Source organism: Streptomyces griseicoloratus (genome assembly GCF_014534645.1).
GTDB lineage: Bacteria > Actinomycetota > Actinomycetes > Streptomycetales > Streptomycetaceae > Streptomyces > Streptomyces griseicoloratus.
Map to the genome: position 1 here is coordinate 113,633 of NZ_JACVQF010000190.1, position 55,514 is coordinate 169,146.

Sequence of the window (55,514 nt, forward strand, 5' to 3'; positions counted from 1 at the left end):
CCCGCTCTACGACCCGGCGAACCTGCATGCGGCCCGCGCCCGCATCATGGTGGTGAAGAAGAACAAGTCGGTGCTGGAGAAGCTGGTCAAGGACCTGAAGAAGATCGGCCCGATCCTCGGCGAGATCCCGGCCCTGATCATCGACGACGAGTCCGACCAGGCGTCGGTGAACACCACCGACCCGAAGAAGTGGGAGGCCGGCAAGGTCACCCGCACCGCGATCAACGGCCAGATCAGCAAGCTCCTGAAGCTCCTGCCCCGCGCTCAGTACGTGGGCTACACGGCGACTCCCTTCGCCAACGTGTTCATCGACCCGAGCGACGAGGAAGACCTCTTCCCGCGCGACTTCCTCATCTCCCTGCCGCGTCCCAGCGGCTACATGGGGGTTCAGGACTTCCACGACCTGAACGACCCCGACGGCGAGGGCGAGGCCGAGAGGAAACACGTCCGGGGCATCTACGACTCCACGGGTGACCGCCTCCAGGAGGCCCTGGACGGGTTCGTCCTGACGGGTGCTCTGAAGCTGTACCGCGCTGCTCACGGCGTCTCCGAGGAGCCGTTCAGGCACCACACGATGCTCGTGCACGAGTCGGTGCGCATGAGCGAGCACGCCGCGCTCGCCCTGCGCATCAGCACGATGTGGCACAACGCCGCCTACACCGGCCCGGACGGCCACGCGCGCCTGTCGGCCCTCTTCGAGAAGGACTTCCGGGCCCACGCGGACCACTCCCTGCCGACCCCCGCGACGTACGCCGAACTCAAGCCGCATGTCGCGCGTGCACACCAGCTCATCAACCGGGGCGGCACACCGGTCATCGTCGTCAACGGCGACAGCGAACGCGACTACGCCCAGCCCGACCTGGACTTCGACCGCACTCCGAACGTCTGGAAGATCCTCGTCGGCGGCACCAAGCTGTCCCGCGGCTTCACAGTCGAAGGCCTGACCGTCTCCTACTACCGCCGCACGACGCAGCAGGCCGACACCCTGATGCAGATGGGCCGCTGGTTCGGCTTCCGGCCCGGCTACCGAGACCTGGTACGTCTCTACATCGGCCGCGAGGAGCAGCTCGGCAGGGGCCGCACCGCGAAGACGGTCGACCTGTACGAGGCCTTCGAGGCGATCTGCCGGGACGAGGAACTCTTCCGAGCGGAACTGACCCGCTACGCCCCCCTGGTGGACGGCCGCCCCCAGGTCACCCCGGCCCAGATCCCGCCACTGGTGGCCCAGCACCTGCCGTGGGTGAAGCCGTCGGCCCGGAACAAGATGTTCAACGCGGAGCTGGTTGAGGTGCGCTCGCCGGGCACGTGGGTCGAGCCGACCGCCTATCCGGAGAACTCGGAAGGGCTGGCCCACAACACCGAGTGCTGGGAGCCGGTACTCGCCGCGCTGGGTCAGGACCCCGTGAGTCTGTCGGTCGGGGACGGTTCCGCGTACGAGGCACGCGTGGTGACGGTCCCGCACGAGACCCTGGCCAAGGTGCTGTGCGACCTGCGGTGGTCGACTCCGAGCCAGTTCTCCCCGCATCTGGAGTTCCTGCTGGGTGCGGGTCAGGAGCCTGCGAAGATCGACGACTGGTTGGTGATCACGCCGTTGCAGACGTCCACCCGGCGCGTGGAGGCGCGCGTCCTGGGCCACGGCCCCTTCGCCCTGGCCCGCCGGGCCCGCCGCCGGGGCCCGCTGTTCGGCGCGCTCAGCGAGCCGAAGCACCGCGACGCCGCCCTGCGCGTGGCGGGCGCCGTGGAGACGGCCGGGAACCCGACGGTCGAGCAGTACGTCCGCCCGCGCCGCGGCGCACTCCTGCTCTACCCGGTGGTCGAGTCCGAGCCCCGTCTCGCGCCCGACGGGACGATCGATCCCGGTGACCTCGTGCTGGCCTTCTCCTTCGTCGCCCCGAAGTCGTCGGTGGGGTCCGGGCGCCCGCTGGTCCGGTTCCGGACGATCGACTCGAGCCGACGCGATGCGGTGATCATCGAACGAGACGACGCAGGGTCCTGAGTCTTGACACCATTGACCACTGTGAAGCCCTCATCCCCCGACGTGTCCGCACGTATGTCCCGACAGGCCAGCAAGGACACGAACGCCGAACTGGCCGTCCGGCGCCTGCTGCATGCGGCGGGCCTGCGCTACCGCGTGGAGTACCCGGTGCCGGGCATGGCGCGGCGGCGCATCGACGTGGCCTTCACCCGGGCCAAGGTGGCCGTCCTGATCGACGGATGTTTCTGGCACGGGTGTCCCGTGCACGCTACGCAACCGAAGGCCAACGCGGAGTGGTGGCGCAACAAGCTGGACCGGAACATGGCCCGCGACCGGGAGACGACGGAGCACCTGGCCGCGCAGGGATGGATGGTGCTGCGGTTCTGGGAGCATGAACTCCCCGAGGACGTGGCCGTGCGGGTGCGGGCGGCTGTGGAGCAGCGGCTGGCAGAACGACCGAGGAGGCACGAAGAGTGGAGGGACTGACCTTCGTGGACGTGTGTTCCGGGGCGGGCGGGCTCGCTCTGGGGCTGGAGCGGGCGGGCTTCGAGCCGCGCCTGCTGCTGGACGACGACGAGCTCGCCGTCACGACTCTGCGGACCAATCGGCCGCAGTGGAACGTGCTGCACACCGACCTGCTGGACTTCGACCCGGCCGAACACCCGGTGAGCCATGACGTGGATCTCCTCGCGGCCGGCCTGCCACGGGTGAAATCGAGTGCCACCGTCGGACGGGCGGATTCGCGGGCGGAAGAGCGACTGCTGGAAGCCGCCATCTATCTCGTCCATGCGATCAGGCCTCGGGCGGTGCTCATCGAGAACGTTCCCGGGCTCGCTCACGCGGAGGAGTATCAGAGGTTCCGTGACTTCGCCCGGGCCGAACTGGCGCACCTGGGTTACGAATTCAGTTGGTTCGTTCTGAACGCCGTCGACTTCGGGGTGCCGCAGAACCGCAAGCAGGGCGTGCTGGTGGCCGTCAAGCGGCGTTGGGCCGACGCCTTCCGGCCACCGACACCCACGGTGTCGGAACCGCAGACGGTCGGCGAGGCCCTGGCGGAGTCCATGGCGGCACGCGGTTGGCCGGACGCCGCCCGGTGGGCCGCCCAGGCCGACCAGCCGGCTCCGACGCTGGTCGGAGGGTCGAAGAACCGAGGTGGCGCCGACCTCGGGCCGACCGGAGCCAAGCGGAAGTGGGCGACGATGGGCGTCAACGCCCACACGGTGGGCAACGAGGTTCCCGGCCCCGACTTCGTGTGGGATCCCCGCCTCGGCAGGGACAACATGGTGAAAATCACAGTCGAGCAGGCCGCGCTCCTCCAGGGGTTCCCCGGATCCTGGGAGGTCAGGGGCCTGAAGACCGCCCGGTACCGTCAGATCGGGCACGCGACACCGCCGCCCGTGGGCCAGGCGCTGGGTCGGGCCGTTGCCGAAGCTCTGCACGAGGCGCCGCAGCCCCCCGCCGCCGGCTAGAATTCCGCCACATGACCAGCACGCCGCCCCATCAGTCCATCCTCGACAAGCCTTTTGTCCTGGACCTCTTCGCGGGGCCCGGTGGGCTGGACGTCGCTGGTCACCGGCTGGGGGTCCCGAGTCTCGGTATCGAGTGGGACAAGAGCGCCTGCCTGACCCGCTACGCGGCCGGCCTGGACACCCTCCACGCCGACGTGAGCGCGATCCGCAGGGAGTCCTTCGAGTCGCTCCCGCCGGAAATCAACGTGCTCGCCGGCGGGCCTCCGTGCCAGACGTACTCGGTGGCCGGCAAGGGCGCGGGGCGGGAGGCTCTGGACAAGGTCAAGGAGTTCATCGCCCGGCTCATGGCGGGAGAGCCCGACGAGAAGATCGACGAAGATCTGAAGAACCTCAGCGACCCCCGCACCGCCTTGGTGCTCGAACCCCTCCGGTACGCGATCCAGGCGACCAGGAGCCCCAACCGGGGACACCGACCGTACGACGTCATCGTCCTGGAACAGGTCCCCGCCGTGCGAGCGCTCTGGCACCGCTACGCCGAGGTGTTGCAGGAGATCGGCCTCCCCGACGGCACCAAGTACAAGGTCGTCGTCGACGTGCTGCGCACCGAGACCTACGGTGTGCCGCAGACCCGGTCCCGTGCCGTGCTCATCGCCCGTCGCGAGGGACTGGGTGAGCCGTTCCTGCCCGACGCGACCCATCACGCCTACGAGGCAAGGGGATGGAACCGCAGGAGCGGAGACACCGCGGCACCGACGATCCAGCCGACCCTCTACGACGCCGAGGTCCCCGAACCGGGAGCGGGCCCCGCGCAGGACGACGGTCTGGAGCACTGGACGTCGATGGGCGACGCCCTCGCCGAGCCGGTCGGCACGCACCCGGGGCGCAGGACGCCCTTCCTGGTCCGGTCGAACTACGGCAGCTCCGGAATCTCAGGACGCCGCGGGGTGCGGACCGACGTGCAGCCCGCCACCACCGTGACCGGGCGTATCTCGCGCTTCGTGGTCTTCGAACCCGTCGGCGACCACCACCCCCACGTCGTGTGTGAGGGTCCGAGGTTCAGCATGAACGAAGCGGGGATGCTGCAGAGTTTCCCTCCGGACTACCCCTGGTCGGGGACGGCCCAGGCCCAGCAGGTGGGCAACGCCGTGCCGCCGCTCTTCGGGGCCCACCTCCTGAGCGCCGCGCTCGGCCTTCCCGCACCGACCCCGGCGACGATGCGGAAGCCGTGGGTGCCGGCCACCGAGGAACGGCGGGCCAAGCTGCGGAGCCACGGCTGCGGAACAGCGGACGACTGCACCGCCCGCTGCCCGCGTCCCGAGTAGCTCGACGCCGCGTATCAGTCCTCGATCTTCCGACCCCTGACCGGGGCGGTCTCGAACAGCTCGGCGAAGTACTCGGTGAGCTCTGCCACGGAGTCCTCCGGAGCCGGGTCCTCGTCGGGCCCCTCCGGAAGGACGTGACGCGAGACGGGTGGAGCCGTCTGCGCCTCCTCGATCCAGTCCCGCAGGCGGTCGGGGTCCCGGGGCTCGTCCGGGGCGAAAGCGTCGTAGATCACGGTCGCTCCGGCCGCGTTGATGGTGACGCCCAGACCGTTGATCTCCCGCCCGGTGGTGACCTTCCCGTTCTTCAGGAGACGAACCAGCGCCTGGGCCGTGGGGCGGTGGTCGAGGAAGTCCATCCGGAGAACAGTGTGGATGAGGTCCTGGTTGCCGCAGGCCACCTCGACCGGCCCGTAGTCCGGCCCGTTCCGAAAGAGTTCGGCCGCCCACCACAGGCGGGAGAAACACTGTCGGTCCGCAGGTCCCTGGAAGCGAGCCGCAGCCACACGTCGAGACGAATCCGACAAGTGGCGCCACACGACGTAGTCAGGGGCCACAGCCAACGCCAGGTGGTTCCACAGCCTGCTGTCCGCCGCTTCCTGCCGCGTCAGTCGCAGTGTGGCGTGGAGCCGAGGCGCAAGCCACGCGTCGGCCCGGGTGCGCTCATTTTCGAAGGCAAACATCGCATCGTCCACCAGACTGCGGACCGGTTCGACCCACCACCTGGCGTCGTCGTCGGGAAGAGGCTCCACGACCTTGGCGAGGTCGATGCCACTGTGAACCTGTTCGCCCGTGAGCAAGCCCTCGGTGAGGAAGGGGTCCGCGGCCGAGCCGGAAAGCAGTGCCAGGCGCTCCGGTACATGGTGGGGCTGGGTGATCACGTCTCGCTCTCCCTGTTCGTCCGTTCCAGGCTGCGGATCATGTAGCCCACCGCCTTGGCGGCCTCGGCACGCCGGACCGCCGCGTAATGGATGCGTGTCTGCAGCTCGCCCCAACCCGAGTCACCGGTGCGCCGGCGGTGCACCTGGCGCAGGGCCTCCTCGACGTGGACGCCGGGGACGACGTCCGGGAGCATCTCCCGCAGCACCTCGCCCTGCCAGTCGGTCGGGAAGACCGGGCCACCGCCGGGTTCCACCTCCAGGTCGCCGATGGCGCCGTGGAAGACCGCCGTCCACACGTCCGTGGCCATCTGGGCGACCAGAAGGTCACGGACCTTGCTCTCCACACCGGACCCGTTGCTGTCCAACAGTCCGACGATGCCGTCGATATCGGTGTTGACGAACACCGTGGGGACACGCGCCGTGGTGTCCACGAGCCAGGGGGCGTCGGCGTAAGCATGCAGCCATTCCCTGGAACTCTTGCTGAACGACGCCTTCCGGACGTCCAGTCGCAGCCCTCTGACCGGCTCGTCGGAGACGGTGTCGACGATCCAGTTCCGGTCGGTCTCGGTGATCGACCGTCCGCGTACTCCGTCGACCGTCCCGACGGCGTATGCGCCGAGGTTGGCTCGTCCCAGGTGGTCGTCGCGGAACAGCTCCATGAAGCCCGACCAGTCGCGGCTGCCCTCCGTGTCCCGAGTGAGGGCCGTCGAGGTGCGGACATTGGTATCCCCATCGGTCAGCACGGCGAGGACACGCAGATCGGACCACGCCGCGTCCGGAGCGTCGGCGCCGGGCGGGAGCGTGGCCGAGAGACCGATCGTGGCGCTCACCCAGTCCGCGTGGCCCGCGACGCCGAGGGCGACGGCCTGCTCCTGAGTCGAGTAGGCGCTGGTGTCCAGTGGGTCACGGGTGCCGTCGGAGAGCTTGAGGGAGACCGAAGTCACCCTGAGCGTGATCGGGCGGCTGAGTCGCTTGTACGGGTAGATCTTCACGCGTCACGCCCCCTTGCCGGCACGCAGTTCGACGACGAGGCGGGTGAGTGCGGTCCTCACCGGGTGTCCGGAGGCATCGGTGGCCCCTCGGAACTTCGCGCGGCGCGTGCCGGGAGGGAAGCGCAGGGTCCCGTCCTCCACCTCGCAGCCCTCCACGGCGACGAGTTCCGCCCAGTCGAGGCGCGGTCGTCCTCCGGAGCGGACGTCCAACTGGGCGACCGGCACCATCGGGACGATCTCGTCACCGCGCGGAATCTTCACCTCGGCCGTGACCAACCACTCCCCCTGGTCGCCGATCGTCGCGTCGAGAGCGTCCAGCACCGGCACCACCGGGCCGGAGGGCACCTTGGCCTTGGGTCGGCTCTTGACGGTCAGCGCCTTGCGCAGCGCCTCCCCGCCTTCGCCTCTGCCGCGCTTCGGGCGGGCGACGAGTTCCCTGACCGCACTGTTGACCTCGGTGGTCAGGTTCTGGATCCGCCGGTAGGCGGAGGGGGACCAGCGCAGGGTCAGCTCCTCTGTCTGTCCCCAGCGGTCGTGCTCGGGCGGTTCCGCCGCACGCAGGAACTCCTCGGCCTCCTTCCCGAAGGGGGCCGACTGGCCGGCTGCCTCGCCGACCAGGAGAACGGCCTGGAAGGGGTTGGTTCCGAGGGGCAGGTTCGGAACCGTGGCTTTCCTGACCGTCATGCGGTTCCCGCGCAGCGAGTGCACCTGGTTCGCGGGAGTGTCCCGGTCGCCCGCAGCCTCGGTGACCAGCAGTACCGCTTGGTGAGTGCCGAGCGTGGCGCCCCTGACGCCGCCGGTCAGCGGCAGCTTCAACGGAACGTTTCTGGAGGCCACCTGACCCGACTCGGTGAGCCGGTCCACCGTGGTGCCCTCGTAGTGGGCCCGCAGGGCGCGGGTGCGGGAGGGCTGCTCGACGGACGGGTCCACCTTCGTCTCGGCCACGACCTCCTCGCCGTTGCGCAGGGCCCGGACCGAGGCCTCCAGCAACGGGAGTCGGCCGCCGCCACCGACCATGGCCGCCCAGAAGTCACGGCCCAGCGCCTCGACCAGGCGGCGGTGCATCCTCTCGATGTCGCGTGTGTCCTCCGGACCTTCTTCGTCGCGGGGCCTGACGTCCTGCTCCGAGGACTTGCCTTCGAGGCTGGCCACGTCGTGCGCACCCACGATGAGAAAGGACGTACCGGGTTCGTCGCTCTCTCGGTTCAGATGGAGGCGGTTCACGGTCTCCTCGTCCGCCCACCAGGAACGGGCGACCTCGGCACCCTGCGAGTCGGGATCGGGGCGCCCGAACCAGGCAGGACCCGCGTACGCGCGTCCATCGACCTCCCGCCAGGGCAGTTCGAGACGGCCGATCAACCGACGCTCGGTGCGCCCCTCGTGCGGCACGGACAGGGTGGAGTTGATGAGTACGAGCCCGAGAGCGCTGGTCGCCCACAACGTGGCCTTGCCCAGGCCGTAGGAACCACCGGCGGCGGGGCCGGACTTCAGGCTCTCCAGCTGACGCCGGACGACGGCCGCGAACTTGCCGTCCGCGTAGTCGTCGCCGGTGAGCCCGGAGGCGTTGTAGTCGTCGACCCTCAGCAGGACCAGACGGCCCCTCTCGTACATGTCGCGCACACCGGCGTCGACAACCCTTCCGACCTTCTGGTTCCCGGCGAGCTCCGAGACGGCGGAGTAGTGAGGAAAGAGGTCGTTCCAGAGGATCGCCTCACGGAAGGCGTCCAGGTGTTCACCGGTCAGTTCGTGCAGGGTGTAGCGGACCCTGACCGGGCGGCCGTTCTCCGACAGGCGCTCGTCGAGGCTGTTCTGACACGTCTCGCGCGCCAGGACCTGCACGTCGGCGTCGAAGGCGAAGGCGGCGGCATTGCCCAGGTCACGGCCGCCGTCGGGATAGCCGGGACGGTGGTACCAGGTGACCGGGAGGCCGGCTTGGGTGTCGGTGGTGCGGGTGTGCACCGTGCCGACGTCCGTACCGAGCGCGTTGGCGATCTCCGTCATGACGGTCGGGCGCGGGGTCGACCGCCCGGCGATCCAGGCGGAGACGGCGGCTCGGGTCAACCCGAGTTCCTTGGCCAGTTCGGCCTGCGTCTTCCCCGCAAGCTTGAGCTGTCGAGCCAGCCACGGCCCGAACTCCTCACCTGTCTCCACGCGCCACCTGCTCTTCCTCGGGTTGTAGGAAGGAGGCTAATTTGACGATCGCGATCACGTCAACCAATAGTTAACCGAGCGAGGGTCGCAACCGACTCAGTCGGCTTGCCCGAATCGTGCAGTTCGCACCTTTCACCCGTCTTTGCCCGATCCACGCAAGCGGAAGCCTCCAACTCCTTTCCTGCGGGCATGCGTTGGAGCTTGCCTGGATCTCAAAACCCCGCTACGTTCGCCATGTTGGAAAAGCCAACTCGCTCGCGAACCGCTTTAACCGGGGGCCGACCGATCTGGCTACTGGTATGTCCTCATACACTCGATGAATGTTTCAACGAGTGTATGGGGAAACGTTTTTGAAAAGTCCTCGCGGCCGGGGGGAACCAGCCGCTACCGTGATCGGCGGGAGTTGATCCCGCAGCAGGAACCATTCGCTTCATGGGGTTACCCGATTACACCCCTGTGCGAATTTCAGGAAACCAATCGACAGGGGTGGGGAGTCGATGAACGAGGACGACTGTTTTCCGTTACTGCTCTCCCAGCGGGAGCGCAGCACACTCGAGCTGGATATTCAGCGGGTGGTGAGCAAGGCCGAAGTCGCGGACTTCCCGAACCGTCATGACCTGCCCGAGGGCGATGCCCTCGCGGGTTTTCCAGACTTGCCCGAGGCGATTCCGGTACTGCCGGACGAGAGCCCTCCTGCCGCCTGACTTCGCGCACTCCATCCGCACGACCTGCGCACTCGCCCATCGGAGAGACGCTCCGACCAATCGGTGCGCGATGAACGTGGGCCGGCTCGTACCCAGCCGGCGAGCCGGCCCGTCATCCAGACTTTCACCCACTTTCGACATCAGGAGCGCTGCAACGTGTCGTCCTCGTCCTCAGCGGTGATCGAAACCGTCCTCGAACAATCCTTCCGCGTTCTGCAGACATACGCGGTGGATCCCGGCCTCGTCGCCGAGCATGCCAATGGCGAACGTCGTATCACGCAGGGTGGTTACGGCGACCGCCAGCTTTTCGAGCTCGTGCAGAACGCGGCCGACGAAATCGCGAACGAGCCCGGCGGACGCGTCCATGTGGTCCTCACGGAGACCCACCTGTACTGCGCCAACGAGGGAAGTCCGGTCACCCCGGAAGGGGCGGAGACCATCCTTCGGATGAGTATGTCCAAGAAGCGCGGCGGGCAGATCGGGCGGTTCGGCGTCGGGGTGAAGTCGGTCCTCGTGGTGACCGACGCTCCTGAATTCTTCAGTCGCACCGGGAGTTTCGGATTCGACCGCGCCTGGTCCTACGCGGAGATCAAGTCCGTGCCCGGTGTGACGGAGCGCTACGGGCCGGAGTTCGACGCCCCCGTCCTGCGGATGGCCCGTCCGCTCGACACGCCGGCCGAACGCGCCACCGACCCTGTCCTGGACAAGCTGTTGACCTGGGCGACCACGGTCGTCCGGCTTCCGCTGCTCCCGAAGGCCGACGACCGGCTGGGCAAGGACATGCACGGCAACCGCGGCAAGGACCACGGTGAGCCCCGCGAGGAGTTCCCGGTCGGGTTCCAGCTCTTCTCGCCGCACGTCGCCAAGGTCGTACTGGAGGACCACCGCCCCCGGCCCATGGCGCGCCGGACGCTGACCGCCCAGCAGTCCGGTGACCTGCACACCGTGACCGAGGAGCGCACGGGGAAGGCGCTCTCCACGGAGCGGTGGCGCGTGTTCACCACCACGCACGAGCCGGGCCCCGCGGCCCGCGCGGACGCCGGAGAGCTGCACGACCGGGTCGCGCTCGACCTGTCCTGGGCCGTCCCCGCGCTGGAACGGGACGCCGAGAGCGGCCTGTACATCAGCCCTCGCTCTCGCGGTCGCGGCAAGTTCTGGTCGTTCTTCCCCACCAAGTACGAGATGTCGCTGAGCGGCATCCTCAACGGAGCGTGGAAGACCAACGAGGACCGACAGAACCTGCTCGACTCCTCCCCGTTCAACCAGGAAATGATCAAGGTATCGGCGCAGCTGGTCGTCGACTCCCTCCCCGGGCTGGCCCCGGCCGAGGACCCGGCCGCCTACCTCCCCCTGCTGCCCGGCCGTGTCAAGGAGTCGATCAGCTGGGCCGACGAGTTCCTGACCCGCGAGATCTGGGCCCGCACCGCCACGTGCGCCTCGCTGCCGGACCAGGACGGTGTCCTGCGCGCCCCCAAGCAACTCCGCGTCCACCCCAGGCTGGACAGGGACCAGAAGCAGCTGACGCGATGGCTTCGGATGTGGCACGAGTGCCCCGGACGCCCCTCGGACTGGCTCCATCCGAGCGCCGAGGCCGACACCCTGCGCTCCGGCAAGGTCGAGCACATCCTCGGCGCCGCCGGACATGAGCGGGCCGGTGTCCGCGACTGGCTGGAGGCGCTCGTCGCGAACGGCACCGCCGAGGCGTCGGCGGTCGCCGTCCGCATCCTGGCCGACATGATCGAGAAGGGCTCCCCCTTCGCCGACGAAGCTCGCAGGGCCCGCGTCGTGCTGACCGAGGAGCACGGACTCGTCGCCCCGGTCCACGGCAAGGTGTTCCGGCGGGCCGAGCACCAGGACGGGCTGCGCGGGTCCACGGTGTACGTCGTCGACGAGCTCGCCCAGGACCCGTCGTTGGCACACGCGCTCAACGTCCTCGGTATCCGCGAGGCCGACGTCGAAGGGCGGTTCATCAGCGTCCTCGACCAGGGCTTCGACCACTACGGAGAGTCGGACTGGGAGCGCTTCTGGGAACTGTTCCGTCAGGCCGGCGTCCGTCGGCTGGCCCACAAGGTCCTGGAGCGCGTGCCCGACCCGCGCACGACGCTCCGGGTACGGACGGCCGACAAGCGCTTCCGGCCCGTCGCCGACTGCATGCTGCCCGGTGCCGTGGTCGACGGCGAGCGCGATCCGAACGTCGCCGTCGACATGACGTTCCACTCCGACGACGTGTCCTTCTTCTCCCAGATCGGCCTGCGGGAGCGGCCGGCCGGCGGCGTGCAACCGCAGGCGGGCGAGGGTTGGTTCGAGGAGTACCGAGCCGCCGTGCACGCGGCGGCGCTGCGCAACCTGGACAGCGGCGCCCCGCGCCCGAAGTTGGACCGGATGAAGGTCGAGGGCGCCGCGATCGGTGGCCCCCTTCATCTCTTCCGCGCCCTGTCCGAGGAGTCCCGTGCCGCCTTCCTGAAGGCGCTGCCCGACGACGCCGTGGTGGACAACTGGACGCGTCAGTTCGGCGCCCAGACCGGCACTCGGCAGGCGGTGATGTCTCCGATCCGTTGGATGCTGCGCAAATACGGCAGGGTCGTCACCTCCCAGGGGATCAAGCCGCTGACGGAGGCCGTCGGCCCCCAGCTCGCCGCATACCGCGATGTGCTGCCGGTCGCCGACATCTCCCCGGAGAAGGCCCGCAAGCTCCGGCTGCCCATCACCGTCGACGAGGTTCCCGCCGACCGCTGGGACGCGCTCCTCGACGAGGTGTCCCGCAGTGAGGACGACTCCTTCGTCGGCACCACCTACGTGATGCTGACCAGGTTCGGGGCGGACTTCCCCGAGGACTCCCTCACCCGCTGCCGGATCGGTGACACCTGGGGCACCCGCCCCGACGACGAGATCACCCTCGCCGTCGGCACCGCCGAGTACCGGGCCCTGCGTGCCGAGCAGCTTCCCGCGCTGCTCGTGCCGACCGCCGAGGACGCCGAGCTGATGGTCGAGAAGTGGGGCATGCTCCGCTACGCCGACGTCATCAGCAGGGAGACCCGCGAGGTGCCCGAGGGCGACCCCGTTCTCCTCGTCGAGCTGTTCCCCGCCCTGCGACAGCGCCTGAACAGCGGCAACCGGAACAGCAAGGTGCAGCGGTGCACGGAGCTGGAGGAGGTCACGCGTACCCCCAACGGCACGCACGCCTCTCCCCTGGACTCCGTGCGCCAGGACGACACGGTCAAGATCCGCATGCCGCGGGAGCCCGAGCCCATGCTGCGGCTCATCGACCGCGAACTCGGACTCGGCCTGGGGGCGGCCGGCTGCCGCGCGGTGTTGGAGCACCAGGACCGCATGGCCAAGGACAGCGCCCTGAAGGCGGCACAGAAGGCCGTGCGGGATGCCGAGGACGTCGTGGACAAGCTCGAACTGCTGATCGGCGCCGAGGCGCTGCGGGCCGGCCTGCCCGAAGGGCTGATGGACGCCGAGCTGCAGGCGACCGGCGGCGTGGAGCCGTCCGGGCGCCGCATCGCGCAGATGGCGTTCAACGCACACGGTGACGGGGTGCTCCAGCAGCACGCCCGGGACATCCAGGCACGCTTCCCCAACGCCCCGGTGGGGTACGGGGGTTCCTCGGCCGCCATCGCCTTCGTCTCCGACCTGCGCCTGCCCGTGACGTTCGCCGGCTCCAGGACTCCCTCGCCACCTGCCTTCGAGACGATCGAGGGGCCCCGGGACTTCCCCAGGCTCCACGACTACCAGGAGGACCTGGTCCGCAACATCTCCACCCTGCTCGACCGGCTCGCCCCGCAGCGCGGCATGCTGTCGCTGCCCACGGGCGCCGGCAAGACACGGGTCACCGCCGAGGCAGTGATCCGCTGGGTGAAGCGGGTCGGCGACCTCAAGGGCCCCCTGCTGTGGATCGCGCAGACCGAAGAACTGTGCGAACAGGCGGTGCAGAGCTGGAAGTTCGTCTGGAGCAAGGTCGGCGCAGAGCGACCGCTGACCATCAGCCGGCTGTGGAGCAACAACGAGGTCGGCAACGTCGTCGACCACCCCCACCTGGTCGTCGCGACGGATGCGAAACTGGAGCGGTGCCTGGGCACCGACCAGTACGCGTGGCTGCGTGAGCCCGCCCTGGTGATCGTGGACGAGGCGCACACCGCGATCTCCAAGCGGTATACGGAGATCCTCGGCCTGATGGGCCTGACCCAGTACGAGACGCGTCGGCACCTGCTCGGTCTCACCGCCACCCCGTTCCGCAACACCAACGAGAACGAGACCCGCCGACTGGTCACCCGCTTCGGCAACCGGCGGCTCGACGAGGGCGTGTTCCCCTCCGGCGACCCGTACCGCGACCTGCAGGAGTGGGGCATGCTCGCCCAGGTCGAGCACCGCACGCTCACGGGTGGTCGGATCGAACTGAGCCAGGACGAGAAGACCCACGCCGAACGCATGGCGATGCTATCCCGGGCCGCCGAGCAGCGGCTCGCCGACGACCACGAGCGGAGCATGCGCATCGTCGACTCGGTGGCCGACCTGCCGTCGGACTGGCCAACGCTGCTCTTCGCCACCTCCGTCGACCACGCCAAGTACCTGGCGGCCATGCTCAACGACCGAAACGTCCCGGCCGCCGCCGTGGACTCGACGACCAGTGCGCAGGACCGTCGGACGCGGATCGAGAATTTCAGGAACGGCCGTATCCGTGTGCTCACCAACTACGGCGTTCTCACCCAGGGGTTCGACGCGCCCGCCACTCGGGTCGTGGTGGTGGCACGCCCGGTCTACAGCACCAACGTGTACCAGCAGATGATCGGTCGCGGCCTGCGCGGCCCCAAGAACGGCGGCAAGGACACCTGTCTGATCCTCAACGTCGACGACAACATCGCCAACTTCGAGACCAAGCTGGCCTTCACCCAGTTCGAGCACCTCTGGAGCCGTACGTGACCGACGTCTACCTCGACAGTCCGCCGCTCACCGCCGAGCAGCGGGCCGTCGTCGAGCAGCCCTGGGACGCGCGGGTCCTGGTCACCGCCGGGGCCGGCGCGGGCAAGACGCACACACTGGTGCGTCGGCTCGACGCCCTGTGCGGGCACGAGGATCCGGAGGAGTCGCTGGACGCGGCCGACATCCTGGTGCTCACCTTCTCCCGGGCGGCCGCCCGGGAGTTGCGTGAGCGCATCACCCGGCACGGGGACCGGGCCCGCCGGGTGCGCGCCCAGACCTTCGACGCCTGGGCGTACGGCGTGCTCGCCCAGGCATACCCGGACCGGGACTGGGCCACGACGTCCTTCGACGAGCGGATCAGGGCCGCCACGGAAGCCGTCGAGGAGGGCGCGCTGGAGTCCGGTGACTCGGTTCCGCCGTCCCACGTGGTGATCGACGAGGTGCAGGATCTGCTGGGCGACCGCCGGGAACTGGTGGAGGCCCTGCTCGACCGCTACCAGGACAGCTGCGGATTCACCGTGGTCGGTGACGCCGCCCAGTCCGTATACGGCTTCCAGATCGAGGACCCGGCCGAACGCAACGACGAGACCGGCCGGTTCTTCGAGTGGCTGCGCAGCTCGTACCCCGACGACCTGGTGGAACTGCACCTCACCGAGAACTTCCGGGCCGTCACCCCGGAGTCACGCGTCGCGCTGTCGTACGGCCCTCGGCTCCAGCGGGTCCGGGACGCGGACGATGCCGCCACGCTCTACGAGGAACTGCGCGACCTCCTCGTGGACCCGGTGAACACCCTGGCCGACCTCACCGACGAGTACACGCTGCAGGGCCTGCGGGACCTCGACGACAGCTGCGCCGTCCTCACCCGCGACAACCGCCAGGCCCTGGTGGTCTCCCGGCTCCTCCACGAGAACGGCATCGAGCACCGGCTGCGTCGCCCTCTGGAGGAGCGGCCGGTGCCCCACTGGGTGGCCGAGCTGCTGCGCCGTACCGAGGCCGCGGGGCTGCCCGAGGACCGGTTCCGCTCGCTGCTGGAGCAGATCCCGCTGGCCCACAAACCGAACGCGGGTGCCTTGTGGACGGTGCTGCGACGCGCGACCCGTTCGCCGGGGCGCAGCGCCCTCGATCTGGACCGGCTCCGCCGCCTGGTCGCCGACGGTCGTTTCCCCGACGAGGCGGCCGACCCGGAGACCGCGCGGATCGTCGTCTCCACCGTTCACCGGGCCAAGGGTCTTGAATTCGACCGGGTGATCGTCCTGACCCCGCCGACCGTGGCCGAACTCCACAAGCAGTACGGCACCGAGGCGGACCTTCCCGCTGAGGCCCGTGCCCTGTACGTGGCGATGACCCGAGCACGACAGGACCTCTACCACGTCCGCTCGCCCGAGGTGCCGATCATCAAAAGGGCGGGGACCCGCAAGAACGGGCGGCGGTTCGTCGGCGGGTGGCGGTCGTACGACAGGTTCGGCGTGGTCGCCGAGGCCGGCGACGTGTGCCGGGACAACCCGCCCGGGCACGCGACGGACGCCACGGCGACCCAGACCTACCTCCTGCACGAGGTCGGTCCCGGCCAGGAAGTGCTGCTGCGCAAGCGGCACGATCTTCCGGCGGGCGAGGCCCAGAGCCCGCCGTACGCCCTGCTGCACCGGGGGCGGGAGATAGGCGAGGCCTCGGAGCGGTTCCGGCAGGAACTGTTCCGGGTGCAGAAGGTGAACCGGACCTGGGACCCGTGGTGGCCCGACGAGATCCGCGGCCTGCGGATCGACACCTTGGAGACGGTGACGGGCAGCGTCGCGGCCGGCGCCAACGCCGGCCTGGGCGACCGAGGCATCTGGACCGTGCCGCGGATCACCGGCATCGGCATGTTCCGACGGGCTGACAACGAAGAGGAGCAGGGCGCATGACGCACGTGACAGGTCGGCACTCCGAGCACTACCGGGTGCGGGACGAGGAACTCCTCGTGGGACTGCGCAGGGAACTCTTCGGCCCCGCCGAGGAAGCGGCACCGGAGGACCGGGACGAGGTCCTCGCCCAGGACGCGCCGATCGACCGCTATCTGACGGGCGTGCTGTACCCCCGTGCCTCGCGGGAGCGCAGGGCCGAGAACGCCGCTGAGCAGGACGGCCTGGACGCGGCGCCCATCCTCGCCCGGGAGGACGCCGAGGAGTCCGGCGCCGCTCAGGAAGCGGGTGTCTCGGGCGACAGGCGCCCGTCCTCCATGGGCCTGACCTTCGCGGTCGACCCGGCCACAAGCGCTGAGATCGTGATCTCGACGCGCGCGGCGGTCTACGAGCCCACCGACGCGGACGGCAACCCGGTCCCCGCCCGTCGCGCCGAGGCCCGCACCGTCGCGGAGCAGCGCGAACGTTGGCGACGCAAGGAGCTTCAGCTCCCCGAGAAGACCGTCGACGTGACCGCTCCGACCCCGGGCGAGCTGATCGAGCTGGTACCGGACAAGGTCGGCCTGCACGTCATCGTCCGCCGCCCCGACCCTGTCAGCGGCACGGTCACCGTCACGGTCACGCTGATCAACCGGCAGAAGGTCGGTGAGCGGGACCTCCAGGACGCTTTCGCCCTCTTCCAGTGCGGCCTGGTGGTCTGGGCCGCCGACGGCTCCAGCGCTTTCGTCGAGCGCCCCGCCCCGGTCTCCGCGCACGACCCGGAGATCGCCACCAGCCGGCTGCTGCACCGCCATGCCCCGACCTTCGCCATCGGCCACGGCTGTGCCGCCGCCTGGGACTGGGTCCCGTCGCCGATCGGCATGACCGACACCCGCAAGGCCGCCGTCCCCGAGGTGCGCAGCGAGTTCGTGCCCAGCGTGGAGGTGCTGCTGACCGACTCCAACCCGGAGATCGACAGCTCGTCGCTGTCGATGCTGGGCCTGGCCGAGAAGCCCGATGCCGAGGTGCTGGCCGCCCTGGAGGCACTGGCCACGGGCTACGAGGACTGGATCGCGCGCAAGTCGGCCGAGGCCGACGCTCTGGCGGGCGGCCCCCACGAGCAGCCCGCGAGGGACCAGGTCGACGCCTGTCGCGAGGCGCTCGGCCGAATCCGCGAGGGCATCGAGCTGCTGCGGACCAAACCCGACCTGATGCGGGCGTTCCGGCTCGCCAACCGTGCCATGGCCGACCAGCGCGCCCGCAGCGCCTGGGTGAAGGGCGGACGCGTCGGCAGCCCCGATCCGTCCGCCGGCCGCTGGCGCCCCTTCCAGATCGCTTTCCTGCTGCTCTGCATGGCCGGCATCGACGACCCCGAGCACGACGACCGGAAGATCTCCGACCTGCTCTGGTTCCCCACCGGTGGTGGCAAGACCGAGGCCTACCTCGGACTGATCGCCCTGACGTCCTTTCTGCGCCGCATCCGCAAGGGCGCGAACGGCGGCGGTGTCACCGTCCTCATGCGCTACACACTGCGGCTGCTCACCCTGCAGCAGTTCGAACGTGCCGCGATCCTGCTCTGTGCCATGGAGCACATGCGGCCCCACACGCCCGAGCTGGGCGACGAGCCGTTCTCCGTCGGCATGTGGGTGGGACGCTCGGCCACCCCGAACACGCTGGCCGAGGCCGCGGGCAGGCTCGACGAGCTGCGGGCCGACCTCGACAAGCGTCTCGCCACCGAGAACCCCGTCCAGCTGCACGCCTGCCCCTGGTGCGGGACCCGGCTCGACGCCCGGGACTACGAGGTCGACGAGGACGCCAAGCGGATGCACGTCCGCTGCCCCGGCGCGGACTGCGACTTCGCCGGCGGCCTGCCCGTCCACCTGATCGACGAGGCGGTGTACGACGCGCGTCCCACGCTGGTGATCGCCACCGTCGACAAGTTCGCCTCGATGCCGTGGCGTCCGGCGACCTCCGCGCTGTTCAACCGGGACGACCCGACCGACGGCACTCCTCCCCCGGAGCTGATCGTCCAGGACGAGCTCCACCTGATCTCCGGTCCCCTCGGCACCCTCACCGGCCTCTACGAGACCGCTGTCGACGCGCTCGCCGACCGGCCCAAGGTGATCGCCTCCACGGCGACCATCCGCCGCGCCGCCGACCAGGGCCGCCACCTCTTCGCCCGCGATGTGCGGCAGTTCCCGCCCGCCGGCCTGGACTCCCGCGACTCGTGGTTCGCCGTGGAGACCCCGCGGGAGGAGAAGGCGAGCCGCCGCTACGTCGGCCTCCTGGCTCCCGGCACCAGTCAGTCCACGCTGTTGATCCGCACGTACGCCACGTTGCTGCACCGGGCCCTGCACGCGGACACCGACGACAAGGTGCGCGACGCGTACTGGAGCCTCATCGGTTACTTCAACAGCCTGCGGCTGCTCTCGGCGGCCGAACTCCAGGTCCACGACGACGTGGTGGCCTATCTCGAGCTGCTCGCCGACCGCGAGGGCGTGGCCGTGCGCTCGGTGGCCAACTACTCGGAGCTGACCAGCCGGATCGACGCCAGCGAGATCCCCACACGCCTCAAGGGCATCGAGAAGAGGCTCCCGGACGAGGACACCGTGGACGTCCTCCTCGCGACGAACATGATCGCGGTGGGCGTGGACGTGGACCGGCTCGGGTTGATGGCCGTGATGGGTCAACCGCAGACGACCGCCGAGTACATCCAGGCCACCAGCCGCGTCGGCCGTGCCCATCCCGGCCTGGTCACCGTCATGCTCAACTCGGCTCGGGCCCGGGACCGCTCGCACTACGAGAACTTCCAGCACTACCACTCGTCCCTCTACCGGGAGGTCGAGTCCACCTCCGTCACCCCGTTCTCCGCCCGCGCGCGTGAACGAGGACTGCACGCGGTGACCGTCGCGCTCGCCCGCATCCTGATCCCGGCCGCCCGCCCGAACGAGGGCGCCGGTCAGGTCGAGTCGTACGAGCACATCCTTCGGGAAGACATCAGGGACCTCCTCCTGGACCGCGTCCGCGCGGTCACTCCCTCGGAGGCAGAGGCCGTGGAGCAGGGTTTCGACGAGTTCGTCGACTGGTGGTGCCGGGAGGCCGACATCCACGGCGCGCTGCTCTTCGAGCCGAAGCGGGGCAACCGTGCCCCTTCGATCCTGAAGTCGTACGACGACGAGTCCGAGGACCGCGAGGCCTGGCCCACCCTGTGGAGCCTGCGCGACGTCGACGCCGAGTCCGCCCTGTTCATGGAGGGAAACCGATGACCCCGCCCCCCGCCCGCCGCCGTCGGACCGCGGCGAACGGCACCGCCCCGGCCCACAACCTGCCCCGCCTCGGCACGGTCCGCCGGGCCCAGGCGATCAGCACGTACGGCGTCGGGTCACTCGTCGCCGTCGACCACGAGTCCTTCGTCGTGTCGGGCCTGGACGAGGCCGACCGCAGCTGGCGCAGGGACGAGTCACCCGTCGTCCACGAGCGGCGACTGGCCCGGCTGCTGGACGTCGACTTCTTCCGGTCGCCACCGGCGTCCGACGACAACAGCAAGGACGGCCTTCGGGTCCGCCGCTTCCCCTTGATGCACTCGTGCCCGGAGTGCAACGACCTGCAGCCCCACCGCGACTTCTCTCCGCCGGCCGGTCGAAGCGTCTGCGGCACGTGCGAGGTGGACCTCGTCCCCTCCCGTTTCGTCGTCGCCTGCCAGGCGGGGCACCTCGACGAGTTCCCCTACTGGCAGTGGGTGCACCGCTCGCCCGACCGTGATTCCACGAGGTTCGAGAAGTGCGGCGGCAAGCTGAGGATGCGCACGACCGGGCGCACCTCCTCGCTCCGCTCCATCGTCGTCTCCTGCACCTGCGGTCAGGTGCCCGAGGTCTCGATGGAGGGCTCCTTCCGCAGGAACGCGCTGAAGGACCTCCGCCTCACCTGCCGGGGCGCCCGCCCATGGCTCGGCACCTCCGCCACGGACCCGGCGGGGTGCGGGCTCCCCCTGCGCACCCTGCAACGCGGTTCCTCGTCGGTGTGGCAGCCGGTGTTGAAGTCGGCGCTCTCGATCCCGCCGTGGAGCAGCGGCCGTGCGGATCCGCTGGCCGAGCACTGGGCAAAGCTGAGGAAGTACGACGACGCCGCGCGTATCGAGGGCTATCTCGACGCCGTTTTCGGCGACGAGGAGTGGCCCCTCTCCCTCGAAGAGATCATGGCCCTGCTCGACGCCGAACGCGAGGAGGACCCGGGGGACGACAAGGCGCCCGGCTTCGACCACCGCTACCGTGCCCTGCGCGACAAGGAGTACGAGCGTCTGCGCTCGGGCAACGACGAGAGCGAGCAGTCCCGTGACGAGCAGTTCGTCTGCGAGACACCGCTCGGTGATCCGACCGTGCTCCAGCCTCTCGGGATCGTCGGACCGATGCTGGTGAAGAAGCTTCGCGAGGTGCGGGCCCTGAAGGCGTTCACCCGCCTCGTCGACGCGGAGTCGACGACCGATGCGAAGGAGATGCCGCTGTCCGCGAAGCCCTTGCGCTGGCTGCCGGCCATGGAGGTCCAGGGCGAAGGAGTCTTCCTGCGCTTGGACGAGAGCCGCCTGGATGCCTGGGAGAAGGCGCCTGCCGTGGCGGCCCGGGTCGAGCGCATCCGCACCGCCCACCAGCGGATGCTGGAGCAGCGGGCCGACGACCCGAGTCGTGCCGTACCGTCCCCGGCGATCCCGCGCATGGTGCTGCTGCACACGCTGGCCCACGTGCTGATCAACGAGTGGAGCCTTGAGGCGGGTTACCCGGCCGCCTCCCTGCGCGAACGTCTGTACGCCGCCGACGACATGGCCGGGGTGCTCATCTACACGGCGACGAGCGACTCGGCGGGCAGTCTCGGCGGTCTCGTGGCGCAGGGCGAACCCGAGCTGCTCGACCGCACGGTGCGTTCGGCCGTCCGTCGCGCCGAGTGGTGCTCCTCCGACCCGCTCTGCATGGAGGCCGAGGCCTCGGGCACCGTCGGGACGAACCTCGCCGCCTGCCACGCCTGCGTGATGCTGCCGGAGACGAGCTGCGAGCACAACAACATCCTGCTCGACCGCGCCCTGCTCGTCGGTACGCCGGACGAGCCGCACGTGGGCTACTTCGCGGGCGCTGGAGTCGACTGACCTCCGAAGCAGGTCGGCGCCCCTGTACGGAGCCGGTGGATGTGACCGGCGGAGCACCCACTCCATACCGGTCACCTCCCCTACGACGGTCAACGCCTCTCCAGTTCGGCTTCGTAGCGCGACTGGGCGCGGTCCAGTGCCTCGTCCACGTCGCAGCCGTGCGCGCGGAGCCAGTGCAGGAAGTCCGTGATGACCGTGATCACCGACTCCTGCGACATGGCCCGCGCCACCTTTCCCTCACCTGTCCCGCAGAGTGTCCGCGTATCCGTGCACGACTCCAGCAGAGCCTGGGCGCGCCGCACGCCGGGGCCTTCGACGTGGCCGCTCGGCGACGCGAGGCCCGTCGCCAGCTCGCACCACGTGACCTTGCGGTCAGGGCCGAGTTCGACGCCCCACCGTTCGGCGAGCGCGTCGACCAGGGCCATGCCCCGGCCGCCCTCCGCGTCGACGTTCACGTGGAGCAAGGTCGGCAGGGCGCGGGTGTCCGGGTCACGGACCTCGATACGCAGACGTACGCCGTTCATCGAGACCGCCAGTGTGGCCGGGGTTCCCGTGCCCACATGCGTGATGACGTTGGACGCGAGCTCGCTGACGCACAGCTGGGCCTGGTCGACGACCTCGTGCAACCCCCAGATGCCCAGATGCAGCCTCATGGCCCGCCGCAGGCCCGCGACCTCCTTCGGCTCGGCCGTGAAGGCCAGAGTCCACGGCTCACGCCTCACGCATGCTTCCTGGCCCACGAAAACCCCTCTCGTCCCGAGGACGCCTCACAGATCACTGGCAGTCATGAGACATCACGTTGAGTTGCGCTTCATCAGAGTGGCGGGCGACGATCCCTTTGTGCAATGTGCACGACGGGAATCCCACTTCCGAGTGATTGGCAAGCACACCTCTTGGCGCGAGACTGAACGCCCGCTATTCGAAACGGGGTTGATATGGCCGGATCACCCACAGCCCGCCGGCGTCGCCTGTCGATCGAGCTGAAGAAGCTCCGCGAGCAGAGCGCGCTCACCTGTGCCCAGGTCGGCGAGGCGCTGGACTGGAGTGGGTCCAAGGTCAACCGCATGGAGACCGGCAGTGGTCGAGTCCAGCCGTCCGACGTCGACGCGCTTTGCCGCTTCTACGACACCTCGGACGAGCTGCGCGAGTTCCTGAAGGCACTCGCCCGGCAGGCCAAGACACGCAGTTGGTGGCAGGTACACAGCTCAGGGGTGCCCGAGTGGTTCTCCATCTACATCGGCCTCGAACAGGACGCCTCCACGCTCCGCCAGTACCAGTGCGAGGTACTCCCCGGCCTCCTGCAGACCGAGCCGTACGCCCGTGAACTCCACACCTGTGGCTCGTACCTGCCCCCGGAGGACATCGAGCGTGCCGTGCGGGTGCGCCTGGAGCGCCAGTCGATGCTCAGCGCGCCCGACGGTCCCGACTGCTGGTTCATCGTGAGCGAGGGAGCCGTGCGCAGAGTCATCGGCGACCACGAGTTGATGCGAGTTCAGCTGGAACACGTGTTGGACGCCGTGGAACGGTCGAGTGCGACTCTGCAAGTGCTCCCTTTCGACGCGGGCACCTGTCCGACGACAGGATCGTTCACGATCTTGGGCTTCCCCGACCCCGAGGACCCCGACCTCGTGTACCGGGACGGCATCACTGATGCCATGTACCTGGAGGGTGAGCCTCATGTCCGCGAGTACAACCGAGCGTTCGACGAGCTGAGGGCCGCAGCCCTGAGCCCGCGCCGCTCGATCCAGCTGATCAAGAACGCAGTGAAGGAATGCACACGGTGAACAGCACCCCGAGCGGCACCGAGCCGTCACACGCGTGGTTCAGGTCGTCCTACAGCAACGGCGCGGGAGGCGAATGCGTCGAGTGCGCGGCCGCGGGTGACCGGATCCTCCTGCGTGACTCGAAGACCGGCGACCAACGGATCACGTCCGTCGGTACCCCGGCATGGCGTGTCTTCGCTCACGCGGTGCGGCGGGGCTGGCCGGAGACGCGCTGAGCGCCCACGGCACGGTGACGCACAGCCCTGCGCTCGGCAGAGACCTGTAGGACACTCCACGTAGCACAGAGGAGACCGAGGAGCCGATGATCGTGAGCACTCCCCATGCGGAGACCGGCGTTCCCACATCGTTGCCACTGAGGACGATCGGCGACATAAGAGCCGCTCTGCGCGCCGGTCACGGGTTCCCGGGTGATCAGGAAGCTTTCGAGGCCGATCTGCAACGCGCGCTGGAGGCATCGACAGAGACCGACCTCAAGGCCGTGGCCTCGGTGATCGTCGATTACCGAGGGAGAATCCGTCTGTACCAGGACCCCGACTTCGACATCGCCGTCCAGGAAGGCATCGACCTCGCGGCGCGACTGAAGCGGGAGGCCGGAGGCGAATGAGCGGCGTCATCGCAGCCGTGACCGTGCGTGCGGCCGAACGGGCGAAGAAGCTCGGCGCGGAACAGGCCCTGGAGGCGTTACGACAGGAGCTGGAGCTGGTCCCCCGACTCGGAGTGCTGCTCGGCCCGCGCCGCCAGGACGGCGTAGAGGTACGCAAGATCGAGCCCACGGCCGGCCTACCGGGGTTGGCAGTGGCCTACATCTACACACCGGCACCTCCGCCGCCGACGGTCGCGATCACTTCGGTGACCCCGGACGACGGCGTACCGGAGTAACCCCCGGCAGCCGATCCCCGACAGGTCACTACTGGTCGCCGTCCCGGCCGTCGTCGCCGCCCCCGATGACCGTCAGGTCGATCCCCGCCCCCGCGTATGGGTCGGGCGTGCCGCCTTGCGGCTCTGGAGGGCGCACATCTTGCGGAACAGCTTGTACGTGTTCACGCTGAGGTCGGCGTCGGCGAGCGCGTTGTGTGCCGCGTATCCCATCGTGGTGAAGCCTCCTCCCTTGAACCACAGGTTCTCACGGAGACCGCGGCGGGCGGCGAGTCCCACGAGATCGCGGCCGAGGCGCTGGCCGGCTGGGCGGAGAAGCTGCCGTTCCCCGTGGAGCCCAAGCTCTGAGCGGCCTGCCGGGTCAGGACACCACCCTCAAATGGGTCGGCCAGCCGATGCGGTCGAGGAGGCGGAACATCTTCTTGATGTCCGTCGGGTTCAGTTTCACGCAACCGTTGGACTCGTAGTCACCGGGGTCGTTCCAATGACGGGCCTCGGGCTTGCCCGCGCTGCCGTCGCGGTTCATCTCGGAGTGGATGAACATCTCCGTGCGGGTCACGGTGCCCTTGGAGCACTTCATGTCCTGCAGGTAGACGGCGTACCCCTTGATGACCTTGCCGTTGTAGGTGCGGGTCTTGAGCTTGATCTTCCAGTTGCCGTTCGGCATCCAGCCCCTGGCGCGGGCGCAGTCGTCCTCGACGCCGAGGCCCGATCCGGCCCGGTAAGTGGCCCAGAGCTTCTTGCCCCGGTAAACGGAGAGCTTCGAGTTCGTCGGGTCACCCGGGTTCTTGTCGAACACCAGGGTTGTCGCGGGCGCCGCTGCTCCGGCCACGGCTTCGGCCGGACCGTGGGCGGCGACGGTCGGTGCCAGGGTGAGGATGGTCGCCGCGGCACCCGCCGCCACGGTGCCGCGCAGACGGCTTCCGCTTCCGTTGGTGCTCATCGTTGGTGCCTCGTTTCCGCGCGACCGAGTGCCCTTTCGGCCGCGCACGTGTGGACGGATCGGATCCCGTCGGCGTGTGGTGCCGCCTCGGGAAGGCAAGCGCATGGGCGTTCCGGGAGCGGCCCCCCTCTGCCCGCTCCCGGAACCGGGTCAGGCGATGGCCAGGCGTACCTGGGCCGTCTTGGTCCCGGCGAAGGTGAAGGAGAACTGCTCCCGGACCCCGGAGCTGCAGGCGGACTTCGTGCGGTAGGCGCCGTTGCCGGCGTTGATGCGGACGACGGCGCACTTGCCGTCCATGCGGGTGTCCTGGAGCCAGCCGGCGACCGTCACATTGCCGCCCGAGCAGCGCAGGCTCCAGCTGGCCTGCGCGCCGTCGATGACCGGGGACGCGGAGGACGGGCAGGTGGCCGCGCTCGCCGGGCCGGCGGCGCCGACGGCCAGCCCGCCGGCGAGGATGACGGCCGAGACGGCGGACGTGAGGGTCTTGCGGACAGCAGACATGGATTACCCCTTCGGGCGCAGTGCTGACAGGAAGCGGACCGGAGGAAGGTCCCTGGAGGGGGCGCACGCCGACGAGGGCGGGCCGTCCGGGAGTTCCGGTCGCGGAATCAGCATGGCCGGGTGAAGCGGGTGGGAGAACCCGATCCGGACCACTTGCCCAGGCGCATCCATGCACCTCTCATGACTGTGCTCTGACCTGTGGTTATGTCCTCATGTAGGAAGGCCGCGCGTCATGCGGCACCGAGGACCGCACCACACGTACCCCGCTGTCACGCGGACGTGGAGGGAAGAACCGGGCTCATGGACCTCTGGTACGCCGGTGCGGCGACGGGCGGGAGCTGATGGACCAGCAGGGCCATCCAGGTCTCCGTGTCCGCCCGGCCGGTCGCGGGCAGATGGTGGGTGCGCTGGAAGAACCTCAGGTCCTCCGCGGTCACCGCGGTGAACTTCCCCGACACCACCGTGCCGCCCTGACCCACGTTGTCCAGAAGCTGCTGCACGGCGAGCACCTCGAAGCCCTCGGAACCGGGCCCGACCGGCCTCACCAGCTCCGGCCACGTGTCCCTGCCCACCTTGCCGTCGGGCGCCAGGTGACGCTTGCGCTGGAAGTCCATGACGGCGTCGTGGGTGTCCTCGCCGAAGAAGCCGTCCGCCCTGACCTTGTAGCCCCACGCGTTCAGCAGGTTCTGCAGGGCACGTCCCCGCGTGTACTGATCCTCCTTCTTCATCCGCAGCAGTGGCCACTCGTAGGGCGCCTTCCCCGCGCGGACCGCACCTGCCGCACCGGCCGTCGTGGCTCTGCCGTCCGGGGCCAACCGCTCGTGCACCACCATGCCGGCGGCGAAGGAGAGGACCACCGCCGTCACCACCAGCCCCGGCAGGGCCCGCCGGAAGCGGGACCGACCGCCCGATGCGTCGCGCCCGTCCGTTCCCGGCACGGCCTCCGTTCCGGCAGCGGCGTCGGCGTCGGCGTCGGCGCCGGAAGGCGCATCGGTCCGGTTCTCGGCATCGGGTCGGGCGGCGGACTCCGGCCCGCTTCCGGCGATGCGCTGGCGGCCGTTCTCCTCCTGTGCCGCCCGGCACAGCGCCCGTGCCCGTTCGAGCTCGGCCTCCGGCGCACGTAACTGGGCGTGCAGGGCCTCCACCACTCTCGGTGGAGCGGTCGACGCGTGCTTCGGATTCAGATAGCGCGAGAGCGTCGTCTGGTCGACGCCGAGCCTCGCGGCCAGTGCCTGCTGGGTCGGCCGCGTGCCGCCGGCCACGCTGCCGGCCTCCTCCCACCAGCGTCGAAGCAGCCACGCCAACTGCACTCCTGGCCGTTGGTCCCGGTCCTGGCCTCCTCGCTCATGCGCCATGTACGTGTCTCTCCCGGATCGTCAGGCGGAACAGTCAGGCATCCGCATCGTCTGCATGACGGGCATAGCAGCACGTCGGGCGCCTGCATGGCGTCAGGCACGGATGCATCGGCCCAGCGGCGCAGATCGTAGCGACGCGCGGCAGGGCATCCGGCGCGTCTGCTTCCGGGGCGTCCGTGGCGTCGTGCGGCCTCCAGACGTTCGTCGGCCGCGCGGCCAAGCCGCCCCCGCTTCGTCGTAAGGCCGCACCGAAACCCGGTGCCCAGGGCACGCGTTCACCCGAACGAGTGCCCTGCGCAGCGCGGTCGCGGGAGCCGATCACTCACCCGCAGGAAGGACTCCGGCATGTCAGGAGGGCATGTCAGGAGGGCATGACTTTCGCGGCGCGCCTGAAGCAGGAGACGCGAGACCGGTAGGCGGCGTCCACGGCTCGCCCCTTGGGCAATCGACCGGCCGCCGACCCGTTGGCGCGGCCGGTGCGATCCAGTAGGGTCACCGGTGTGAACACCGGATCGGCTCTACGCCACGCACAGATCGGTCAGCCGGTGGAGGGCTGATCGCTCGGTGGGTGCGGACGTCGCACCCCCTCGGTTCGGCACGCGGACCTCCCCGTGCTCGCGCACCGCGAGTCCCTTCTCCGTGTCGAACAAACAGCGAGGTCAGCAGCCGGATGTCAGTCACGTTCAACCACACCATCATCGCCGCCAAGGATCGCGACGAGTCGGCCCGGTTCTTCCGGGAGTTGCTGGAAGTGCCGGAGGCGCCGTCCTGGGGGGTGTTCACCAACATCCAGCTCGGCGACGGGGTACTGCTCCAGTTCGCCGAGCCGCCGGTGGAGATCCAGATGCAGCACTACGCGTTCCTGGTCGACGACGAATTGTTCGACCGGGCGTACCAGCGACTGCGTGAACGCGGCATCGAGCACTGGGCCGATCCGCAGATGCGACGCCCGGGTGAGATCAACAACGAGCACGGTGGCCGCGGGGTGTACTTCAAGGACCCCGCCGGTCATGCGATCGAGCTGATCACCCGCCCGTACCTGTAACCGGGTAACCGGGTAAGCGGGTAAGCGGGTAAGCGGGTAACCGAGTAACCGGTCCGGGATGTGCCTGGTCGGGTGCCCGAAGCGCGGCGCCCGACCAGGCGACCGGCGGTGAAGCGCCGGGCGCGCACCCTGGCTCAGGGCTTGCGGCCCACCCCGCAGTAGGCGTCGACGGAGGCGGCGGACGGGCCGGCCGGGGCGTCGGGGTCCGGGCGCCAGGACGGGACCTGGGTGATGCCGGGGGCGACCAGTTCCAGCCCGTCGAAGAAGCCGGCGATCTCCTCGACGCTGCGTACGTAGTACGGCGTGGCGCCGCTGGCGTTGTAGGCCTCCGAGGCGGCGATCATGCCCTCGCTCGTGGCGGTGCTGTCGCTGATGACCAGGTGGCTGCCCGACGGGAGGCCCGCCATGAGGCGGCGTACCAGGTCGCGGGCCTGGTCGTAGTCGGCGACGTGGCCGAGGGTGTTGAGGATGATCAGGGCGATCGGCTGGGAGAAGTCGAGGGTGCCGGCGGCGGCTTCCAGGACGCTGTCCGGGTCGTACAGGTCGGCGTCCAGGTAGGCGGTCCGGCCCTCGGGGGTGCTGGTGAGCAGGGCGTTGGCGTGGGTCAGCACGATCGGGTCGTTGTCGACGTACACGATCCGGGCGTCGGGGGCCACGCGCTGGGCCACTTCGTGGGTGTTGTCGGCGGTGGGCAGTCCGGTGCCGATGTCCAGGAACTGGCGGATGCCCTGCTCCCGGATCAGGTGGCGGACGGCGCGTCCCAGGAAGAGCCGGCTGGTGAGCGCCACGTCTACGAGGCCGGGGAAGATCTCCTTGATCTGGTCCCCGATCTCCCGGTCGACCTCGTAGTTGTCCTTGCCGCCGACGAAGTAGTTCCAGAAGCGGGCCGAGTGCGGCGTGGTGGTGTCGATCCGGGCCCGTATCTCCGCGCTGGCGGCGACCTGGGAGTTGGTGTCTGACACGGCAGAGTCTCCTACGGGTTGGCGTGGTTGATCAATGCACCAACCTAGTGCCGCGGTCGTCCGCGCCGCATGAAAAGTCCGTACGGGCAGGGGTGGTTGGCGGTGCGGTCGGCCGCGGCCCGCCCCGCCTCGGGGCGGGCCGTCCGCCGGATCGTCCGTCGGGGTGTCAGCCGAACATCCCCGGCTCGTAGCCGCCGGCCGGCTGCTGGACCATGACGTTCACCCGGTTGTAGACGTTGATCAGGGCGATAAGCGAGACCAGGGCGGCGAGCTGGTCCTCGTCGTAGTACTTGGCGGCGTTGGCCCATGCCTCGTCGGTGACGCCGCCGGCGGCGTCGGCGATGCGGGTGCCCTGCTCGGTCAGTTCGAGGGCGGCGCGCTCGGCGTCGGTGAAGACGGTGGCCTCGCGCCATGCGGCGATCAGGTTCAGGCGCACGGAGGTCTCCCCCGCGGCGGCGGCGTCCTTGGTGTGCATGTCGGTGCAGAAGCCGCAGCCGTTGATCTGGCTGGCGCGGATCTTCACCAGCTCCTGGGTCGCGGCCGGCAGCCCCGAGTCCGACAGGACCTTGCCCGCGGAGTTGATGTGCTTCAGGAACTTCATGGCGACCGGGTTGCCGAAGACGTTGAGACGGGCTTCCATCGTGTGCTCCTCGCGTTCAGTGGGGTTCGTCGGTGCGTTCGTCGTTACACAGCTACGACGGACCGGGCGGGCGCGATGTGACAGCCCGGCGAGGCGGTTTGATGTGACCTGCGTCTCACCGTACGGCAGGGCGGGCGAGGAGCCGCTCCAGCGCGGCCGTCACCTCGGCCGGGCGCTCGTCCATGACCCAGTGCCCGGCGTCGTCCAGCATCGTCAGTTCGGCGCCGGGGATGGTCTCGGCCAGCTCGGTCGCGATCCCCGGGCGCAGGTAGGCGTCCGTCCGGCCCCAGACGATCGCGGTGGGGCAGGAGATGCCGCCGAGGCGCCGGCGCAGTTCGGGGCGGGGTGCGGTGCGGTAGTCGCCGAAGTAGTGGACCAGCCAGCGGCGGCCATGCGGTGCGTCCATCCAGTCGACGTAGTCGGCGAGCAGCGCCGCGTCCACGTGGCCGTCGCGGACGAGCGGCATCAGGGAGCGGCGGTGGATGGCGGCGAGCGGCAGGCCGGTCGTCAGCCGGCGCAGGACCGGCGTGCGTCCGGCCAGGCTGATCAGGCTGAAGACCGCGTACCAGCGTCCGACGAACGTCGACTGCGCGCGGCTGTTGAGGATGGCGAGGCGGCGCACGCGGCCCGGGTGGGTCTCGGTGAAGCCGAGGGAGAGGAAGCCGCCGTAGTCGTGTCCGACCAGGTTCACGGCGTCGTCGACGTCCAGTGCGTCCAGCAGCCGGCCGACGCGGGCGACCTCGGTGTCGTAGTCGAAGGACAGGTGCAGGGGGCGTTCGGACTCGCCCCAGCCGAGGAGGTCGGGGGCGATGACGCGGTGCCGTCGGGCCAGGGGCGGGATCTGGTGGCGCCAGCAGCGGTGGTTGGCGGGGTAGCCGTGCAGGAGCAGGACCGGCTCGGCGTCGGGCGGCCCCCACTCGTGGCAGGCCACGCGGGCGCCGTCGACCACGACCGACCGGGCGCGGGCCGACGCGGTGCCGGGGACCTCGGTGCCGGGGATCTCTGTACTCATCGTCTCGTCTCCCCTGCGACGTCATCTCACTACTCAGTGGCTACCGGGCCGGGGCGCGTTCCGGCGCGAAGGCTTTGAACAAGGTGTTCAACATATACCGTTGACAACAGGGCGTTGGCCGTTCGACCCTGGCTCCATGTCTTCCATATCCGGATCCGAACAGCCCAGCGACCCGTTCACGCCCCCCTCCCCCGACGAGGCCCGCGCCCAGCGCGTCTACCCCTCCCTCTTCCGCATCGCCGAACGCCACGCCGCCACCGACGAACAGCGCCGCCGTCAGGTGCACCCGTCGGTGCTGGGGCCGCACGAGGCCGTCCGGCTGGTGTCGTTCCTGCTCAGCGGGGCCGCGCAGGTGACGGAGGGCGAGCCCGAGGTGGACCGCGCCGACATCACCGCCGCGCTGACCCTCATGCCGTTGGTGCGCGGGGAGCTGGACGAACTGGAGGCCGGGCTGCTGCAGATGGCCCGAGGGCGTGGCATGACCTGGCACGAGATCGCGTTCGGGCTGGGACTGGGGACGCCCCAGGCCGCCCGGCAGCGGTACGAGCGGCTGTCCGGCCGCGTCGACACCGACGATCGCGGGTAGACCGGCCGCGTCGAGACCGGTGACCGCGGTAGGCCGGCCGCTCACCCCGGCGCGTGGGCCCCGCCCGCGGAGGATTAGCCTCGGGCGGAGAAGTCGGTCGGCAGCAGGAGGCAGGAGGCAGGCATGGCGAAGGTTCCCAGCTCGGTGGTGGCCGCGAGCGGTCTCGTCGGCGGATACGGCATCGCCCGCTGGACGAAGAAGCGGCAGCTCGGCGGGGCCGTGCTCGCCGTCGCCGGGGCCGCTGCCGCGCAGCAGTGGCGGGAGCGGGCCGGTGGGAGGGCCGCGGGGGCGCTGTCGGCCGCGTACGTCGCCGCCTTCGCCGGGTCCCACCCGCTGGCCAAGAAGGTGGGCGCCTGGCCGGCGGTGTTCGGGGTGGCGGGCGCCGTGGCCCTGGCGTCCTGGGCCGTCGCCGACCGGCGCGGCTGATCCGGCCCAGGATCCGTTCGGCCCGGGATCCGGTCGGCCCACGATCCGGTCGGCCCGGGATCCGTCCGGTGGTCCGTCGGGTGGGATCAGGGGCGGTGGTGGCTCAGTACGTTGACCACCTTGCCGTTCGGGTCCCTCACGAAGAACCGCCGTACGCCCCACTCCTCGTCCCGCAGCTCCCGCACGACCTCCGCGCCCGCCGCCCTCACCCGCGCGTACACGGCGTCGACGTCCTCGACCTCCACGCTCAGGTCGGGGACGACGGGCGCGGTGCGTTCCTCGGTGAAGAAGCTGATCTGGGCGGTCGGGTTCGCCGGGGAGGCCAGGGTCGTCACCCAGCCCATGTTCATGACCTCCTCGAAGCCGAGCAGGCCGTAGAAGTCGCGGCCGGCGGACAGATCTTCCTCGGACTCGACCTGGACGTTGGGGACGATCCTGCGGACGGTCATCGGTGCGCTCCTCGCGGTGGGCCGGTCAGGGCGGTTGGCCGGTCAGGGCGGTTGGCCGGTCGGGCCGTGGGCCGGTCGGGCCGTGGGCCGGTCGGGCCGTGGGCCGGTCGGGCCGTGGGCCGGTCGGGCCGTGGGCCGGTCGGGCCGTGGGCCGGTCGGGCCGTGGGCCGGTCGGGCGAATGCCCCGACCCTACGTCGCCTACACCGCCGCGGTGCTCGACCCCGGCGTGCCGCCCCTGACGGAGTCGTCCACCGCCGACAGCGGCTGGGCGATGTCCTCCAGCGAGCGGCGTTCCGCCTTCACCGCCAGGAACGCCGCCACCAGACCGGCCGCGCACATCAGCCCGGCGCCGATCTGGAAGGCGAGCACCGTGTCGCCGACCACGCCGGACTCGGTGAGGCCGGCGAACAGCAGCGGGCCGCTGATCCCGCCGGCGGCGGTGCCGAGGGCGTAGAAGAAGGCGATGGCCATCGCGCGGGTCTCCATGGGGAAGACCTCGGAGACGGTCAGGTACGCGCTCGACGCGCCCGCCGACGCGAAGAACAGCACCACGCACCAGCAGGCCGTCATGGTCGTGGCCGTGAGCGAGCCGCGGTCGAACAGCCACGCCGTCACGAACAGCAGCACACCCGACAGCAGGTACGTGCCCGAGATCATGATCCGGCGGCCGACCGTGTCGAAGAGCTTGCCGAGCAGCAGCGGGCCGAGGAAGTTGCCCGCGGCGATGACGGCGAAGTAGTAGCCGGTGTGCCCGGTCGGCACGTCGAAGAAGGTGATGAGGATGGCGCCGAAGCCGAAGGTGATGGCGTTGTAGAGGAACGCCTGGCCGATGAAGAGCGACAGGCCGAGGAACGCGCGGCGCGGGTAGCGGGCGAAGACCGTCCTGGCGATCAGGCCGAAGCCGATGCTCTTGCGCTGGTGGATGGTGATCTCGCCGGCCGGCGGGGGCAGCTTCTCACCCTTCTCCCGCTCGATCTCCCGTTCGACAGAGGTCACGAGCCGGTCGGCTTCGTCGCCGTGGCCGTGGATGAACTGCCAGCGCGGGCTCTCCGGGACGTGCCGGCGGACCAGCAGGATGACCAGGCCGAGGACCACGCCGAGGGCGAAGCTGAGCCGCCAGCCGAGGTCCTTGGGGAAGATCGCGGTGTCCAGCATCAGGATCGACAGCAGGGAACCGCCGACGGCGCCCAGCCAGTAGCTGCCGTTGATGACGAGGTCGACGCGGCCCCGGTAGTGCGACGGGATCAGCTCGTCGATCGCCGAGTTGATGGCGGCGTACTCGCCGCCGATGCCGAAGCCGGTGAGGAACCGGAAGAGGAAGAACCACCAGGACTCGAAGGACAGGGCGGTCAGCGCGGTCGCCGCCAGATAGACGGCCAGCGTCACCATGAACAGCTTCTTGCGGCCGTGGCGGTCGGTCAGCCGGCCGAAGAACAGGGCGCCCGAGCAGGCGCCCGCCACGTACAGGGCCACGGCCGTCCCGGTGATCTGGGCGGAGGTGATGTCCAGGCCGCTGCCGTCCTCGGCGATGCGGCCGGCGACGTTGCCGACGATCGTGACCTCCAGGCCGTCCAGGATCCAGACGGTGCCGAGGCCGATCACGATCATCCAGTGCCACCGGGACCAGGGCAGGCGGTCCAGGCGGGCCGGGACGGCGGTGGTGACCGTTCCCGTGGAGGCGGGCACAGAGGCCGAAGACGACGATTCCGCTGTCATGACGATCCCGCTGCCATGGGACTCCCTCTTCCGCTGGGCGACCCCACCCGTGTGCCCGGAACCGGAGGGAGCAAGCCCGGCCGGTCGCCCGGGTCACGCCCCCAGCATGCGGGAGACGGTGTAGATCAGCAGCCCGGCGAGCGAGCCGACGACCGTGCCGTTGATGCGGATGAACTGCAGGTCCCGGCCGATGTGCGCCTCGATCTTCTTGGTGGTGTGCTCGGCGTCCCAGCCCGCCACGGTGTCGGTGATCAGCGAGGTGATCTCCCGGCGGTAGGTGGTGACGACGTACACCGCCGCGCCCTCGACCCAGGTGTCGACCTTGCCCTGGACCTTGGCGTCGGAGGACATGCGGGCGCCCAGCGACAGCAGCGAGGCCCGTACCCGCATCCGCAGCTCGCTGCGCTCGTCCTCCGCCGCCGAGACGATCATGGACCGTACGGCCGTCCAGGCGGAGGCGATCAGGTCCTGGACCTCGCCGCGGCCCAGCACCTCGGTCTTCAGCCGCTCCACCCGCGCCCGGGTGTCGGTGTCGGACTGCAGGTCGGAGGCGAAGTCGGTGAGGAAGCGGTCCAGGGCGCCACGCGCCGGGTGCGCGGGCATGTCGCGCATCTCGGTGACGAAGCGCAGCAGCTCCTTGTAGACGCGCTCGCCGACCTTGCGGTCCACGAACCGTGGCGTCCATCCCGGGGCCCCGCCCTGCACGGCGTCCATCACGGAGTCGCCGTGCAGCACCAGCCAGTCGTGCGCGCGGGAGACGACCAGGTCGACGACCCGTCTGTGGCCGCCGTCCGCGACGACCTTGTCCAGCATCTTGCCGATGCCGGGCGCGATCTCGGCGGCATCGGCACGGCGGGTGATCGCCTCGCCGACCACCGCCTGCACGTCGGAGTCGCGCAGCACGGTCAGGGCACCCCGCAGGGCGGCGGACAGCTCGGCCGTCACCCGGTCGGCGTGTTCGGGCACGGCGAGCCAGGCGCCGAGCCGGCTGCCTATGCCGACGGCGCGCAGCCGCTGGCGTACGACGTCCTCGGAGAGGAAGTTCTCGCCGACGAACTCGCCGAGCGAGACGCCCAGCTGGTCCTTCTTGGTCGGGATGATCGCGGTGTGCGGGATGGGCAGGCCGAGGGGCCGGCGGAAGAGGGCGGTGACCGCGAACCAGTCGGCGAGGGCACCGACCATGCCGGCCTCGGCGGCCGCGGCGACATAGCCCGCCCAGGGGCCGGCGCCCTGGTGGGAGGCCCACTTCGCGAGGACGTACACCAGGGCCACGAAGAGCAGCAGCCCGGTGGCGGTGAGTTTCATACGGCGCACTCCGCGCCGCTTCTCCTCGTCGGCCGGGCTGAAGGCCGTCATCGCGCGGTTGGTCAGGGGGCCGGGGCGGGCGGCGCGCCCGTCGAGGCTCCCGGTACCTGCGGCACTCCTCTCAGAAGTGTCCGGAAGTTCCACTTTCGTCCGTTCCATCCGCTCCACCCGTTCGACGATCCCTCACACATTGTCCCTTCCTGACCGACTCCCGGAACGGAACACAAGTTCCCGGCGTCTGTCCGGAGGGGGGAACGCCGGGGGGTCCCGCGCTCTTTCCCCGGCCCGTGACGCATCATGGGCACGTCGGACCGGAGCCTCGGGCTCCCCTCGCCCGAGGAGAACAGCACAGCATGACCCGGGGTCGTGACGCGGACGCGGGGGCGTCTCCCGCGGGGGCATCTCCTGCGGGGGCCTCACCCGCGGGGGCATCACCTGCGGGGGCCTCACCCGCGGGGGCACCTACCACGGGGGCACGTGCCGCGGGCACGCCTGCCACAGGAGCTTCACCCGCCGGGACGCCCGCCGCAGGGGCATCGCCCGCCGGGACGCCCGCCGCGGCGGCACCTGCCGCGGAGCACCCTCCCGCAGGAGCAGCACCCGCGGAGACGCCCACCGCAGGGGCATCACCCGCAAGGACACCCGTCGCAAGGCACCGTGCCCCCGCGGGGGCGCTCCCCGCGGCGCCACCCGCCGCAGGGACGTCTCCCGTAGGAGCAGCACCCGCGGGGACCTCTCCCGCAGGGACATCCCCCGCGACGACCCCCGTCGCCAAGCACCGTGCCCTGCTGGCCGCGATCGTCGCGCTCGTCGTGGCCATGTCCGCCGCCATATACGCCGGGGTGGCGGCCGACGACGGTACGAAGAGCCGCGCCCCGCTCACCGGCGCCCGGCCCCCGCACAACGACGCCGCACCCGCCTCCACCGGCACCTGGGTCGGCGCCTGGTCCACCTCCCCGGCCGCCGCGGAACCCGGCACCGAGACGACCGGCATGGCGGGCCGCTCGGTGCGCAACATCGTCCACGCGGGCGTCGGCGGCACGAGCGCCCGGATCACCCTGTCCAACCTCTACGGCCAGTCCCCGCTCACCATCACGCACGCCACCATCGCCCTGGCCGACGGCACCGGCACCGCCGCCGCGACCGCCGACAGCATGCGCCGGCTCACCTTCGGCGGCAGCCCCCGGGTCGTCATCCCGGCCGGCGGACAGGCGATCAGCGACGCCACGCGCATCGCCGTGCCCTACGGCGCCGACGTCCTGGTCACCACTTACTCCCCCACCCCCTCCGGCCCCGTCACCTACCACCCGCACGCCCGGCAGACCAGCTACGTCGCCGTCGGCGACCGCACCGAGGACGTCACCGCCGCCGCCTACACCGAGCCGACCCCGTACTGGCGCTACCTGACCGCGCTCGACGTGCTGAGCCACGAGGCGCAGGGCACCGTCGTCGCCCTCGGCGACTCCATCACCGACGGCTTCGGCTCCACCGTCGACGCCAACCACCGCTGGACGGACTTCCTCGCCGCGCGGCTGCGCGACGCGGCCGAGGACGGCCGGGACGTGCCGCGCTACAGCGTCGTCAACCAGGGCATCAGCGGCAACCGGGTGCTCACCGGCGGCCGCGGACGCCCCGCCGACAACCCCAGCGGCCTGACCCGGTTCGCCCGGGACGTGCTCGGCCGCCCGAACGTCCGGGCCGTCGTCATCTGCCTCGGCGTCAACGACGTCCTGCACAGCCCGGAACTCGCCGACCGCGACGCGATCCTCGACGGCCTGCGCACCATGGTCGACCAGGCGCACGCCCGCGGGCTGAAGGTCGTCGGGGCGACCCTCATGCCGTTCGGCCGCCACCGCGGCTACACCGACGCCCGCGAGACCATGCGGCAGGAGATCAACGCCGAGATCCGCGCCGGACGCGTGTTCGACGCCGTCGTCGACTTCGACAAGGCCCTGCGCGACCCGTACGACCCGCGCAGGCTGCGCTCCGAGTACGACTGCGGCGACCACCTGCACCCCAGCGACAAGGGCTACGAGCGGATGGCCCGGGCCCTCGACCTCGACGACCTGAAGGGCGCGGCACCGGCACGCCTGTGACCGGCGGCAACGCCAGTGCCCGGCCGCCCGGCGTTCCCCGGAATACTGGACCCCATGACCCGCTTGATCCTCGCCACCCGCAACGCCGGAAAGATCACCGAGCTCCGGGCGATCCTCGCCGACGCCGGCCTGCCCCACGAACTCGTCGGCGCCGACGCCTACCCCGACATCCCCGACGTCAAGGAGACCGGCGTCACCTTCGCCGAGAACGCCCTCCTCAAGGCCCACGCCCTCGCGCAGGCCACCGGCCTCCCGGCGGTCGCCGACGACTCCGGCCTCTGCGTCGACGTCATGAACGGCGCCCCCGGCATCTTCTCCGCCCGCTGGGCCGGCCGCCACGGCGACGACAAGGCCAACCTCGACCTGCTCCTGGCCCAGATCGCCGACATCGCGGACGAACACCGGGGCGCCCACTTCGCCTGCGCGGCGGCGCTCGCGCTGCCCGACGGCACGGAACGCGTGGTCGAGGGCCGGCTGACGGGCGTACTGCGCCACGAACCCGCCGGCACGGGCGGCTTCGGCTACGACCCGATCCTCCAGCCGGACGGCGAGACCCGCACCTGCGCGGAACTGACGGCGGAGGAGAAGAACGCGATCAGCCACCGCGGAAAGGCGTTCCGCGCACTGGTACCGGTGGTGCGGGAGCTGTTGGGCTGAGCGACGGCTGAGGGGCTGGGTTCCTTGGATTTGAAGGAACCCAGCCCCTTTACTCTGTGGGCCCGGTGGGACTCGAACCCACGACACACCGGACCTAAACCGGCGCCCTCTTGCCAGCTGGGGTACGGGCCCGCAGCGGTGCCTACTCTACTGGGCGCCCCGAGCGATTCGTCGGCCTCCTCTGCACCAGGTGCTAGTGATCGCGTGGCAGTTGGGGCACAGCAAACGCAGATTCTCTCGCCGGTTGTCGCGCCAGTCCCCGTTGATGTGATCGATCTCCAGCGTCATGGGCTTGCCGAGCCACTCCGAGGCAACTCCACATCTGGCGCACGCCTCGGGTACACCGACTTCGCGTAGCGCGCGGCGCAGCAGGGTGGTCTTGGTCCGGTGCCTGTCATCGTGCTGGACCAGAATGTCCTCGGCGCACTTGGCTGTCGAGCTGGTCCTGCCCCGTTGGTGTGCCTGCCCGAGGAAGTGAGACGTGTCGATGCCGTCTTCTGCGACCCACTGGTGAAACAGCGTGCGTAGCTGGCCGCTGCATGGCCTGCCCAAAGTCCTCAGGGCACCTGCGATGGAGACCGCTCCCGCGACCGCGCTCCGCAGCTCGTCAGCAGTTGGTCTCGGGGGCGGGTTCGCGGCTCGCCGCCGACGAGGGAAATGTGAGATGTCGATGCCGAAGTGTTCGAAGCGCTTGTACAGGTGCCGACGGAGGTTGCGATAGGGCCGGGCGTCAAGGAAGGCGATGACCTCATCGATGTCGGCGCACTTCTCGGCAGCCTCGGCCAGTCGCTCGCGGGTGTACTGGACCCCGCTGGTCATGAGGCACGCCCCTTGCCGCGGCCCCTGTAACTGTCCGTGGTCGAATGACAGTTGGGGCACAGCAGCCGCAGATTCTCGATCCGGTTGTTCCGCCAGTTGCCGTCGATGTGGTCGACCTCGAGTGGCAGGGGCTCCCCGAGCCACACCGGCTCGATTCCGCAGAGTGCGCAGCGCTCCTCCACGCCGAGCTCGCGCATCGCCCTCTTGAGCCGGCTGCTCGGGACGCGCGCGGCGTGCTCAGACGTGTCCTCGACGAGGATCTCTTCTGCGGTCCGGCGGCGCTGGTTGTATCTCTGCCGCTCCGTGCGGACCACTGGCGTGAAGTGCGAGGTGTCGATGCCGTAGGCCCTGATGCGCCGGGAGATGTTCGTGTGATGCCCTCCGACCGGGTCGAGTCCGAGCCGACGCAGGACCTCGTTGACACTCCTCGACTCGGCGACCACAGGCTCAAGGACCTCCCTCGTCCACTTCGCTCCCTCCCGCTCGAAGTGTGAGACTTCCACCCCCAGCTTCCTCATACGGTCGAAGATGTACCGCCGCTTCCAGCTCTTCGGATCCACCCCCAGCCGAACCAACGCCTCCGACAACGTCCGCGCCCCCCGAGCCGCCTCCTCCAGCCGCTCCTTGGTGTACGCGCTCGTCCTGGCCCCCATCGAACCCCCTCCGCTCCCGGCCACGCGTTCGCGGCCTCGCACGGAGTAACGAACCGTTTATCGGACCGTCACGCACGGAAAGCAGAGCGGCTCCCGCCGGGCCGTGCCGGTGGGAGCCGTTCCTCAGTCGCGGGGAGTCGTCCGTCAGATGCCCAGGTCCTTGATGATCTTGGCTACGTGGCCCGTCGCGCGGACGTTGTACAGGGCGCGTTCGACCTTGCCGTCCTCGTCCACGACGATCGTGGAGCGGATGACGCCCATGTACGTCTTGCCGTAGTTCTTCTTCTCACCGAAGGCGCCGTAGGCGTCCAGGACCTTCTTGTCCGGGTCGGCGAGGAGGGTGACCTTCAGGGACTCGGCCTCGCGGAACTTGGCCAGCTTCTCCGGCTTGTCGGGGGAGATGCCGATCACGTCGTAGCCGGCACCGGCCAGGAGTTCGAGGTTGTCGGTGAAGTCGCACGCCTGCTTCGTGCAGCCCGGGGTGAGGGCCGCGGGGTAGAAGTAGACGATGACCTTGCGGCCCTTGTGGTCGGACAGGGACACCTCGTTGCCGTCGGCGTCCGGGAGGGTGAAGGCGGGGGCCACGTCCCCGGGCTGGAGTCGCTCGCTCATCGATCCAGCGTAACCGGGGGTCCTGACAGTGCGGTGCCGTGCGAAGCTGACAGACTGTTCCGAACAGCATCAGCTTCACATCGGAGGCCGTACGGTGGCGGACACGTCGGACACGAGAACCCCGGCGCAGATCGAGGCGGACATCAGGCGCCGCCGCGAGGTGCTGGCCGAGACGCTGGACGAGATCGGGGTGCGCGTGCACCCAAAGACGATCATGGGTGATGCCAAGGCCAAGGTCGTCTCCAACATCGATCACACGCTCGGGCGGGCCTACGTCGAGGTCAACCGTGCGGTCAGCGATGTGAAGTCGCGGTTCGTCGACGAGGACGGCGCCCCGCGGCTGGAGCGGGTGGTGCCGGTCGCCCTCGTGGTCGTCGGGGTGGTGGGGCTGCTCGCCCTGGGCACCCGGCGGCGCAAGGGCTGAGACGAGGCAGGTAGGTTCAGGGCGTGAGCGCCAAGAGAAACGAGCACAGCACCCAGCACGACAAGCTGCCCATCCGGATGCTGCACGACCGTGTACTCGTGCGGCAGGACACCAGTGAGGGCGAGCGGCGTTCCGGAGGCGGCATCCTGATTCCCGCCACGGCGGCGGTCGGCCGGCGGCTGGCCTGGGCCGAGGTCGTCGCGGTGGGGCAGAACGTACGGACCGTGGAGCCGGGCGACCGGGTCCTGTTCGACCCGGAGGACCGGGCCGAGGTCGAGGTGCGGGGCATCGCGTACGTGCTGATGCGTGAGCGTGATCTGCACGCCGTGGCCGCGGACCGCTTCGAGGGGTCGGAGGACTCGACCGGACTGTATCTGTAGGGCCCTGCGGAGCAACGGCCGAAGGGGCTGGTGACCGGTGTCACCAGCCCCTTCGTGCGTCCTTTGCTACCTTGGAGGGACCCGACGAGACGCGCCGTACCGGGTCAAGGAAAAGACGACGCACCACCGTTTCGTTCGTTCACACGGAGGTGCCTGTCATGGCGTGGGTTCTGCTCGTCGTCGCCGGTCTGCTGGAGGTCGGCTGGTCGATCGGGATGAAGTACACCGACGGTTTCACGCGGCTCGTGCCGAGTCTGCTCACCGGTGCCGGGATCGTCGCGAGCATGATGCTGCTGTCGTACGCCGCCCGGACGCTGCCCATCGGTACCGCCTACGGCGTGTGGGTGGGGATCGGTGCGGCCGGTGCGGCGGTGCTCGGCATGGTGGTGCTGGGTGAGCCGGCGACCGCCGCCCGGATCTTCTTCATCTGTCTGCTGCTGGTCGCCGTCGTGGGGCTGAAGGCGACCTCGGGTCACTGATCCGCCGGCGCGTCGTGGGCGTCACTGGCGGCGGGGTGCGATGGGCAGTCCGCCGCCGACCGTCGTCCCGGTGTCGGTGCTGCCGCCCGCGCCGCTGGTGTCGCCGCCCTCCGTGGTGCCGCCGTCGGACGAGGTGTCCCCGCCGTCCCCGCCGTCCTCGCCGCCGCCGGAGCCGGGCTCGGTGCTGGCGCCGCCCGTGCCGGGACCGCCGGTCGAGGGGGCGCCCGAGGCGTCCTCACCGGTCGTGCCGCCCGGCTCGGTGCTGGCGCCGCCGGTCTGTGGCGGGGCGTCGGTCCGGGTCTCCTCGCCGGTGCCGGCGGCGTCCTCTTCGGTGCCCGGCTCGTCGGTCTCCTCGCCGGTGCTCGGGCCGTCGGAGGGCCCGTCGGACGGGGCCTGGGAGGCCTCGGCGCCGGCCTGGAGCTGGAGCTCGAAGCCGCGGACGGGCTCGCCTTCGAGTGCGTCCCGGGTGTACTGGGCCCAGATCTCGGCGGGCGCGCCGCCGCCGTTCATGCGGGGCAGGCCCATGGCGCCGTACAGCGGCTTGTGGGCGGCGGTGACCGGGTCCTGGCCCATGACGGCGACGACCGTGGCGAGGTCGGGGGTGTAGCCGGCGAACCAGGCGGCCGTGTCCTCCTCCGCGGTGCCGGTCTTGCCGGCGGCGGGGCGGCCGGCGGCCTGGGCGTTGGTGGCGGTGCCGTTCTGGACGACGCCGCGCAGGACGGCGGTGGTGGTGTCGGCGGCCTCGCGGCTGACGGCCTGCCGCTCCTGCCGCTCGGGCAGCTCGACGGTCTCGTTCCCGTCCTTGGTGACCTTCTCGACCAGCGTGTACGTGCCGTGCCGGCCGTGGTTGGCGAGCGTGGCGTATGCCTCGGCCATGTCCAGGACGCTGGCGGTGGCCGTGCCGAGGGCGATGGCGGGGCCTTCCGGCATCTCGGGGGTGTCGGCGGGCAGTCCGAGGTCGATCGCGGTCTGCCTGACCTTGCCGGGGCCGACGTCCACGGCCATCTGCGCGTACACGGCGTTCACGGACTTGTCGGTGGCCTCGCGGACGGGGATGTCGCCGTAGTCGTGGTGGTCCTCGTTCTCCGGGGCGTAGGGGGCGCCGGTCCAGCCCTGGACGGGGCGTTCGCTGGTGCCGTCGTAGATCGTGTTCGGGTTGATCATGCGGCCGTCCTGGGTCTGGGAGTGGTTCTCCACGGCCGAGGTGAACACGAAGGGCTTGAAGGTGGAGCCGACCTGGAAGTCGCGGCGGGTGGCGTTGGGCGTGTACTGCTTGACGTAGTCGATGCCGTTGTACATCGCGACGACCTTGCCGGTCTTGGGGTCGACGGAGGCTCCGCCGGCGCGGACGTAGGTGTCGACCTTGCGGTTCTTCTGGTCCAGGCGGGACATCAGCTTGTCGTCGACGGCCTTGACGAAGGCGTCCTGCTTGTCCTTCTGCAGGGTGGTGGTGATGCGGTAGCCGCCGCGGTCGAGTTCGTCCTCGGCGACGATCTTGTTCTGGATCAGGTAGTCCTTGACGATCCGGACGACGTAGCCGCGCTGTCCGGACATGCCGGTGGAGACGGTGGTCTCCTTGGGCATCGGGAAGGTCAGGCCGGCCCGTTCGGACTGGGCGAGCCAGCCCTTCTTGACCATGCCGTCCAGGACGTAGTTCCAGCGGGCCTGGGCGGCGGGCTTGTTCTCGGGGTGGGCGACGACGTCGTACTCGCTGGGCGCGTTCAGCAGTGAGGCGAGGTAGGCGCCCTGGGCGGCGGTGAGCTCGGTGGCGTCGACGCCGTAGTAGGCCTGGGCGGCGGCCTGGATGCCGTAGGCGTTGCGGCCGAAGAAGCTGGTGTTGAGGTAGCCCTCCAGGATCTCGTCCTTGCTCTTCTCCCGGTCGAGCTTGATCGAGATGAAGAACTCCTTCACCTTGCGGGTGACGGTCTGCTCCTGGGCCAGGTAGTAGTTCTTGACGTACTGCTGGGTGATGGTGGAGCCGGACTGCTTGCCCTTGCCGGTGGCGGTGTTCCAGGCGGCCCGGACCATCGCCCCGGGGTCGATGGCGGACTCGGTGTAGAAGTCGCGGTCCTCGGCGGCGAGTACGGCGTGCTGGGCGTCCTTGGAGATCCGGGCGAGGTCGACGCTCTCGCGGTTGACCTCGCCGTCGCGGGCGAGGACGCTGCCGTCGGCGTACAGGTAGACGTTGCTCTCCTTGGTGGCGAGCGCGTTGGCCGGCGGGATGTGTACCAGCGAGTAGCCGAGGAAGAAGCCGCCGACCAGCAGCAGGGCGGCGATGACGCAGGCGCCCAGCGTGATGCGCCAGGTCGGGATCAGCCGGCGCCATCCGGTCCGCTTCGGCCGCTTCGGCTTCTTCGGCAGCCCGTCTCCGGGGCTGCCGGCCGCCTGTGGCCCTGTCGGCGCCCCCCAGCCCTGATTCGGCTGCTGCGGCTGCGGCTCGTCGCTCATGTCGTGCACGGACTCCTGTTTCGCGTCGTACGGGTCTCTCGTACGGCCTGTACTACCTGTGCTGCCTGTACTACGTGTGCTGCGTGTGCCGTCTGTACTGGCTGTGCTGCGTGTACTGCCTTGTGCGCTTCTGCGCCCCAGATGAAGACTCTCGCACCACGCGTTCCGTTCCCGGTCAGCGGCACACCCGTGAAATTCTGGGGGAGGCCGTGAAATTCCGTGGCACGGCCCCTCGCCGGCGCACTAGGCTCCTGCGCTTCGGTGCCGGAGCGGGAGGAGGGCGGTGGGTGTGGGCTCGGGGCGGTTGTACGCGGCCGTCGCGGCGGGGGGATTCCGACGGTACGCGACGTATCGGGCGGCCACGGCGGCCGGGGTGTTCACCAACACGGTCTTCGGGCTGATCCTCGTCTACACCTATCTGGCCCTGTGGGAGGCGGAACCGCACCTCGGGGGCTACGACCAGGCGCAGGCCGTCACCTTCGTGTGGCTGGGGCAGGCGCTGCTGTCGACGCTGGCGATCGGGGGCGGCGGCTTCGAGGACGAGCTGATGGAGCGCATCCGTACGGGTGACATCGCGGTCGACCTGTACCGGCCGGCCGACCTCCAGCTGTGGTGGCTGGCGGCGGACCTGGGCCGGGCGCTGTTCCAGTTGCTGGGGCGCGGGGTGGTGCCGTTCGCGTTCGGTGCCGTCTTCTTCCCGATCGCGCTGCCGCGGGAGGCGTCCGCGTGGGCGGCGTTCCTGGTCGCCGTGCTGCTGGCGATGGTGGTGAGCTTCGGGCTGCGGTACCTGGTGGCGCTCTCGGCGTTCTGGCTGATGGACGGCACCGGGGTGACGCAGATGGCGTGGCTCGCGGGGTTCTTCTGCTCGGGGATGCTGCTGCCGCTGAACGTCTTCCCGGGCGCGCTCGGCGAGGTCGTACGGGCCCTGCCGTGGTCGTCGATGCTCCAGGCGCCCGCGGACGTGCTGCTGGGCGAGGCCGGTGCGCCGGGCACGTTCGCCTTCCAGGCGGGCTGGGCGCTTGCGCTGCTGGCGCTCGGGCGGCTGGTGCAGTCGGCGGCGACGCGGCGGGTGGTGGTGCAGGGTGGCTGAGGTGGCCGATGTGGCGGAGGCCGGCGATGCGGCCGAGGTGACCGCCGGGGCGGCCGTGCGGGGTGGCCGGGTGGCCGAGGGGCTGCGCGCCTACCGGCTGATCGTCGCGATGTGGATCCGGTCGACGATGGCCTACCGGACCTCCTTCGTGCTGACGACGCTCGGCAACTTCGCGATGACCGCGCTGGACTTCGTGGCGATCCTGCTGATGTTCTCCCGGGTCGACGCGCTCGGCGGCTACGCGCTGGGCGAGGTCGCCTTCCTGTACGGCCTGACCAGCCTCTCCTTCGGGATCGCCGATCTCGCGATCGGTTCGATGGAGCGGCTGGGCCGCCGGGTGCGCGACGGCACGCTGGACACGCTGCTGGTGCGTCCGGCGCCGGTGCTGGCGCAGGTGGCCGCCGACCGCTTCGGGCTGCGCCGGCTGGGCCGGATCACGCAGGGGGCGCTGATCCTCGCCTACGCGCTGGTCACCGTCGGCATCGACTGGACGCCGGGGAAGCTGCTGCTGATGCCGGTGATGGTGGTCAGCGGGGCCGGGATCTTCTGCGCGGTGTTCGTGGCGGCGGCGGCCTTCCAGTTCGTGGCGCAGGACGCCGCCGAGGTGGCCAACGCCTTCACCTACGGCGGTACGACGCTGCTGCAGTACCCGCCCACGGTGTTCGCGCGGGAGCTGGTGCGGGGGGTGACGTTCGTGGTGCCTCTGGCCTTCGTCAACTGGCTGCCGGCGAGCTACGTGCTGGAGCGGCCGTATCCGCTGGACCTGCCGGCGTGGGTGGCGTTCGCGCCGCCGGCGGTGGCGGTGGCGTGCTGCGCGCTCGCCGGGCTGGCGTGGCGGGCGGGGCTTCGTTCCTACCGGAGTACAGGGAGTTGACCGGCGTGGACACCGACCTCGGTGCGGGTTTCATCGCGCTCGACGGCGTCGAGAAGGTCTTCGACGTGCGCAAGAAGACCGGTTTCCTCAAGCGGGAGCGGCGGCAGGTGCGGGCCGTGGACGGGATCTCCTTCACCGTGGCCCGCGGCGAGATGGTCGGCTACATCGGTCCGAACGGGGCGGGCAAGTCGACGACGATCAAGATGCTCACCGGCATCCTGACGCCGAGCGGCGGCCGGCTGCGCGTCGCCGGGATCGACCCCGCCCGGGAGCGGACCCGGCTCGCGCACCGCATCGGGGTGGTGTTCGGGCAGCGTACGACGCTGTGGTGGGACCTGCCGCTGATCGACTCCTACCGGCTGATGCACCGCATGTACCGCATCCCGGACGCCCGTTACCGGGAGAACCTCGACCGGTGCGTGGAACTGCTGCAGCTGGGCGAGCTGCTGGACGTGCCTGTGCGGCAGCTGTCGCTGGGGCAGCGCATGCGCGGGGACATCGCCGCGGCCCTGCTGCACGACCCGGACGTGCTCTACCTGGACGAGCCGACGATCGGCCTGGACGTGGTCTCCAAGGCCAAGGTGCGGGAGTTCCTGCGGGAGTTGAACGCCGAGCGGGGCACGACGGTCCTGCTGACCACGCACGACCTCCAGGACATCGAGCAGCTGTGCTCCCGTGTGATGGTCATCGACCACGGGCGGCTGATGTACGACGGTCCGCTCGCCGGGCTGCACGAGGCCGGCGAGAGCGAGCGGACCCTGGTGGTGGACCTGGAGCGGGAGTTGCCGCCGATCGAGGCGCCCGCGCCGGCGCGGGTGGTGCGGGTGGAGGGGCCGCGGCAGTGGCTGGCGTTCCCGGCGACGGAGTCGGCGGCGGGGCTGGTGGCGGCGGTCGCGGCCCGGTATCCGCTGGTCGACCTGTCGGTGCGGGAGCCCGACATCGAGGCGGTCATCGCCAAGATCTATGCGGAACGCACGAGCGCGTAGTGCCGGGCGCGGCGACCTCGTAGGCTGCTGGGCATGACCGACGACGCCCCGGAGCTCCGAGCATCCGACGCCGACCGTGAACGAGTCGCCGAGGTCCTGCGGGACGCCCTCGCCGAGGGGCGTCTGGACATGTCCGAGTTCGAGGAACGCCTGGACGCCACGTACCGGGCGCGTACCTACGGGGAACTGGCGCCGATCACCCGGGACCTGCCGGACGCCGGCGCGGCGGCCCGGGTGTCGATGACCAAGGAGCCTGCGGCGACCGGGCGTTGGGCCGACCGGATCACCGGTGGCGAGGGGTCCTCGACGTGGGCCGTCGCCGTGATGTCGGGGTTCCAGCGCAAGGGGCGCTGGACGGTGCCGAAGCGGTTCAACTGCTTCACCTTCTGGGGCGGCGGGGAGATCGACCTGCGGGAGGCGCACTTCGCGGACCGGGAGGTCGTGATCAACTGCGTCGCGATCATGGGCGGGGCGACGGTGATCGTGCCGCCCGGTGTCGAGGTGGTGGTGCGCGGCATCGGCATCATGGGCGGCTTCGACCAGCGCGAGGAGGGCGTTCCCGGTGAGCCCGGCGCTCCCCGGGTGATCCTCACGGGTTTCGCCTTCTGGGGCGGGGTCGGGGTGGCGCGCAAGCTGCCGCGGGCGGAGAAGCTGCGGCTGAAGGAGGAGCGCCGGCAGGAGAAGCTGGAGCGCAAGGCCGCGCGCAAGGAGCTGCACTCCTCGTTCCGGGAGGACGTGGAGGAGGCCCACCGCAAGATGCTGGACGGGCACCGCGACCTGATGCGCGAACACCGCGAGGAACGCCGCGAGCAGCGCGAGCTGCGCCGCGAGGAGCGGGACCGCCGCCGCAGGGACGAGGACTGAGCGGACGCCGGGCGGGCCTGTCGCCGGGCCCCGGTGTGCGGCTCGGCGTCCTGCTCCGTGTGCGGCCGCCCGTCAGGGCGTGCAGACCTTGGTCAGTTCGCCGGCCGCGTCGGTGAGGGGGCTGAGGTCGGGGGTGGTGTCGCCGGTGTCGACGGCCGTGCGGATGTTGTCGACGGCCTTGCCGAGGTCGTCGACGGCCTTGTTGACGTCGGCGTCGTCGGTCTGGTCGCCGATCTTGTCGAGGTTCTTGTCGATGGAGTCGAGGGACTCCTCCAGCTGCGTCGGGTCGTTGGACGCGTTCTCCACGGCCTGCTGGAGTTCGGTGACGCTGTCGGCGATGGTGTCGGCGGTCTGGACGCAGTCCAGTGCCTTGTCGACGGCGTCGCAGCCGGTGGTGAGGCCGGCCGTCAGCGCGGCGACCGTCAGGGCCGCGGCGGATATGAGGGTACGGCGACGGGGGCTGCGGCGTCGGGTCGCGGCCATGGGTCTCGGTCCTTCCCCTGGTGACCGGGCCGGGCGGCCCGAGTGGCGGGTGCGGCACCGGGCGTACGGTGGCGACGCCGTACGCCCGTACTGCTAGTGACGCGGCCGTGGGCGGCCGAGTTGCGCGCCGGGCCGGTTTGCTTGGGGTGCCCTTTACTTTTCGGTGATCGTATCGAGTGCCCTGCGCTGGAGGGCGGCCAGCTCGGTGCAGCCGGCGGCGGCGAGGTCGAGCAGGGTGTCGAGCTCCTCGCGGGCGAAGGGTTCGGCCTCGGCGGTGCCCTGGACCTCGACGAAGCGTCCGTCGCCGGTGCAGACGACGTTCATGTCGGTGTCGGCCCGTACGTCCTCCTCGTAGCGGAGGTCGAGGAGCGGGACGCCGCCGACGATGCCGACGGAGACGGCGGAGACGCTGCCGGTCAGGGGCTTGCGGCCGGGCTTGATCAGCTTCTTGTCCTGGGCCCAGGCGATGGCGTCGGCCAGCGCGACGTAGGCGCCCGTGATCGCCGCCGTGCGGGTGCCGCCGTCGGCCTGGAGGACGTCGCAGTCGAGGACGACGGTGTTCTCGCCGAGCGCCTTGTAGTCGATGACGGCGCGCAGGGAGCGGCCGATGAGGCGGCTGATCTCGTGGGTGCGTCCGCCGATGCGGCCCTTGACGGACTCGCGGTCGCCGCGGGTGTTGGTGGCGCGGGGCAGCATGGCGTACTCGGCGGTGACCCAGCCTTCGCCGCTGCCCTTGCGCCAGCGCGGGACGCCCTCGGTGACGGAGGCGGTGCACAGGACCTTGGTGTCGCCGAAGGAGACGAGGACGGAGCCCTCGGCGTGCTTGCTCCAGCCGCGTTCGATGGTGACGGGGCGGAGCTGTTGGGGGGTGCGGCCGTCGATTCGTGACATGCGGTGAGCCTAGCCGCCCATGCGGAAGGGGCCCCTCCCGCGGTCGGGAAGGGCCCCTTCTCAGCCGGACCGGCCTGGTCGCCGGTTCACATCATGTCTTCGATCTCCGCGGCGATCGGGTCGGCGTCGGTGCCGATGACGACCTGGATGGCGGTGCCCATCTTGACGACGCCGTGGGCGCCGGCGGCCTTCAGCGCGGCCTCGTCGACCAGTGCGGGGTCGTGAACCTCGGTGCGGAGCCGGGTGATGCAGCCCTCGATCTCGTCGATGTTGTCGATGCCGCCGAGCCCGGCAACGATCTTCTCAGCCTTGCTGGCCATGTTCCTTCTCCCTGATCCGAACCGCTTTGTCGCAGTAACCCACAGTTGGCCCATCTTCGCGAGCGGTCATGCGGTACGTACCGAATGATGGCGTCACGACAGCGGAACCGTCCGCCAACTGGTCTACACCACCGTGCGGACGGCCGCCAAACCGCCTCCCGCGCGAGAGGACCGGACGGAGACCGGATGAGTGCCGACAGTGCGGTCAGCCCCGCTCGCGCCCGCTGGAACAGTCTGTTCCAGGGGTTGCAGAAGATGGGCCGGAGCCTGCAGTTGCCCATCGCGGTCCTGCCCGCCGCGGGCATCCTCAACCGCCTCGGCCAGCCGGACATGTTCGGGGACGACGGACTGGGCTGGACGACCGTCTCCAAGGTGATGGCGGGTGCGGGCGGGGCGCTGCTGGACAGTTCACTGGGGCTGCCGCTGCTGTTCTGCGTGGGCGTGGCCATCGGGATGGCGAAGAAGGCCGACGGTTCGACGGCGCTGGCGGCGGTGGCGGGCTTCCTCGTCTACTTCAATGTGCTGCGGCAGTTCCCGCAGGACTGTCCGGAGGGCGCGGAGGCGGTGCCGAACGTCGGGTGCCGGCTGACCGACGGGTCGGGGACGGTGACGGCGTTCACGTACCAGAACCCGGGGGTCTTCGGCGGCATCGTGATGGGGCTGACGGCCGCCTACCTCTGGCAGCGGTTCCACCGGACCAGGCTGGTGGACTGGCTCGGCTTCTTCAACGGGCGCCGGCTGGTGCCGATCATCATGGCGTTCGTGGCGATCCTGTTCGCCGCGCTGTGCCTGTGGATCTGGCCGCCGATCGGGGACGCGCTGGAGAGCTTCAGCGACTGGCTGAGCGGGCTGGGCGCGTGGGGCGCGGGAGTGTTCGGGCTCGCGAACCGGGCGCTGCTGGTGATCGGCCTGCACCAGTTCCTGAACGTGCCGATCTGGTTCCAGTTCGGCAGTTACACCAAGCCGGACGGCACGGTGGTGCACGGCGACATCAACATGTTCCTCCAGGGCGACCCGACCGCGGGCCAGTTCACCACGGGGTTCTTCCCGATCATGATGTTCGCGCTGCCGGCGGCGGCCCTGGCGATCACGCACTGCGCGAAGCCGCACCGCCGCAAGGAGGTCGGCGGCCTGATGCTGTCGGTGGCGCTGACGTCGTTCGTGACGGGGATCACCGAGCCGCTGGAGTACTCGTTCCTCTTCATCGCGCCGGCGCTGTACGCGGTGCACGCGGTGCTGACGGGGGTGTCGATGGCGGTGACGTGGGGGCTGGGCGTGAAGGACGGCTTCAGCTTCTCGGCCGGGCTGATCGACTACGTCATCAACTGGAAGCTGGCGACCGAGCCGTGGCTGATCATTCCGATCGGCCTGTGCTTCGCGGTCGTGTACTACACCGTGTTCCGGTTCGCGATCACGAAGTTCGACCTGAAGACGCCGGGGCGGGAGCCGGAGGAGGAGGTGGAGGACGTCACCAAGGTGTAGCCCTCACGTACCCTTTTCCCGTGGTCTCGCGAAGGCCCCCGGACGCTCGGTCCGGGGGCCTTCGGCACGCCTTCCGCCGGGGCGCTTCCAGCGCTTCGGCCCGGCACGGCGCGTAGCGCTCCCGTCGCGGAATCGCGGGTTCCTTACGCGGCCTTCATCGTGCTACAACAGGTCTACACCACTAGTGGTGTAGACCATCACCCGATGGAGGACTTATGAGCACCGCCACCGCAACGGCGGCCCCCGCAAAGAAGCGGGGATCCGGCCTGATCCAGGGCCTGCAGAAGGTCGGCCGCAGCCTGCAGCTCCCGATCGCCGTCCTGCCGGCGGCGGGCATCCTGCTGCGCCTGGGTCAGCAGGACGTCCAGGACAAGCTGAACCTGCCCGACAAGGTCACGGCGGTGTTCGCGACGGCCGGTGGCGCGATCTTCGACAACCTGCCGATGCTGTTCTGCATCGGTGTCGCGATCGGCTTCGCCAAGAAGGCGGACGGTTCCACGGCGCTGGCCGCCCTGGTCGGCTTCCTGGTGTACAGCAACGTCCTCAAGGCTTTCCCCGTCACCGAGGCGAAGGTCCAGGCCGGCGAAGACATCGCCGCGACCTACAACAACCCCGGGGTGCTCGGCGGCATCGTCATGGGCCTGCTGGCCGCCGTCCTGTGGCAGCGCTTCCACCGCAAGAAGCTGGTGGACTGGCTCGGCTTCTTCAACGGCCGCCGCCTGGTGCCGATCATCATGGCCTTCGTGGGCACCATCATGGGTGTCTTCTTCGGTCTGGTGTGGGAGCCGATCGGTGAGGTCATCTCCGACGTCGGCGAGTGGATGACCGGTCTCGGCGCCGTCGGCGCGGGTCTGTTCGGTCTGATCAACCGCGCGCTGATCCCGGTCGGCATGCACCAGTTCGTCAACACCGTGTCCTGGTTCCAGATCGGCGACTTCACGGACGCGGCCGGCGAGATCGTCCACGGTGACCTCAACCGGTTCTTCGCCGGGGACCCTGACGCCGGTCAGTTCATGTCGGGCTTCTTCCCGATCATGATGTTCGGTCTGCCGGCCGCCGCGATCGCCATCGCGCACGCCGCCCGTCCCGAGCGCCGCAAGGCCGTGATGGGCATGATGGTCTCGCTGGCGCTGACCTCCTTCGTGACCGGTGTGACCGAGCCCATCGAGTTCGCGTTCATGTTCATCGCGCCGGTGCTCTACGCGATCCACGCCGTCCTGACCGCCCTGTCGATGGCGATCACCTGGGCGTTCGGCGTCCACGCGGGCTTCACCTTCTCCGCGGGCTTCATCGACTACGCGCTGAACTGGAACCTGGCCACCAAGCCGTGGCTGATCATCCCGATCGGCCTGGTCTTCGCGGTGATCTACTACGTGCTCTTCCGGTTCGCGATCACCAAGTTCAACCTCCCCACCCCGGGCCGCGAGCCCGAGGAGGAGGTCGAGGACCTCACGAAGGCGTGAGCGCTCCCCGCACGGCATGACGAAGGCCCCGGAACCGTCGAGGTTCCGGGGCCTTCGCGCACGTACGCCTCCGGATCGCGGCGCGCGTCAGATCTCGTACGACACACCGGGCGCCGCCAGCTCCACCGGCCCGTCGTACACGGCCTGCGCGTCGGTCAGGTTGACGCGGGGGTCGGTCCACGGCGGGATGTGGGTGAGGACCAGGCGCCGGGCTCCGGCGCGGGCGGCGGACTCGCCCGCCTCGCGGCCGTTGAGGTGCAGGTCCGGGATGTTCTCCTTGCCGTGCGTGAAGGCCGCCTCGCACAGGAACAGGTCGGTGTCCCGGGCCAGTTCGTCCAGCGCGGCGGAGACCCCGGTGTCACCGGAGTACGTCAGCGACCTGCCGCCGTGCTCGACGCGGATGGCGTAGGCCTCCACGGGGTGGGCGACGCGCTCGGTGTGCACGGTGAGCGGGCCGATCTCGAAGGTGCCCGGCTTGACCGTGTGGAAGTCGAAGACCTCGCTCATGGACGAGGCGGAGGGGGTGTCGGCGTAGGCGGTGGTGAGCCGGTGCTCGGTGCCCTCGGGTCCGAAGACGGGCAGCGGGGCGCAGCGGCCCCCGTCGTGCCGGTAGTAGCGCGCCACGAAGTAGGCGCACATGTCGATGCAGTGGTCGGCGTGCAGATGGCTGAGGAAGATCGCGTCGAGGTCGTAGAGACCGCAGTGGCGCTGCAGCTCGCCCAGGGCTCCGTTGCCCATGTCGAGGAGCAGCCGGAAGCCGTCGGCCTCGACGAGGTAGCTCGAGCAGGCCGATTCCGCGGACGGGAACGACCCCGAGCAGCCGACGACGGTGAGCTTCATGAAGCAGAAACCTCCGCTGGCGGGTGTGGAGAGACGGGGGTCGTGCGGTTCGTCGAGCGTAAGGCGCAAAACCTTCGGTCGCTCCTCCGCCAGGGGCCGTTGTGGGGGAACTCACCTGTGGTGTCACCGGTTCGGCTGGAAGTGGGGCGCTCGGGGCCGCCGTGGGGGCGCGCGGGAGCGGCACGCGCCGGTAACGTCGACGGTATGGACACGTCCTGGTGGCTCGCGCTCGCGGCGGTGGTACTGCTCGCGCTCGTCGCCGTGGTCGTCGACGGCTGGGGCCGGGGGCCGCGGCCGGGGGGCCGGCTCAGGCCGTGGGCGCGTCCGGCGGGGCCCGGCGGGCGCACGGCCCGGCCGCGGCCGGCGGAGATCTGGTGGGCGAGCGTGCCGGACGAGGACGCCCGGGGTGCGGGTGCCGGTCCGGGCCCCGCCGCGGGAGAGCCGCGGGGCGGCCCCAGGGACCGGCCGTGCCTGGTGATCGCGGTGCGCAGGCGCCGCGTGGTCGTCGCGAGGATCACCAGCCGCTACCGGGACGAGCGGGCCGGGGTGATCCCGCTGCCCCCGGGTTCGGTCGGGAACGCGCGGGGGCGTACGAGCTTCCTGGAGACGGACGAACTGCGCGAGGTGCCGGTGCGGGACTTCCGGCGCCGGGTCGGCGTGGTGGACCCGGTCCTGTGGGACCAGGTCCGTCACCTCGCGACGTAAACGCCCGTCAGGCCCAGAGCTGGCCCTGGAGGGTCTCGATGGCCTCCTCGGTGGTGGCCGCGGTGTAGACGCCGGTGGAGAGGTACTTCCAGCCGCCGTCGGCGACGACGAAGACGATGTCCGCGCTCTCGCCGGCCTTGACCGCCTTCTTCCCGACGCCGATCGCGGCGTGCAGGGCGGCACCGGTGGAGACGCCCGCGAAGATGCCCTCCTGCTGGAGGAGTTCACGGGTGCGGGTGACCGCGTCGGCGGAGCCGACCGAGAAGCGGGTGGTGAGGACGGAGGCGTCGTACAGCTCGGGGACGAAGCCCTCGTCGAGGTTGCGCAGGCCGTAGACCAGGTCGTCGTAGCGCGGTTCGGCGGCGACGATCTTCACGTCCGGCTTGTGCTCGCGCAGGTAGCGGCCGACGCCCATCAGGGTGCCCGTGGTGCCGAGGCCGGCCACGAAGTGGGTGACCGAGGGGAGGTCGGCGAGGATCTCGGGGCCCGTGGTGGCGTAGTGGGCGCCGGCGTTGTCCGGGTTGCCGTACTGGTAGAGCATCACCCAGTCCGGGTGCTCGGCGGCCAGCTCCTTGGCGACCCGTACGGCGGTGTTGGAGCCGCCCGCGGCCGGGGAGGAGATGATCTCCGCGCCCCACATGGCGAGCAGGTCCCGGCGCTCCTGGGAGGTGTTCTCGGGCATCACGCAGACGATGCGGTAGCCCTTGAGCTTGGCGGCCATGGCGAGGGAGATGCCGGTGTTGCCGCTGGTCGGCTCCAGGATCGTGCAGCCCGGGGTGAGGCGGCCGTCCTTCTCCGCCTGCTCGACCATGTGCAGGGCCGGGCGGTCCTTGATGGAGCCGGTCGGGTTGCGGTCCTCCAGCTTGGCCCAGATGCGGACGTCGGCGGACGGCGACAGCCGCGGCAGGCGCACCAGGGGGGTGTTGCCCACCGCGGCCAGCGGGGAGTCGTAGCGCATCGCCGATCAGGCCATACCGCCGGCGACGGCCGGCAGGATCGTGACGTTGTCGCCGTCGGCGAGCTTGGTGTCGATGCCGTCGAGGAAGCGGACGTCCTCGTCGTTCAGGTAGACGTTGACGAAGCGGCGGAGCTGGCCCCCGTCCACGATGCGGGCCTGGATGCCCGCATGCCGGGTCTCCAGGTCGGCGAAGAGCTCGGCGAGGGTGTCCCCGGTGCCCTCCACCGCCTTCTGGCCGTCGGTGTACTGGCGGAGGATGGTCGGGATGCGGACCTCGATGGCCATGGCTCAGGGCTCCTGTCGGAAGGTGTCGTAGGTTCGAAGGGCGCGCGGCGGCACGCGGCGGCCCGCCGCGGCTCACGGCCGTACGGCGGCAGCGGAGATCAACAGATGGCGCTGTTCAGCCTGCACAGGTCGACGTGCAGCCGCGCCACGAGCAGCGTGCCCGGCGCCTTGTCGCTCACGTCGAGAAGAACCATGGGCTCATCGTAACGATTCCCGGTCCGGCTCCCGGAGTGTGATCTCACCGTTCGGACGTTCTTCATCCGCGATTCGGGATGCGGGCGCGGTCGGCGGGGCGGCCTCAGTACGCGTCCACGACCTTGACCTCCTCCTCCGTCACCTCGCCCTCCACGATGCGGAACGAACGGAACTGGAAGTCGCCGGCGCCGTCGGTGTCCGCGGTGGAGACCAGGACGTAGTGGGCGCCGGGCTCGTTGGCGTAGGAGATGTCGGTGCGGGAGGGGTAGGCCTCGGTGGCCGTGTGGGAGTGGTAGATGATCACCGGCTCCTCGTCGCGGTCGTCCATCTCGCGGTAGAGCTTGAGCAGGTCCTGCGAGTCGAACTCGTAGAAGGTGGGCGACCGGGCCGCGTTCAGCATCGGGATGAACCGCTCGGGGCGGCCCTCGCCCACGGGGCCGGCGACCACGCCGCACGCCTCGTCGGGGTGGTCCTCGCGCGCGTG

At 70.2% G+C, this 55,514-nt stretch carries 54 protein-coding genes, 1 tRNA gene and 1 riboswitch (2 of these 56 running past the window's edge); of the genes, 28 read left to right on the plus strand and 27 right to left on the minus strand.

Annotated features, from left to right (window positions below; genetic code table 11):
* The 4 genes in view from H0H10_RS16575 to H0H10_RS16590 are tightly spaced (at most 54 nt apart) and all read left to right on the plus strand, a layout consistent with a single transcriptional unit that may run on beyond the window.
* On the plus strand, positions 1 to 1,996 hold the 3' portion of the coding sequence (locus H0H10_RS16575; protein WP_188181836.1) for a Z1 domain-containing protein. It extends 890 nt beyond the left edge of the window; only the last 1,996 of its 2,886 coding nucleotides appear in the window; its start codon lies off the left edge, out of view; its stop codon occupies positions 1,994 to 1,996.
* Between the two features lie 54 nt (positions 1,997 to 2,050).
* Positions 2,051 to 2,461 carry a very short patch repair endonuclease gene (locus tag H0H10_RS16580; RefSeq protein ID WP_188181733.1) on the plus strand — a complete coding sequence of 137 codons (411 nt, stop codon included), beginning with the start codon at positions 2,051 to 2,053 and terminating at the stop codon, positions 2,459 to 2,461.
* Positions 2,449 to 3,444: a DNA cytosine methyltransferase gene (locus H0H10_RS16585; RefSeq protein ID WP_188181734.1), complete on the plus strand. Its 996-nt coding sequence runs from the start codon at positions 2,449 to 2,451 to the stop codon at positions 3,442 to 3,444. The genes H0H10_RS16580 and H0H10_RS16585 overlap by 13 nt, the downstream gene beginning before the upstream one ends.
* Before the next feature lie 11 nt (positions 3,445 to 3,455).
* The gene (locus H0H10_RS16590; RefSeq protein ID WP_188181735.1) at positions 3,456 to 4,766 is read left to right on the plus strand and encodes a DNA cytosine methyltransferase; all 1,311 of its coding nucleotides are present in this window, start codon (positions 3,456 to 3,458) and stop codon (positions 4,764 to 4,766) included.
* A 14-nt stretch (positions 4,767 to 4,780) separates the two neighbouring features.
* On the opposite strand, the gene H0H10_RS16595 is transcribed toward H0H10_RS16590, so the two are convergent.
* From H0H10_RS16595 to H0H10_RS16605, 3 genes are read right to left on the minus strand one after another with little or no spacing between them, the layout of a single operon-like run.
* Positions 4,781 to 5,644, minus strand: a complete 864-nt coding sequence (locus H0H10_RS16595; protein WP_188181736.1) for a DUF6339 family protein — start codon at positions 5,642 to 5,644, stop codon at positions 4,781 to 4,783.
* Entirely contained in the window at positions 5,641 to 6,636 is a 996-nt protein-coding gene (locus tag H0H10_RS16600) for a hypothetical protein (RefSeq protein WP_188181737.1), read from the minus strand. Before H0H10_RS16600 ends, H0H10_RS16595 begins: the two co-directional genes overlap by 4 nt.
* Positions 6,637 to 6,639: 3 nt before the next feature.
* Positions 6,640 to 8,787 carry a helix-turn-helix domain-containing protein gene (locus H0H10_RS16605; RefSeq protein ID WP_188181738.1) on the minus strand — a complete coding sequence of 716 codons (2,148 nt, stop codon included), beginning with the start codon at positions 8,785 to 8,787 and terminating at the stop codon, positions 6,640 to 6,642.
* A 497-nt stretch (positions 8,788 to 9,284) separates the two neighbouring features.
* Here H0H10_RS16605 and H0H10_RS16610 point away from each other — a divergent pair, with 497 nt between their 5' ends.
* From H0H10_RS16610 to drmB, 5 genes are all read left to right on the plus strand, one after another.
* A complete protein-coding gene (locus H0H10_RS16610) occupies positions 9,285 to 9,491 on the plus strand; it encodes a hypothetical protein (protein WP_188181739.1) in 207 nt (68 codons plus the stop codon).
* 156 nt (positions 9,492 to 9,647) lie between these two features.
* The gene (locus H0H10_RS16615) at positions 9,648 to 14,414 is read left to right on the plus strand and encodes a DEAD/DEAH box helicase (RefSeq protein ID WP_188181740.1); all 4,767 of its coding nucleotides are present in this window, start codon (positions 9,648 to 9,650) and stop codon (positions 14,412 to 14,414) included.
* Positions 14,411 to 16,315: a UvrD-helicase domain-containing protein gene (locus H0H10_RS16620; RefSeq protein ID WP_188181741.1), complete on the plus strand. Its 1,905-nt coding sequence runs from the start codon at positions 14,411 to 14,413 to the stop codon at positions 16,313 to 16,315. Before H0H10_RS16615 ends, H0H10_RS16620 begins: the two co-directional genes overlap by 4 nt.
* Positions 16,312 to 19,557: a helicase-related protein gene (locus H0H10_RS16625; protein ID WP_188181742.1), complete on the plus strand. Its 3,246-nt coding sequence runs from the start codon at positions 16,312 to 16,314 to the stop codon at positions 19,555 to 19,557. Before H0H10_RS16620 ends, H0H10_RS16625 begins: the two co-directional genes overlap by 4 nt.
* Entirely contained in the window at positions 19,554 to 21,425 is a 1,872-nt protein-coding gene (gene drmB / locus H0H10_RS16630) for an MrfA Zn-binding domain-containing protein (RefSeq protein WP_188181743.1), read from the plus strand. Before H0H10_RS16625 ends, drmB begins: the two co-directional genes overlap by 4 nt.
* Positions 21,426 to 21,514: 89 nt before the next feature.
* Here drmB and H0H10_RS16635 read toward each other — a convergent pair whose 3' ends face one another.
* Positions 21,515 to 22,147, minus strand: coding sequence for an ATP-binding protein (locus H0H10_RS16635; protein WP_309141816.1), 633 nt, complete (start codon positions 22,145 to 22,147; stop codon positions 21,515 to 21,517).
* 213 nt (positions 22,148 to 22,360) lie between these two features.
* On the opposite strand from H0H10_RS16635, the gene H0H10_RS16640 reads away from it, so the two are divergent.
* The 4 genes from H0H10_RS16640 (at position 22,361) to H0H10_RS16655 (ending at position 24,088) form a co-directional block, all read left to right on the plus strand.
* Positions 22,361 to 23,209 (plus strand): helix-turn-helix domain-containing protein, encoded by an 849-nt coding sequence (locus H0H10_RS16640; RefSeq protein ID WP_188181745.1) that lies wholly within the window; start codon positions 22,361 to 22,363, stop codon positions 23,207 to 23,209.
* Entirely contained in the window at positions 23,197 to 23,424 is a 228-nt protein-coding gene (locus H0H10_RS16645) for a DUF397 domain-containing protein (RefSeq protein WP_188181746.1), read from the plus strand. The genes H0H10_RS16640 and H0H10_RS16645 overlap by 13 nt, the downstream gene beginning before the upstream one ends.
* Before the next feature lie 92 nt (positions 23,425 to 23,516).
* Positions 23,517 to 23,813 carry a DUF6247 family protein gene (locus tag H0H10_RS16650; RefSeq protein ID WP_373566847.1) on the plus strand — a complete coding sequence of 99 codons (297 nt, stop codon included), beginning with the start codon at positions 23,517 to 23,519 and terminating at the stop codon, positions 23,811 to 23,813.
* Positions 23,810 to 24,088, plus strand: coding sequence for a hypothetical protein (locus H0H10_RS16655; protein ID WP_188181748.1), 279 nt, complete (start codon positions 23,810 to 23,812; stop codon positions 24,086 to 24,088). Before H0H10_RS16650 ends, H0H10_RS16655 begins: the two co-directional genes overlap by 4 nt.
* 72 nt (positions 24,089 to 24,160) lie before the next feature.
* On the opposite strand, the gene H0H10_RS16660 is transcribed toward H0H10_RS16655, so the two are convergent.
* The 4 genes from H0H10_RS16660 to H0H10_RS16675 all read right to left on the minus strand — a co-directional run bounded on the left by H0H10_RS16660 (position 24,161) and on the right by H0H10_RS16675 (position 26,839).
* Positions 24,161 to 24,298, minus strand: coding sequence for a hypothetical protein (locus tag H0H10_RS16660; protein WP_188181749.1), 138 nt, complete (start codon positions 24,296 to 24,298; stop codon positions 24,161 to 24,163).
* A gap of 148 nt (positions 24,299 to 24,446) precedes the next feature.
* Entirely contained in the window at positions 24,447 to 25,028 is a 582-nt protein-coding gene (locus tag H0H10_RS16665; RefSeq protein ID WP_188181750.1) for a L,D-transpeptidase family protein, read from the minus strand.
* A gap of 150 nt (positions 25,029 to 25,178) precedes the next feature.
* The gene (locus tag H0H10_RS16670) at positions 25,179 to 25,529 is read right to left on the minus strand and encodes a hypothetical protein (protein ID WP_188181751.1); all 351 of its coding nucleotides are present in this window, start codon (positions 25,527 to 25,529) and stop codon (positions 25,179 to 25,181) included.
* Between the two features lie 269 nt (positions 25,530 to 25,798).
* Positions 25,799 to 26,839 (minus strand): peptidoglycan-binding protein, encoded by a 1,041-nt coding sequence (locus tag H0H10_RS16675; protein ID WP_309141818.1) that lies wholly within the window; start codon positions 26,837 to 26,839, stop codon positions 25,799 to 25,801.
* 715 nt (positions 26,840 to 27,554) lie between these two features.
* Between H0H10_RS16675 and H0H10_RS16680 the strand changes: the two genes are divergently transcribed.
* Complete coding sequence (locus H0H10_RS16680) at positions 27,555 to 27,929, plus strand: VOC family protein (RefSeq protein ID WP_188181753.1); 375 nt, start codon at positions 27,555 to 27,557, stop codon at positions 27,927 to 27,929.
* A gap of 134 nt (positions 27,930 to 28,063) precedes the next feature.
* On the opposite strand, the gene H0H10_RS16685 is transcribed toward H0H10_RS16680, so the two are convergent.
* The 3 genes from H0H10_RS16685 to H0H10_RS16695 all read right to left on the minus strand — a co-directional run bounded on the left by H0H10_RS16685 (position 28,064) and on the right by H0H10_RS16695 (position 30,543).
* Positions 28,064 to 28,891, minus strand: a complete 828-nt coding sequence (locus H0H10_RS16685) for an SAM-dependent methyltransferase (protein ID WP_188181754.1) — start codon at positions 28,889 to 28,891, stop codon at positions 28,064 to 28,066.
* A gap of 166 nt (positions 28,892 to 29,057) precedes the next feature.
* On the minus strand, positions 29,058 to 29,531 hold the full coding sequence (locus H0H10_RS16690; protein WP_188181755.1) for a carboxymuconolactone decarboxylase family protein: 474 nt from the start codon (positions 29,529 to 29,531) through the stop codon (positions 29,058 to 29,060).
* Positions 29,532 to 29,646: 115 nt separating this feature from the next.
* Positions 29,647 to 30,543, minus strand: coding sequence for an alpha/beta fold hydrolase (locus tag H0H10_RS16695; RefSeq protein WP_188181756.1), 897 nt, complete (start codon positions 30,541 to 30,543; stop codon positions 29,647 to 29,649).
* A gap of 136 nt (positions 30,544 to 30,679) precedes the next feature.
* Here H0H10_RS16695 and H0H10_RS16700 point away from each other — a divergent pair, with 136 nt between their 5' ends.
* Both H0H10_RS16700 and H0H10_RS16705 read left to right on the plus strand, forming a co-directional pair.
* Entirely contained in the window at positions 30,680 to 31,129 is a 450-nt protein-coding gene (locus tag H0H10_RS16700; RefSeq protein WP_188181757.1) for a DNA-binding protein, read from the plus strand.
* Between the two features lie 123 nt (positions 31,130 to 31,252).
* Positions 31,253 to 31,555, plus strand: a complete 303-nt coding sequence (locus tag H0H10_RS16705; protein ID WP_188181758.1) for a hypothetical protein — start codon at positions 31,253 to 31,255, stop codon at positions 31,553 to 31,555.
* 86 nt (positions 31,556 to 31,641) lie between these two features.
* Here H0H10_RS16705 and H0H10_RS16710 read toward each other — a convergent pair whose 3' ends face one another.
* The 3 genes from H0H10_RS16710 to H0H10_RS16720 form a co-directional block, all read right to left on the minus strand.
* Positions 31,642 to 32,004 (minus strand): VOC family protein, encoded by a 363-nt coding sequence (locus H0H10_RS16710; protein WP_188181759.1) that lies wholly within the window; start codon positions 32,002 to 32,004, stop codon positions 31,642 to 31,644.
* Between the two features lie 199 nt (positions 32,005 to 32,203).
* Complete coding sequence (locus H0H10_RS16715) at positions 32,204 to 33,721, minus strand: MFS transporter (RefSeq protein WP_188181760.1); 1,518 nt, start codon at positions 33,719 to 33,721, stop codon at positions 32,204 to 32,206.
* Between the two features lie 93 nt (positions 33,722 to 33,814).
* The gene (locus H0H10_RS16720) at positions 33,815 to 35,185 is read right to left on the minus strand and encodes a DUF445 domain-containing protein (RefSeq protein WP_188181761.1); all 1,371 of its coding nucleotides are present in this window, start codon (positions 35,183 to 35,185) and stop codon (positions 33,815 to 33,817) included.
* A gap of 659 nt (positions 35,186 to 35,844) precedes the next feature.
* Here H0H10_RS16720 and H0H10_RS16725 point away from each other — a divergent pair.
* Together H0H10_RS16725 and rdgB are read left to right on the plus strand one after the other, a co-directional pair.
* Positions 35,845 to 37,122: an SGNH/GDSL hydrolase family protein gene (locus H0H10_RS16725; RefSeq protein ID WP_188181762.1), complete on the plus strand. Its 1,278-nt coding sequence runs from the start codon at positions 35,845 to 35,847 to the stop codon at positions 37,120 to 37,122.
* A 54-nt stretch (positions 37,123 to 37,176) separates the two neighbouring features.
* A complete protein-coding gene (gene rdgB, locus H0H10_RS16730; RefSeq protein WP_188181763.1) occupies positions 37,177 to 37,779 on the plus strand; it encodes an RdgB/HAM1 family non-canonical purine NTP pyrophosphatase in 603 nt (200 codons plus the stop codon).
* A gap of 57 nt (positions 37,780 to 37,836) precedes the next feature.
* Here the strand turns inward: rdgB and H0H10_RS16735 are convergent.
* The 4 genes from H0H10_RS16735 to bcp all read right to left on the minus strand — a co-directional run bounded on the left by H0H10_RS16735 (position 37,837) and on the right by bcp (position 39,863).
* Positions 37,837 to 37,911, minus strand: a tRNA-Leu gene (locus H0H10_RS16735).
* A gap of 15 nt (positions 37,912 to 37,926) precedes the next feature.
* Positions 37,927 to 38,598, minus strand: coding sequence for an HNH endonuclease signature motif containing protein (locus tag H0H10_RS16740; protein WP_188181764.1), 672 nt, complete (start codon positions 38,596 to 38,598; stop codon positions 37,927 to 37,929).
* Positions 38,595 to 39,251, minus strand: coding sequence for an HNH endonuclease signature motif containing protein (locus H0H10_RS16745; RefSeq protein WP_188181765.1), 657 nt, complete (start codon positions 39,249 to 39,251; stop codon positions 38,595 to 38,597). The genes H0H10_RS16740 and H0H10_RS16745 overlap by 4 nt, the downstream gene beginning before the upstream one ends.
* Before the next feature lie 144 nt (positions 39,252 to 39,395).
* Positions 39,396 to 39,863: a thioredoxin-dependent thiol peroxidase gene (bcp, locus tag H0H10_RS16750; protein ID WP_188181766.1), complete on the minus strand. Its 468-nt coding sequence runs from the start codon at positions 39,861 to 39,863 to the stop codon at positions 39,396 to 39,398.
* 94 nt (positions 39,864 to 39,957) lie between these two features.
* Between bcp and H0H10_RS16755 the strand changes: the two genes are divergently transcribed.
* The 3 genes from H0H10_RS16755 to sugE all read left to right on the plus strand — a co-directional run bounded on the left by H0H10_RS16755 (position 39,958) and on the right by sugE (position 41,146).
* Entirely contained in the window at positions 39,958 to 40,287 is a 330-nt protein-coding gene (locus tag H0H10_RS16755; RefSeq protein ID WP_188181767.1) for a DUF3618 domain-containing protein, read from the plus strand.
* 23 nt (positions 40,288 to 40,310) lie between these two features.
* Positions 40,311 to 40,667, plus strand: a complete 357-nt coding sequence (locus tag H0H10_RS16760; protein ID WP_053749266.1) for a GroES family chaperonin — start codon at positions 40,311 to 40,313, stop codon at positions 40,665 to 40,667.
* A gap of 55 nt (positions 40,668 to 40,722) precedes the next feature.
* A riboswitch (guanidine-III (ykkC-III) riboswitch) is annotated at positions 40,723 to 40,792 on the plus strand.
* A gap of 33 nt (positions 40,793 to 40,825) precedes the next feature.
* Complete coding sequence (gene sugE, locus H0H10_RS16765) at positions 40,826 to 41,146, plus strand: quaternary ammonium compound efflux SMR transporter SugE (RefSeq protein WP_188181768.1); 321 nt, start codon at positions 40,826 to 40,828, stop codon at positions 41,144 to 41,146.
* Between the two features lie 21 nt (positions 41,147 to 41,167).
* Here sugE and H0H10_RS16770 read toward each other — a convergent pair whose 3' ends face one another.
* Complete coding sequence (locus tag H0H10_RS16770; protein WP_188181769.1) at positions 41,168 to 43,594, minus strand: transglycosylase domain-containing protein; 2,427 nt, start codon at positions 43,592 to 43,594, stop codon at positions 41,168 to 41,170.
* A 283-nt stretch (positions 43,595 to 43,877) separates the two neighbouring features.
* On the opposite strand from H0H10_RS16770, the gene H0H10_RS16775 reads away from it, so the two are divergent.
* From H0H10_RS16775 to H0H10_RS16790, 4 genes are read left to right on the plus strand one after another with little or no spacing between them, the layout of a single operon-like run.
* A complete protein-coding gene (locus tag H0H10_RS16775) occupies positions 43,878 to 44,684 on the plus strand; it encodes an ABC transporter permease (protein WP_188181770.1) in 807 nt (268 codons plus the stop codon).
* Between the two features lie 10 nt (positions 44,685 to 44,694).
* Positions 44,695 to 45,558: an ABC transporter permease gene (locus tag H0H10_RS16780; RefSeq protein ID WP_373566848.1), complete on the plus strand. Its 864-nt coding sequence runs from the start codon at positions 44,695 to 44,697 to the stop codon at positions 45,556 to 45,558.
* Positions 45,555 to 46,544: an ABC transporter ATP-binding protein gene (locus H0H10_RS16785; protein WP_223179983.1), complete on the plus strand. Its 990-nt coding sequence runs from the start codon at positions 45,555 to 45,557 to the stop codon at positions 46,542 to 46,544. Before H0H10_RS16780 ends, H0H10_RS16785 begins: the two co-directional genes overlap by 4 nt.
* A 33-nt stretch (positions 46,545 to 46,577) precedes the next feature.
* Complete coding sequence (locus H0H10_RS16790) at positions 46,578 to 47,408, plus strand: DUF1707 SHOCT-like domain-containing protein (RefSeq protein WP_188181772.1); 831 nt, start codon at positions 46,578 to 46,580, stop codon at positions 47,406 to 47,408.
* A gap of 72 nt (positions 47,409 to 47,480) precedes the next feature.
* On the opposite strand, the gene H0H10_RS16795 is transcribed toward H0H10_RS16790, so the two are convergent.
* The 3 genes from H0H10_RS16795 to H0H10_RS16805 all read right to left on the minus strand — a co-directional run bounded on the left by H0H10_RS16795 (position 47,481) and on the right by H0H10_RS16805 (position 49,102).
* Positions 47,481 to 47,891 carry a hypothetical protein gene (locus H0H10_RS16795; RefSeq protein WP_188181773.1) on the minus strand — a complete coding sequence of 137 codons (411 nt, stop codon included), beginning with the start codon at positions 47,889 to 47,891 and terminating at the stop codon, positions 47,481 to 47,483.
* A 153-nt stretch (positions 47,892 to 48,044) separates the two neighbouring features.
* Positions 48,045 to 48,782 carry a ribonuclease PH gene (gene rph / locus H0H10_RS16800; protein WP_188181774.1) on the minus strand — a complete coding sequence of 246 codons (738 nt, stop codon included), beginning with the start codon at positions 48,780 to 48,782 and terminating at the stop codon, positions 48,045 to 48,047.
* Positions 48,783 to 48,868: 86 nt separating this feature from the next.
* Complete coding sequence (locus H0H10_RS16805) at positions 48,869 to 49,102, minus strand: PTS sugar transporter subunit IIB (protein WP_188181775.1); 234 nt, start codon at positions 49,100 to 49,102, stop codon at positions 48,869 to 48,871.
* A 186-nt stretch (positions 49,103 to 49,288) separates the two neighbouring features.
* Here H0H10_RS16805 and H0H10_RS16810 point away from each other — a divergent pair, with 186 nt between their 5' ends.
* On the plus strand, positions 49,289 to 50,584 hold the full coding sequence (locus tag H0H10_RS16810; protein ID WP_188181776.1) for a PTS transporter subunit EIIC: 1,296 nt from the start codon (positions 49,289 to 49,291) through the stop codon (positions 50,582 to 50,584).
* Between the two features lie 215 nt (positions 50,585 to 50,799).
* The gene (locus H0H10_RS16815) at positions 50,800 to 52,047 is read left to right on the plus strand and encodes a PTS transporter subunit EIIC (RefSeq protein ID WP_188181777.1); all 1,248 of its coding nucleotides are present in this window, start codon (positions 50,800 to 50,802) and stop codon (positions 52,045 to 52,047) included.
* Positions 52,048 to 52,134: 87 nt separating this feature from the next.
* Here H0H10_RS16815 and H0H10_RS16820 read toward each other — a convergent pair whose 3' ends face one another.
* The gene (locus tag H0H10_RS16820; protein ID WP_188181778.1) at positions 52,135 to 52,887 is read right to left on the minus strand and encodes an MBL fold metallo-hydrolase; all 753 of its coding nucleotides are present in this window, start codon (positions 52,885 to 52,887) and stop codon (positions 52,135 to 52,137) included.
* Between the two features lie 204 nt (positions 52,888 to 53,091).
* Here H0H10_RS16820 and H0H10_RS16825 point away from each other — a divergent pair, with 204 nt between their 5' ends.
* Positions 53,092 to 53,592 (plus strand): type II toxin-antitoxin system PemK/MazF family toxin, encoded by a 501-nt coding sequence (locus H0H10_RS16825; RefSeq protein WP_188181779.1) that lies wholly within the window; start codon positions 53,092 to 53,094, stop codon positions 53,590 to 53,592.
* A gap of 7 nt (positions 53,593 to 53,599) precedes the next feature.
* On the opposite strand, the gene H0H10_RS16830 is transcribed toward H0H10_RS16825, so the two are convergent.
* The 4 genes from H0H10_RS16830 to H0H10_RS16840 form a co-directional block, all read right to left on the minus strand.
* A complete protein-coding gene (locus H0H10_RS16830) occupies positions 53,600 to 54,550 on the minus strand; it encodes a PLP-dependent cysteine synthase family protein (protein WP_188181780.1) in 951 nt (316 codons plus the stop codon).
* A gap of 6 nt (positions 54,551 to 54,556) precedes the next feature.
* On the minus strand, positions 54,557 to 54,835 hold the full coding sequence (locus tag H0H10_RS16835) for a MoaD/ThiS family protein (RefSeq protein WP_188181781.1): 279 nt from the start codon (positions 54,833 to 54,835) through the stop codon (positions 54,557 to 54,559).
* Between the two features lie 98 nt (positions 54,836 to 54,933).
* The gene (locus H0H10_RS41260; RefSeq protein ID WP_019065921.1) at positions 54,934 to 55,029 is read right to left on the minus strand and encodes a putative leader peptide; all 96 of its coding nucleotides are present in this window, start codon (positions 55,027 to 55,029) and stop codon (positions 54,934 to 54,936) included.
* A gap of 104 nt (positions 55,030 to 55,133) precedes the next feature.
* A protein-coding gene (locus tag H0H10_RS16840) for a M67 family metallopeptidase (protein WP_188181782.1) crosses the window boundary here: on the minus strand, positions 55,134 to 55,514 show its 3' portion. Its footprint extends 42 nt past the window's final position; the window shows 381 of its 423 coding nt (coding positions 43-423); the start codon falls outside the window, past its right edge — the gene reads right to left on this strand; its stop codon occupies positions 55,134 to 55,136.

Coding starts and splice junctions, on each gene's coding strand:
- H0H10_RS16580 (WP_188181733.1), top strand. CDS start 2,051: ATGTCCCGACAGGCCAGCAAGGACACGAACGCCGAACTGGCCGTCCGG.
- H0H10_RS16590 (WP_188181735.1), top strand. CDS start 3,456: ATGACCAGCACGCCGCCCCATCAGTCCATCCTCGACAAGCCTTTTGTC.
- H0H10_RS16610 (WP_188181739.1), top strand. CDS start 9,285: ATGAACGAGGACGACTGTTTTCCGTTACTGCTCTCCCAGCGGGAGCGC.
- H0H10_RS16625 (WP_188181742.1), top strand. CDS start 16,312: ATGACGCACGTGACAGGTCGGCACTCCGAGCACTACCGGGTGCGGGAC.
- drmB (WP_188181743.1), top strand. CDS start 19,554: ATGACCCCGCCCCCCGCCCGCCGCCGTCGGACCGCGGCGAACGGCACC.
- H0H10_RS16640 (WP_188181745.1), top strand. CDS start 22,361: ATGGCCGGATCACCCACAGCCCGCCGGCGTCGCCTGTCGATCGAGCTG.
- H0H10_RS16645 (WP_188181746.1), top strand. CDS start 23,197: ATGCACACGGTGAACAGCACCCCGAGCGGCACCGAGCCGTCACACGCG.
- H0H10_RS16655 (WP_188181748.1), top strand. CDS start 23,810: ATGAGCGGCGTCATCGCAGCCGTGACCGTGCGTGCGGCCGAACGGGCG.
- H0H10_RS16660 (WP_188181749.1), bottom strand. CDS start 24,298: ATGGGATACGCGGCACACAACGCGCTCGCCGACGCCGACCTCAGCGTG.
- H0H10_RS16665 (WP_188181750.1), bottom strand. CDS start 25,028: ATGAGCACCAACGGAAGCGGAAGCCGTCTGCGCGGCACCGTGGCGGCG.
- H0H10_RS16670 (WP_188181751.1), bottom strand. CDS start 25,529: ATGTCTGCTGTCCGCAAGACCCTCACGTCCGCCGTCTCGGCCGTCATC.
- H0H10_RS16680 (WP_188181753.1), top strand. CDS start 27,555: ATGTCAGTCACGTTCAACCACACCATCATCGCCGCCAAGGATCGCGAC.
- H0H10_RS16690 (WP_188181755.1), bottom strand. CDS start 29,531: ATGGAAGCCCGTCTCAACGTCTTCGGCAACCCGGTCGCCATGAAGTTC.
- H0H10_RS16695 (WP_188181756.1), bottom strand. CDS start 30,543: ATGAGTACAGAGATCCCCGGCACCGAGGTCCCCGGCACCGCGTCGGCC.
- H0H10_RS16700 (WP_188181757.1), top strand. CDS start 30,680: ATGTCTTCCATATCCGGATCCGAACAGCCCAGCGACCCGTTCACGCCC.
- H0H10_RS16705 (WP_188181758.1), top strand. CDS start 31,253: ATGGCGAAGGTTCCCAGCTCGGTGGTGGCCGCGAGCGGTCTCGTCGGC.
- H0H10_RS16710 (WP_188181759.1), bottom strand. CDS start 32,004: ATGACCGTCCGCAGGATCGTCCCCAACGTCCAGGTCGAGTCCGAGGAA.
- H0H10_RS16715 (WP_188181760.1), bottom strand. CDS start 33,721: ATGACAGCGGAATCGTCGTCTTCGGCCTCTGTGCCCGCCTCCACGGGA.
- H0H10_RS16720 (WP_188181761.1), bottom strand. CDS start 35,185: ATGGAACGGACGAAAGTGGAACTTCCGGACACTTCTGAGAGGAGTGCC.
- H0H10_RS16725 (WP_188181762.1), top strand. CDS start 35,845: ATGTCCGCCGCCATATACGCCGGGGTGGCGGCCGACGACGGTACGAAG.
- rdgB (WP_188181763.1), top strand. CDS start 37,177: ATGACCCGCTTGATCCTCGCCACCCGCAACGCCGGAAAGATCACCGAG.
- H0H10_RS16740 (WP_188181764.1), bottom strand. CDS start 38,598: ATGACCAGCGGGGTCCAGTACACCCGCGAGCGACTGGCCGAGGCTGCC.
- H0H10_RS16745 (WP_188181765.1), bottom strand. CDS start 39,251: ATGGGGGCCAGGACGAGCGCGTACACCAAGGAGCGGCTGGAGGAGGCG.
- bcp (WP_188181766.1), bottom strand. CDS start 39,863: ATGAGCGAGCGACTCCAGCCCGGGGACGTGGCCCCCGCCTTCACCCTC.
- sugE (WP_188181768.1), top strand. CDS start 40,826: ATGGCGTGGGTTCTGCTCGTCGTCGCCGGTCTGCTGGAGGTCGGCTGG.
- H0H10_RS16770 (WP_188181769.1), bottom strand. CDS start 43,594: ATGAGCGACGAGCCGCAGCCGCAGCAGCCGAATCAGGGCTGGGGGGCG.
- H0H10_RS16790 (WP_188181772.1), top strand. CDS start 46,578: ATGACCGACGACGCCCCGGAGCTCCGAGCATCCGACGCCGACCGTGAA.
- H0H10_RS16795 (WP_188181773.1), bottom strand. CDS start 47,891: ATGGCCGCGACCCGACGCCGCAGCCCCCGTCGCCGTACCCTCATATCC.
- rph (WP_188181774.1), bottom strand. CDS start 48,782: ATGTCACGAATCGACGGCCGCACCCCCCAACAGCTCCGCCCCGTCACC.
- H0H10_RS16805 (WP_188181775.1), bottom strand. CDS start 49,102: ATGGCCAGCAAGGCTGAGAAGATCGTTGCCGGGCTCGGCGGCATCGAC.
- H0H10_RS16810 (WP_188181776.1), top strand. CDS start 49,289: ATGAGTGCCGACAGTGCGGTCAGCCCCGCTCGCGCCCGCTGGAACAGT.
- H0H10_RS16815 (WP_188181777.1), top strand. CDS start 50,800: ATGAGCACCGCCACCGCAACGGCGGCCCCCGCAAAGAAGCGGGGATCC.
- H0H10_RS16820 (WP_188181778.1), bottom strand. CDS start 52,887: ATGAAGCTCACCGTCGTCGGCTGCTCGGGGTCGTTCCCGTCCGCGGAA.
- H0H10_RS16825 (WP_188181779.1), top strand. CDS start 53,092: ATGGACACGTCCTGGTGGCTCGCGCTCGCGGCGGTGGTACTGCTCGCG.
- H0H10_RS16830 (WP_188181780.1), bottom strand. CDS start 54,550: ATGCGCTACGACTCCCCGCTGGCCGCGGTGGGCAACACCCCCCTGGTG.
- H0H10_RS16835 (WP_188181781.1), bottom strand. CDS start 54,835: ATGGCCATCGAGGTCCGCATCCCGACCATCCTCCGCCAGTACACCGAC.
- H0H10_RS41260 (WP_019065921.1), bottom strand. CDS start 55,029: ATGGTTCTTCTCGACGTGAGCGACAAGGCGCCGGGCACGCTGCTCGTG.